This is a genomic window from Streptomyces sp. NPDC048462, from assembly GCF_043200175.1.
Taxonomy (GTDB): domain Bacteria; phylum Actinomycetota; class Actinomycetes; order Streptomycetales; family Streptomycetaceae; genus Streptomyces.
Genome location: NZ_JBICXG010000030.1, coordinates 1 through 56,878 on the forward strand (window position 1 = coordinate 1; position 56,878 = coordinate 56,878).

Below are 56,878 nucleotides of genomic sequence, written 5' to 3' on the forward strand. Positions count from 1 at the left end.
GTCGCGGATCTGATCGCGACCGTCCAGAAGACGGGCTACACCGCAGAACCGGTCCGCCGCCCCACGCCGGGCGCGGGCCCCCCCCCCCCCCCCGCCCCCGCCCCCCGCGCCGCGCCCCCCCCCCCCCCCGCCCCCCCCCCCGCCACCCCCCCCCCCCCCGGCCCCCCCGGCGCCCCCCCCCCCGCGCGCCCGCCCCCCCCCCCCACCCCCCCCCCCCCCCCCCCCCCCCCCCCCCCCCCCCCCCCCCCCCCCCCCCCGCCCCCCCCCCCCCCCCCCCCCCCCCCCCCCCCCCCCGCGTCCGGTCAGTGGTTGCTGGGGAAGCCCAGGTCCACGCCGGCCGGGGCGTCGGCCGGGTCCGGCCAGCGGGTGGTGGTGACCTTGCCGCGGGTGTAGAAGTGCACGCCGTCGTTGCCGTAGATGTGGTGGTCGCCGAAGAGCGAGTCCTTCCAGCCGCCGAAGGAGTGGTAGCCCACCGGCACCGGGATCGGGACGTTGATGCCGACCATGCCGGCCTCGATCTCCAGCTGGAAGCGGCGCGCGGCGCCGCCGTCACGGGTGAAGATCGCGGTGCCGTTGCCGAACGGCGAGGCGTTCATCAGCGCGACGCCCTCCTCGTACGAGTCGACGCGCAGCACGCACAGGACCGGGCCGAAGATCTCGTCCTTGTAGGCGTCCGCGTCCGTGGAGACGTTGTCGAGGAGGGAGAGGCCGATCCAGTGGCCGTCCTCGAAGCCCTCGACCGTGTGCCCGGTGCCGTCGAGGACGACGTCGGCGCCCTGGGCGGCCGCGCCGGTGACGTAGGAGGCGACCTTGTCGCGGTGGGCGGCGGTGATCAGCGGGCCCATCTCGGACGCCGGGTCGTTGCCGGGGCCGATCTTGATCTTCTCGGCGCGGTCCTTGATCCGGGCGACGAGGTCGTCCGCGACCGCGCCGACGGCGACGACCGCGGAGATCGCCATGCAGCGCTCTCCGGCGGAGCCGTACGCGGCGGACACGGCGGCGTCGGCGGCGGCGTCGAGGTCCGCGTCGGGCAGCACCAGCATGTGGTTCTTCGCGCCGCCGAGCGCCTGGACCCGCTTGCCGTTGGCCGTGGCGGTGGCGTGGATGTAGCGGGCGATCGGGGTCGAGCCGACGAACGAGACGACGGAGACGTCCGGGTGGTTCAGCAGTCCGTCGACGGCGACCTTGTCACCGTGCAGGACGTTCAGCACACCGTCCGGCAGACCGGCCTCGGAGGCCAGCTCGGCGAGGAGGTTGGCGGCCGAGGGGTCCTTCTCGCTCGGCTTGAGGACGAAGGTGTTGCCGCAGGCGATGGCGATCGGGAACATCCACATCGGCACCATGGCCGGGAAGTTGAACGGCGTGATGCCGGCGACGACCCCGATCGACTGGCGGATCGAGGAGACGTCGACCCGGGTGGACACCTGGGTCGACAGCTCGCCCTTGAGCTGCGTGGTGATGCCGCAGGCCAGCTCGACGATCTCCAGGCCGCGGGCCACCTCGCCCAGCGCGTCCGAGTGCACCTTGCCGTGCTCGGCGGTGATCAGCGCGGCGATCTCGTCGCGGTGGGAGTCCAGCAGCGCGCGGTAGCGGAACAGGATCGCGGTGCGGGCGGACAGCGACGCCGTGCCCCACGTCGCGTACGCGTCCTTCGCGGCGGCCACCGCGGCGTCGACCTCGTCCGTGGAGGCGAGCGCGACCTGGGTGGTGACGGCTCCGGTGGCCGGGTCGGTGACCGGGCCGTAGTTGCCCGACGCGCCCTCGACGGTCTTGCCACCGATCCAGTGGTTGACGGTCTTCATGCTGTGACTCCTTCAGAGGTGGCTGCGTCGGTCGGTGACGTGACGTTCGTACTCTTCCCGGGCTCTTGCCGCCGACGGGCGAGTGGCCGTCCCGGCCACGGGAACATCCCACCACGCCTGTGCCGGAGGGGGCCCCGACACTGTGTCTGCCGTTTCGGTCTCGACGTAGACACAAGTGGGACGGTCCTCGGCACGCGCCACCGCGAGGGCTTCCCGCAGCTCACCGACGGTTCCGGCGCGCAGCACCCGCATCCCGAGCGAGGCCGCGTTCGCCGCGAGATCGACGGGGAGCGGCGGGCCGGTGAAGCCGCCGTCAGGGGCCCGCCGGCGGTAGGCCGTGCCGAAGCGTTCGCCGCCGACGGACTCGGAGAGCCCGCCGATCGACGCGTACCCGTGGTTCTGCAGGACGACGAGTTTGACGGGCAGCTCCTGCTGGACCGCGGTGACGATCTCGGTGGGGTTCATCAGGTACGTGCCGTCGCCGACGAGCGCCCAGACCGGGCTGCCGGGGGCGGCCAGCTGGACGCCGATCGCGGCGGGGATCTCGTAGCCCATGCAGGAGTAGCCGTACTCGACGTGGTACTGGTGCGGTGACCGGGTCCGCCAGAGTTTGTGCAGGTCGCCGGGGAGCGAACCAGCCGCGTTGATCAGGATGTCGTCGTCGGTGACGAGTTCGTCGAGGAGGCCGAGCACCTGGGCCTGGGTGGGGCGGGCGGCCGGGTCGGGGGTGGCGTAGGCGGCGTCGACGCGCTTCTCCCAGGCGGCCTTGGCCTCGGTGTACCCGCTCTCGTACGCGGCGTCGGTCCGGTGGCCGTCGCCAGCGGCCAGGGCCGCGGTGAGGGCTTCGAGTGCGGTGCGGGCGTCGGCCACGAGCGGGAGCGCGCCGAGCTTGTGGGCGTCGAATCCGGTGATGTTCAGGTTGAGGAAGCGGACGGCCGGCTCGGCGAAGAGGGTGGCGGACGCGGTGGTGAAGTCGGAGTAGCGGGTGCCGACCCCGATGACCAGGTCGGCGGTGCGCGCCAGGTCGTCGGCGGTGCCGGTGCCGGTGTGACCGATGCCGCCGACGTCGGCGGGGTGGTCGTGACGCAGGGCGCCCTTGCCCGCCTGGGTGGTGGCGACGGGGATGCCGGTCGCCTCGGCGAACGCGGCCAGGGCCTCCTCGGCGGCGCTGTGGTGCACCCCGCCGCCCGCCACGACGAGCGGCCGGCGGGCGGCCCGCACCGCGCGTACCGCCCGGTCGAGCTCCTGCGGGTCCGGGGCGGGTCTGCGTACGTGCCAGACGCGTTCCGCGAAGAACTCCTCCGGCCAGTCGTACGCCTCGGCCTGGACGTCCTGCGGCAGCGCGAGCGTGACGGCGCCGGTCTCCGCCGGGTCGGTGAGGACCCGCACGGCCCGCAGCGCGGCCGGGATCAGCGCCTCGGGGCGGTTGATCCGGTCGAAGTAGCGCGAGACGGGGCGCAGGCAGTCGTTGACCGAGATGTCGCCCTGCCCCGGGACCTCCAGCTGCTGGAGCACCGGCTCGGCGGGGCGGGTCGCGAAGGTGTCACCGGGCAGCAGCAGGACCGGGAGGTGGTTGATGGTGGCGAGCGCGGCGCCGGTGACGAGATTGGTGGCGCCCGGACCGATGGAGGTGGTGACGGCGTGCGCGGAGAGCCGGCCGGACCGGCGGGCGTATCCGACGGCCGCGTGCACCATGGCCTGCTCGTTGCGGCCCTGGAGGTAGGGCATGGCGGGCCCGGCCTCTAGGAGCGCCTGGCCGACGCCCGCGACGTTGCCGTGTCCGAAGATGCCCCAGGTGGCGCCGATCAGCCGGTGGTGGCCGCCGTCGCGTTCGGTGTACTGAACGGCGAGGAAGTCCACCAGTGCCTGGGCGGTGGTGAGGCGGCGGGTGGTGGTGCTGCTCACGCGTGGTCCTCCGGTCCGTAGAACGGGAGCCTGGGATCCATGGGCAGGGACGGCCAGGTGTCGCGGATCCAGCCGTGGTCGGGGTGGTCGCGGATCAGCCACTGCCGCTCCGCGCCCGGACCCGCCATCACGTTCAGGTAGTACAGGGTGCGGCCGGGCGCCGCGATGGACGGGCCGTGCCAGCCGTCCGGGATCAGGACCGCGTCGCCGCTGCGGACCTCGGCCAGTACGTCCGTACCGCCGGGGCGGGACGGGGACACCCGGTGGTAGCCCAGGCCGTCGTCCGCCACCTCGAAGTAGTAGATCTCCTCCAGGACGGACTCCTCACCGGGGTGGTCCTCGTCGTGCTTGTGCGGCGGGTAGGAGGACCAGTTGCCGCCGGGGGTGAGGACCTCGACGGCGATCAGCCGGTCGCAGTCGAAGGTGTCGGCGGCGGCGAAGTTGTTGACCTGGCGGGAGCAGTCGCCGGAGCCGCGCAGCTCGACGGGTACCTCCGGCGCGGGGCCGTAGCGAGCGGGGAGTCGTCGCTCGCACTTCGCTCCTGCCAGGGCGAAGCGGCCGCCTGCGCCGGAGGCGATCTGTGCATGGGCGTCACGCGGTACGTACGCGAAGTCGGATACCCCGCTGAACACGCTTCTCCGGCCCAGCAGTTCAAAGATCTCATCTGAGACGTGCACCGTACAGGCACCCGTCAACGGCAGCACGATCCACTCGCTCTCCCCGGTGACAAGTGTGTGAACACCTCCCGGTTCCAGCTCCACCACGCGCAGGCTCGACCGGTCCCAGCCGGCCTGCTCGGGACCGATGTCGAGGGCGTAGGGACCGCGCGCCGCGCTCCCCGCGGGCAGGTGGCGCCTCGGTTCTGTGTGCATCGTCATGTTCCTTCCCTACCCGCCGCGCCCTGTTCGAGCAGCGATACAGCCGTGTCGACCGCGCCGCCCACGTCGCCGTCGGACGGGTAGAGCAGCGACCGCCCCACCACCAGCCCCCGGACGGTCGGCAGCGCCAGCGCGGTGCGCCACCTCTCGTACGCGCCGTCCTGGTCCTCGCCCACCTCGCCGCCCAGCAGCACGGCGGGCAGCGTGGAGCTCTCCATGACCTGCGCCATGTCCTCGGGCCTCTCGGTGACGGGAACCTTGAGCCAGGTGTACGCGGAGGTGCCGGCCAGCCCCGAGGCGATGGCGATGGAGGTGCTCACCGCCGCCGCGCTCAGGTCGTTGCGGACCTTGCCGCCGGTGCGGCGGCAGAGGAACGGTTCGACGAAGACCGGCAGCCGGTACGCGGCCATGGCGTCGATCGCGCGGGCGGTGCTGTGCATCGTGTCGAGGGAGCCGGGGTCGTCGTAGTCGATCCGCAGCAGGAGCTTGCCCGCGTCGAAGCCGAGCCGGGCGAGGTCCTCGGGGCGGTGGCCGGTGAACCGGTCGTCCAGCTCGAAGGCGGCACCGGCCAGACCGCCCCGGTTCATCGAGCCGATGACGACCTTGTCCTCCAGGGCGCCCAGGAGCAGCAGGTCGTCGAGGATGTCGGCGGTGGCGAGGACTCCGTCGACGCCGGGTCTGGAGAGCGCCAGACAGAGCCGGTCCAGCAGTTCGAACCGGTTGGCCATGGCGAGTTCCCGCTCTCCGACGGCGAGCGAGCCGCGGGCCGGGTGATCGGCCGCGATGATCATCAGCCGCCCGCCGCTGCCGACGAGCGGCCGCCTGCGCCGCCGCGCGGCGGCCTCCGCGACGGCTTCCGGGTGGTGCATGCGCAGGTGGACGAGGTCGGAGACGGAAGCAGCCGGAGCCGTCATGACGCCGCTCCGGATTCGGTGGGGGCGGGGGTGGGGGCGGGGGTGAGGCCCGGGTCCGTCGCGGCCTTCGTGGCTGCTTGCGTCGCGGCTTCCGTGGCTGCTTGCGTCGCGGTCACGGAGCCTGCGGCGAGCGCTTCCTCGACCTCCTGCGGGAACGGCATCGCGGAGGAGCAGGCGAGCCTGGAGGCGACGATGGCGCCCGCGGCGTTGGCGTACCGCATGATGCGGGCGATGTCCCAGCCGGCGAGCAGGCCATGGCAGAGCGCGCCGCCGAACGCGTCACCGGCGCCCAGGCCGTTGACCACCTCCACCGGAAGCGGCGGGACGTCGGCCAAGGTGCCGTCGCGGTGGACCGCGAGGACGCCGCCGGGGCCCTGCTTCACGACGGCCAGTTCGACCCCGGCGGCGAGCAGGGCGCGCGCGGCGGCGTGCGGTTCGCGCTCGCCGGTCGCGATCTCGCACTCGTCGAGGTTGCCCACGGCGACGGTGGCGTGGGCGAGGGCCTCGCGGTAACGGGCGGAGGCGGCGGGGTGGGGTGAGGTGTGGGGTGGGCCGCCGGGTGCGGGGTCCGGCGATGTGTCTGACGCGGGGTCCGGCGGGGTGTCCCAGAACATGGGGCGCCAGTCGAGGTCGAAGACCGTGATACCCGAACGGTTCCTGGCCCGCAGCGCGGCGAGCGTCGCGGAACAGCTGGGTTCGGCGCAGAGTCCGGTGCCGGTCATCCAGAAGACCCGGGCGGACCGCACCGCCGCCAGATCCAGTTCCGACGGGTGGATCTCCAGGTCCGGGGCCTTGGGCATGCGGTAGAAGTAGAGCGGGAAGTCGTCGGGCGGGAAGATCTCGCAGAAGGTGACCGGCGTCGGGTACGCGTCGACCGGCGTCACCCACCGGTCGTCCACCCCGAACTCCCTGAGCTGCTGGTGGAGGTACTCCCCGAAGGCGTCCCGCCCCGTCCGGGTCACCACCGCACTGCGCCTGCCCAGGCGGGCCGCCGCGACGGCGACGTTGGTGGGCGAGCCGCCGAGGAACTTCCCGAACGCGTCCACCCTGGCCAGCGGCTGGCCCGTCTGCAGCGGGTAGAGATCCACTCCGATCCGGCCCATGGTGATCACGTCGTACGGCTCAGGCATCTGTGTCCCTTCGACGGCCGGTGCGGCAGCTGGCGGACGCAACTGTCGTCCCCGGTCTAACTCCTCCCTCGAATGCTGTCAATGATTGGTCCGGACATACGGACTAATGCTTGACACTCATCTCCCCGGACGGTGAGGCTGGAGCGCATGACCACATCCGCATCCCCTCCGGCCCGCATCCGTATCGGCTCCGCGCCCGACTCCTGGGGGGTGTGGTTCCCCGACGATCCGCAGCAGGTGCCCTGGCACCGCTTCCTCGACGAGGTCTCCACCGCCGGTTACGAGTGGATCGAGCTCGGCCCGTACGGCTACCTCCCGACCGATCCGGCCCGTCTCACCGACGAGACCCGCAGCCGCGGGCTCAGCGTTTCGGCGGGCACCGTTTTCACCGGATTGCACCACGGTCCGGGCGTCTGGGAACGGACCTGGGCGCATGTCGCCGACATCGCGGAACTCACCCGGGCGATGGGCGCCGACCATCTCGTGGTCATCCCGTCGTTCTGGCGCGACGACAAGACGGGCGAGGTGCTGGAGGACCGCACCCTGACTGCGGAGCAGTGGAGCGACCTCACCACCCAGACGGAGCGGCTGGGGCGCGAGGTGCGGGACCGCTTCGGTCTGCGCATCGTCGTCCACCCGCACGCCGACACCCACATCGACAGCGAGGAGAACGTCAGCCGGTTCCTCGACGCCACCGATCCCGCGCTGGTCTCGCTCTGCCTCGACACCGGGCACTACGCCTACTGCGGCGGCGACAGCGTCAAACTGATCGAGACCTACGGTGAACGGATCGGCTACCTCCACCTCAAGCAGGTCGACCCGGAGATCCTGGCCGAAGTGGTGGCGAACGAGGTGCCGTTCGGTCCCGCCGTGGCGCGCGGGGTGATGTGCGAACCGCCGGGCGGGGTGCCCGCCCTGGCGCCCGTGCTGGACGCCGCGCGGCGGCTGGACGTCGACCTGTTCGCGATCGTCGAGCAGGACATGTACCCGTGCCCGCCCGACGCGCCGTTCCCGATCGCCCGCCGCACCCGGGAGTTCCTGCGCTCCTGCGGCAGCCCGGAGCAGGCCGCCCGACACGCCGAGCGGCCCGGAACGTGACGTGACGGCGGTACGCGGTGTTGTCCTCGGTGAGAGAGCCGGGGCGCGGTCACCACCGCGTCCCGCAACCGCCCCCGCACCCCTTCAGGAGCAACTCACCGTGATCCGCGAAACGCCGCCGTTCCTCCGGACGGCCGGGGCCTCGGCCCTCGCCGCGCTCGCCCTGGCCACCGCGCTCGCCGCCGCCCCCGGCGCCTCGGCCGACGAGAGCAACGCCCCGCCGGCCGGCTCCAGCCCCGTCTGCGCCTTCTACGACGGCGCCGCGCCGACCGTCTTCGGCGAACAGGGCGATCGTGTCTCCCAGGTTCAGTGCATGCTCGCCAACCGGCGCTACCTGCCGTGGGAGGCGGTGAACGGCACGTTCGACACGCGGACCCTCACTGCCGTCCAGCGCTTCCAGGCCGATCACCCGCCCCTCGTACCGGACGGCCTCGTCGGCCCGCAGACCTGGTCGGCACTCTGGCGCGCGTGACGCGACGGCCGACGGCCGATAGCCGATAGCCTCCCCCGCGCCCTTCAGACCCTTCAGACCCTTCAGACCCTTCAGACCCTTCAGACCGTCAGGGTGATCAGGTGCGGTCCGGGGCGCCGAAGCGGGCCAGGCAGTGCCAGACCCTCTTCAGCGACTGTGCCTCGTAACCGCCGGTGCTGGCAGCCTCTCCGATGATCCGGGGATCGAGCAGCCCGCCCCGGGAGATCTCCGCGCCGAGGTCGACGAACTCCTGGCCCCGGTAGTCCGCGTGGCGGCGCAGCTCCGCCACGGTCAGTCGGAAGCCGTCGTGCCATTCCGCGCGGCAGGGCAGCCGTCGGGCTGCCTCCTCCACGGCGGTCCCCCGGAACTCGGGTCCAGGACCAGCGCCTCGAGATGGCGGTCGAGCAGGACCGGGCCGTGCACCTGCGCCTCGATGTAGTCGTCGAGCGCGTCCTGGCTGTCGGACTCCGCGAGTTCGATGAGGCCCATCCGGCCGGCGACGCCGAAGTCCGAGGGCTCGGCGGCGCTGTCCGGGTAGCAGAAGGTGGCCCGCTCCAGCGTCTGCGCCGTCAGCCTGAAGTGCGCCGAACCGAACCGGGGCGCCGCCCCGGTCGCCAGCCGCCGGAAGTTCAACGCCCCGTACACCGGACGCTGTTCGGCCGGCTCACTGTCGTAGGCGCCGCCGAAGATCCGGCTCTCCCAGCGCCACCGGTCACCGCCCGGATGCGCCGTCAGCCCGCCGTTGCTGGTGCCGGTGACGAACTGCGATCGGTAGACGCCGTCCTGCGCGAGCCCCGCCAGGATCGCCCGTCCGCCCGCCGTCCGGTCGGGGTGGAAGTTCAGCGTGAGCGGTACGGAGCGGTCCAGCGGCCGCCCGGCGGAGAGGGCGGCCACATGGCTCAGGGCGCGCGCCTGCGCCGGGCCCAGCGGCGAGCAGGAGAGGGAGGACGGGGAGGAGAGAGCGGAGAGAGAGGAGGCTGGGCAGGACGAGGATGAAGGTGTGGTGGACAGAGGGGGCGAGGGCGGGGAGTCAGCGGTCACCGCGGCAGTCTCGCGCGGGGCGGCCCACCCGTGCCTCCGGTTTACCGGGCATCCGGCTCCGCAGCCCGCCCGGCTTCCACACCCTTACGCGTCACGCGTCCTCCTGGGCGTCCTCCTTCGCGTCCATCGTGACGGCCTCCGCGTCCTTCGACAGGTTCACCGCCTGGAGCAGGCTCAGGCTCCGCTCGGCCGTACGCAGCGCCTTGACCGCGGCGACCGCACGGGGCGGCCCCTCGTACCCGGCCGATGCCATCCTGCGCAGGGCCCAACGGCCGCGCAGCTCCGCGTCCGGAACGGCACCGGCCTCGGCGGTGAGCGCCATGGCCCGTTCCAGACCCGGGCGTTCCTCGGCGGGTGCGGTGTCCAGGGCCCGCCGGAGCAGGGTGGTGATGTCATCCGCCTCGCGCAGTACGAGGACGGCCATGTTCTGCTTACCAAAACCAGTCATGGGACAAGCGTGCCCGGAGTCGGTCCCGGTATCACCACAGTTGAGGCACATCTGAGGTGCAGAGGCCGGGGGCGGACAGCCCCACAGGCTCGTAATCCCCTTTGCCCCAGTGCACTCCTTCCGTCACAGAGATCACTTCCTCGTCACACATATCTCCATTACGCGCGTTTTACGTCACAGGCACTCGACAGCCCCTCCCCGTCCCTCGACGTCCTCGTTCACCGGACACAGACCGAGTGATCGTCGGCGTCGGTGCGGCCGCAGCACCCCCGACGGCCTCCGGGCTGCCGCTGCGGTAAAGAGAGGTGTCACCAATGACGGACAGAAGGCTCTGGTCCTACAAGGACATTGCCGCTCACATCCGGGTGCAGCCGGACACCGTCCGCTCCTACCGGAAACACGGTCTCCTTCCGCCACCGGATCACGTGGAAGGCGGCAAGCCGTACTGGTACGCGGACACCATCCGTGCCTGGGTCACCACCCGCCCCGGCAACCGGGGCCGCCGGGACTGAGCGGGGGAACCGGGGCTGCCAGGCCCGGCCGAGCGCGACGGAGTCACCACCCCGTCCACCCCCTCCCCGTCAGCGGCTACGTCCCGCTGGTGACTCTGTCGCGCTCGGTGGCGGGCCGCGATATCTCCTGGGCCACCGGCCGCACGGACTCCCCTTCGCTCAGGCCGAATCGGCGGTGGAAGGCGCGCAGCGGTGCCGGGGCCCACCAGGAGACCCTGCCCATCAGCTTCATCACGGACGGGACCAGCAGGCTGCGCACGACCATGGCGTCCACCAGCACGGCCAGTGCGATGCCCAGGCCGAGCATCTTGGTGTTGGTCACCCGCGACGTGCCGATCGCGACCATCACCACCGCGAGGATCACAGCCGCCGCGGTGATCAGACCACCGGTGTGCCGCAGCCCGAACGCGACCGAGTGCTCGTGGTCGCCGGTCCTGTCGTACTCCTCCTTGATCCTGGAGAGCAGGAACACCCCGTAGTCCATGGAGAGGCCGAAGGCGACGCAGAACATCAGCACCGGCAGTGTCGTCTCTATGTCCCCGGTGCTGGTGAAGGCGAGCAGCCCGGACAGATGCCCGTCCTGGAACACCCAGACGACGGCTCCGAACATCGCCGTGAGGCTCAGTGCGTTGAGCACGACGGCCTGGAGGGGAATCAGCACGCTTCCGGTGAGCAGGAAGACCAGCAGCAGGGTCACCACGACGATGATGCCCACCGCCCAGGGCAGCCGGTCCGCGATGGCGGCCTTCGAATCGACCAGTGCGGCCGCGGTGCCGGTCACCGAGGTGTCGAAGGGAGCGGGCTCGGCCCGGAGGCCCTTCACCAGGGCCTGCGACTCCTCCCCCACGGACTCCTCCTTCGGCAGCACGCTGAAGTAGGCCGAGCTGCCCTCGACGACCGGGCCGTCGACCCGCAGGGCGCCCGGGAGTGCCGCGATCCGGCTGCGGTACTCGGCGTACTGGGCCGGTGTCGCGGCGCCTTCCGCGAGGACTTCGAGGCCGCCGCCAGGGCTGCCGGGGAACCCATCCCTGATGTGCTCCTGGACCACGCGCGACTCGGCGGAGGCCGGCAACTGGCGATCGTCCGCCGTGCCGAACCTCACCCCGAGGAAAGGGAGTCCGAGCAGCACGAGCCCCACGCTCGTGACGACCGCGAAGAGCGGCGCCCTGCGCAGCACCAGCGCGGCGAACCGCCCCCACCCCTTGCCGGACCCGGTCGCGGCCGACGGCACCGCACGCCCCCGGCTCAGCACTTTCCGCAGGTCCAGGGAGTTGACCCGGGGGCCGAGCAGCATCAGCGCGGCCGGCAGGAGGACCAGCGCGGCCGTGGCCGCCAGCACCACCACGGCGATGCCCGCGTAGGCGAACGAGCGGAGGAAGTACTGCGGGAAGACCAGCATCGCCGCGAGCGAGACCGCGACGGTGAGCGCGGAGAACAGAACGGTCCGCCCCGCCGTGCGCAAGGTCGTCCCCACCGCCTCGCGCGTCTGCGCACCGGCCGCCAGCTCCTCGCGGAACCGGCGCACGATGAACAGGGCGTAGTCGATGGCGAGCCCGAGGCCGAGCGCGGTGGTGAGGTTCTGGGCGAAGACCGAGACATCGGTGAATTCGGTGATGCCGCGCAGCACGGCATTGGTGCCCAGGATGGCGACGATGCCGACCCCCAGCGGCAGCAGGGCGGCGATCGCGCTGCCGAAGACCATGACGAGCAGCACGAGCGTGACCGGCAGGGCGATCATCTCGGCCCGCAGCAGGTCGTCCTGGATGATCGTCTGCATCTCGTGGCGCACGGCGACCGGCCCCCCGACCGAGACGTCCACCGGCCCGTGCGCACCTCGGTAGCTCGGGGCCAGCCGGTCCAGGACCTCGCCCACCGCCTTCTCGTCGCCCTCGATCCGGGCCGCGATCAGCGCCTCCCGCCCGTCCTCGGCACGCAGGGCGGGCGCCTTGCTCTGCCAGTACGAGCCGACGCCCGTGACGTCCTTCTCGCCGGCCAGCCGCTCGGTGAGGCGCGCCGCCTCGGCGGCCACCGCGGGATCGTCCACGGACACGCCGCCACTGTCGACGAGCAGCAGCAGATTCGGCTGGGACGCCGGGAACGCGCGCTCCAGCGCCTTGGTCGTATAGGTCGATTCGGCGCTCGGGGGCTCCCAGCCACCACTGCCCATCCGGTCCCCGACCCCGCTGCCGGCGAAGACCGCGAGCGCCGTGATCACGAGGGCCGCCAGCAGCGCGAGCCTCGGCCGCGCGGTGACGAAACGGGTCCAGCCCCCGATGCGCTCCGAGCCGTTGACTTGAGGCATGGTGCGGTGTCCTCTTTTCCCCCGGATCCAGGCACCCGGGCGGCAGCGCGAAGCGGCTGCGCAGGGCAGCATGGATCAGTCGTTGCCACATACACTGGCAAACACGAGTCATCGCTCGCGTTTCACAAGAATGCGAGCGACCACTCGCGTTTGTCAACCGCACACGAAAGCTGGGGATACACCGTGTCGGAGTCCGGACCCGCCGCCGCCCGCCCACGCCGCCGCCAGGCCCGCGGCGAGGCCCGCATCGCCCAGCTCCTCAAGGCCGCCTCCAGCGTCTTCTGCGCGAGCGGCTACACCGCGGCGAGCACCAACGCCATCGCCCGCGAGGCCGGAGTCTCGCCGGGCACGCTCTACCAGTTCTTCCCCAACAAGGAAGCCATCGCGGTCGAGCTGGGCGACCAGCTCCTGAACCGCTGGCAGGAGACGTACGGAGCCGCGTTCCTCCCGAACCACTTCGAACTCCCGCTGGACCAGCTGCTCGACGCCACCCTCGATCCGCTCATCGAGTTCAACTGCCAGAACCCGGCCTTCACGGTCCTGATGCACGGCTCCGAGATCCCCGGCACGATCACGCAGGACCACGACGCCATCCACACGGCGATGCTCACCCGGGTCGAGACGATCCTCGCCGGCTACCTCCCGAGCACCCCCGCCGCCGACCTCACCCGCGTCGCCGCGATGATCTTCGCCCTGTTCAAGGCGGGACTGGATGTGATCATGGCGCACGAGGGCGCGGAGCGGGAGGCGTACACCAAGGAGCTCAAGACGGCCCTCTTCCGCTATCTCGAACCGATGCTCTGCGAGACCGAGCCCCTCGCCACCCCCTCCACTCCCTCCACTTCCTCGAATGGCCGCTAGCCGCTCGCGCCGCTCGCATTCATACCCCCTAGGGGTATAGTGTGGTGAGTGTGGAGGCGCACCGGCCTTCCCGGACCCCTCCCGGGCGCCCGCCTCCGCACCCACATGTGCCCGTCGAAGAGGAGAAAACGATGACCGCCGAGACCCAGCTCCCCCAGGCGAACGACCAGGCGACCGGCTCCTGCTGCTCGCCCAGCGGCTCCTGCCACGACGGTGCGAGTGCCGAGGCGAAGCAGGGCGGCGTGACCACGGTCTACCAGGTGACCGGCATGACCTGCGGACACTGCGAGGGCGCCGTTTCCGAGGAGATCTCCGGCATCGAGGGCGTCACCTCGGTGAAGGCGGTCGCGTCCACCGGCCAGGTGACGGTGACCTCTCAGGCGGCGCTGGAAGAGGAGGCCGTCCGCGCCGCCGTCGACGAGGCCGGATACGAGCTCGCCGGCCAGGCCTGAACGCACCGGAACCCTCAGGATCCACACCACCCCCCTCCCACCCGCATCACCCCTTCGCCGCCGGGCCGGACCGACCAGCAGATACTGGTGGGGTACGGCCCGGTCGGCGTTTCAGGAGTTCGGACATGCACAGCGCGACAGAGACCGAAGCCCCGGCAGCGGAGAGCTCGGAGGCCGAGTTCACGATCGGCGGGATGACCTGCGCCTCCTGCGCGGCCCGCGTCGAGAAGAAGCTGAACCGGATGGACGGGGTCACCGCCACCGTCAACTACGCCACCGAGAAGGCCCGGGTCCTCTTCGGCCCCGAGACCGGTGTCGCGGATCTGATCGCGACCGTCCAGAAGACGGGCTACACCGCAGAACCGGTCCGCCGCCCCACGCCGGCCGAGGCCGCACCCACGGCCTCGGCCGCTGAAGCCGGTGAGGCACCCACGCCGCCCGCAGCCGCCCCCGACGACTCCACCGGCCCCGACGGCCCCGACGGCTCCACCGACACGGAGACGGACACCGCCCTCGCCTCGCTGCGTCAGCGGCTCATCGTGTCGGCCGTCCTCGCCGCCCCCGTCGTTCTGCTGGCGATGGTCCCGGCACTCCAGTTCGACAACTGGCAGTGGCTCTCGCTCACCCTGGCCGCCCCCGTCGTCGTCTGGGGCGGGCTGCCCTTCCACCGGGCGACCTGGACCAATCTCCGGCACGGCGCGGCCACCATGGACACCCTCGTCTCGGTCGGCACCCTCGCCGCCTTCGGCTGGTCGCTCTGGGCCCTGTTCCTCGGTGACGCCGGAATGCCCGGCATGCGGCACGGCTTCGACCTCACGGTCTCGCGTACGGCGGGCTCCTCCACGATCTATCTGGAGGTGGCCGCCGGGGTCGTCACGTTCATCCTGCTGGGCCGCTACCTGGAGGCGAAGTCCAAGCGGAAGGCAGGTTCCGCGCTGCGCGCCCTGATGCATCTGGGCGCCAAGGACGTCGCGGTGCTGCGCGACGGCGCCGAGGTACGCGTCGCGGTCGGCCGGCTCGCCGTCGGGGACCGCTTCGTGGTCCGGCCCGGCGAGAAGATCGCCACCGACGGCACCGTCGTCGAGGGCAACTCGGCGGTGGACGCCTCCATGCTCACCGGCGAGTCCGTCCCCGTCGACGTGGCGGCCGGGGATGCCGTCACCGGCGCCACCGTGAACGTCTCCGGCCGGCTCGTCGTCGAGGCGACCCGGATCGGCTCCGACACCCAGCTGGCCCGGATGGCGAAGCTGGTCGAGGACGCGCAGAACGGCAAGGCCGAGGTGCAGCGGCTCGCGGACCGGATCTCGGCGGTGTTCGTCCCCGTGGTGATCCTGCTCGCCCTGGCCACCCTGGTCGCCTGGCTGCTGGCCACGGACGACGTGACGGCCGCGTTCACCGCCGCCGTCGCCGTACTGATCATCGCCTGCCCCTGCGCCCTCGGCCTCGCCACCCCCACCGCCCTCATGGTCGGGACCGGACGCGGCGCGCAGCTCGGCATCCTGATCAAGGGCCCCGAAGTCCTGGAGACCACCCGCCGCATCGACACGATCGTCCTCGACAAGACCGGCACCGTCACCACCGGCAAGATGACCCTCCAAGCCGTCCACACCATCCCCGGCACCACCGAACCCGACGTCCTGCGCCTCGCCGGCGCCCTGGAACACGCCTCCGAACACCCCATCGCCCAGGCCGTCGCCACCGGAGCCACCGAACGCACCACCACCCCCCTCCCCACCCCCGAGGACTTCACCAACGTCCCCGGCCTCGGCGTCCAAGGCGTCGTCGACGGTTACAAGGTGCTCGTCGGCCGCCCCCGGTTGCTGACCGAAGCCGGAATCGGCATTCCGGATGTGCTCACCGCGGCCCTGTCCGAATCTGCCGCCCAGGGACGTACGGCGATCGCGGTCGCCTGGGACGGCGAGGCGCGGGGCGTCCTCGAAGTCGCCGACGCGGTCAAGGACTCCAGCGCGGCGGCCGTCGCGGACCTCCGCGCACTGGGCCTGACGCCGATCCTGCTGACCGGTGACAACCGGGCGGTGGCGGAGTCCGTGGCCCGCGCGGTCGGCATCGACGAGGTCAGGGCCGAGGTGCTCCCCGAGGAAAAGGCGCACGTCATCGCGGGTTTGCAGGCCGAAGGGCGTGCGGTCGCGATGGTCGGGGACGGGGTCAACGACGCCGCCGCACTGGCCACCGCCGATCTCGGTCTGGCCATGGGCACCGGCACCGACGCGGCGATCGAGGCGAGCGATCTGACGCTGGTTCGTGGAGATCTCAAGGTGGCCGCCGATGCCATCCGGCTGTCCAGGCGTACCTTGGGCACGATCAAGGGCAACCTTTTCTGGGCATTCGGTTACAACGTTGCTGCTCTACCCCTTGCGGCATTTGGCCTGCTCAACCCTATGATTGCGGGAGCGGCGATGGCGTTCTCATCGGTCTTCGTCGTAACGAACAGCCTGCGCTTGAGGTCCTTCACGTAACGCACACAAAGAGATCTAGATCACACCGGTTCAGGGGTAACCATTCGGTGGGTTCGCGAGTCTAAGAGTGCGATGCCAAAGGATGTCTTGGGGGACGTCCGACGGAGGGTCTTGGGGGACGCTCCGGGCAAGCGTTGGCCGGGGCACGTGCACCGGGGAGCTTTGAGCGGCCCTCCCGTCGGTACGTACCCCGGCAGACCGCCGGCAGGCAGGTTGTACGAGGAGACAGGCGCAGGACAGGCAGTACACGCAGTACCCGAGGAACCCAGGAGCTTCGGCTCCCACTGAACGCCCGGCCGGATCCCGTGGGGGGAATCCGCTCCGGGATATGGGAAGCGCCTCGTTGTCGGCCCGTGGGGGGATCGATGGCGGGGCGCTTCTCGCATGTCCGGGCACGCCCCGCACGGAACACGGCACGCCCCGCACGGAACATGGCACGCCACGTGCGGAACGCGTCCGGGCAAGCAAATCGCCCCGGACACCGCGCTCTGTGCGAAAGCGCGGCAGTCGGGGCGAAGGCAACCGGCCGGGAGGGCCGGGGGTGGGGCAGGGGTCAGGCGGGGTGGTACGGGGTTCAGCGACCCTCGACCGGGACGAAGTCGCGCAGGACCTCGCCGGTGTAGATCTGGCGCGGGCGGCCGATGCGGGAACCCGGCTCCTTGATCATCTCGTGCCACTGGGCGATCCAGCCCGGAAGCCGGCCGATCGCGAAGAGCACGGTGAACATCTCGCTCGGGAAGCCCATGGCCCGGTAGATCAGACCGGTGTAGAAGTCCACGTTGGGGTAGAGGTTGCGCGAGACGAAGTACTCGTCGGAGAGCGCGTGCTCCTCCAGCTTGAGCGCGATGTCGAGCAGCTCGTCGGACTTGCCGAGCGAGGACAGCACATCGTGGGCCGCAGCCTTGATGATCTTGGCGCGCGGGTCGAAGGACTTGTACACCCGGTGGCCGAAGCCCATCAGGCGGACGCCGTCCTCCTTGTTCTTCACCTTGCTGATGAAGGAGTCGACGTCGCCACCGTTGGCCTGGATGCCCTCGAGCATCTCCAGCACCGACTGGTTGGCGCCACCGTGCAGGGGGCCCCACAGCGCCGAGATACCGGCGGAGATCGAGGCGAACATGTTCGCCTGCGAGGAGCCGACCAGACGCACGGTGGAGGTCGAACAGTTCTGCTCGTGGTCCGCGTGCAGGATGAGCAGCTTCTCCAGCGCCGAGACGACGACCGGGTCCGGCACGTACTCCTGGGCGGGGACCGAGAAGGTCATGCGCAGGAAGTTCTCGACGTAACCGAGGTCGTTGCGCGGGTAGACGAACGGGTGACCGATCGACTTCTTGTACGCGTACGCCGCGATGGTCGGCAGCTTGGCCAGCAGCCGGATCGTCGAGAGGTGACGCTGCTCCTCGTCGAACGGGTTGTGGCTGTCCTGGTAGAACGTGGACAGCGCGCTGACGACCGAGGACAGCATGGCCATCGGGTGGGCGTCACGCGGGAAGCCGTCAAAGAACCGCTTGACGTCCTCGTGCAGCAGCGTGTGCTGCGTGATCTCGTTCTTGAAGGTCGAAAGCTCGTCGACCTTCGGAAGCTCACCGTTGATGAGCGTGTACGCGACCTCGAGGAACGTCGATTGCTCGGCGAGCTGCTCGATCGGGTAGCCGCGGTACCGCAGGATGCCCTGCTCGCCATCGAGGTAGGTGATGGCGGATTTATACGCAGCGGTGTTGCCGTATCCGCTGTCCAGCGTCACCAGGCCGGTGTTCGCCCGGAGCTTCCCGATGTCGAAGCCCTTGTCGCCGACGGTGCTGTCGATCACCGGGTAGGTGTACTCGTCATCGCCGTACCGCAGTACTACAGAGTTGTCGCTCACGTCATCCCTCACCGACGTAGTGCCTCTTCTTCGAGGTTCCCTGACTGTCTCCACCCTCCCCCATTTGGCTCAGGAGAGTGCACTCGGGGTCGTCCATTGGACCTACTCGCGGCACTGAGTGCCGCGAACTTATTCATCCTGCCCCCTTGACTGCGGTTCCGGAAGACCTCCGTGATGTTTCCCACCGATTTGATCGATCATTTTTTCGGCAGATCCTCCTTCCACACCTCCCCGCAGCCGGTAATCCAGCGCCGTGCAACGTCTGCCTGCGGAAACCGTGCGGACCGCCTGCCCGATCGCCTGCCGCGAGCCGACCAGCACGACAAGCTTCTTCGCCCTCGTCACAGCCGTGTAGAGCAGGTTCCGCTGGAGCATCATCCAAGCGCTCCGGGTCACCGGAATGACGACGGCCGGGTACTCACTGCCCTGGGAGCGGTGGATCGTCATGGCGTAGGCGTGGGACAGCTCGTCCAGCTCGTCGAAGTCGTAGCCGATCTCCTCGTCCTCGTCCGTGAGGACCGTCAGCTTCTGCTCGTCCAGGTCGAGGGCGGTGACCACGCCGACGGTGCCGTTGAAGACGCCGTTCTCACCCTTGTCGTAGTTGTTACGGATCTGGGTGACCTTGTCCCCGACGCGGAAGACCCGGCCGCCGAACCGCTTCTCGGGCAGGTCGGGACGGGCGGGGGTGATGGCCTGCTGGAGCAGCCCGTTGAGATGACCGGCACCGGCCGGGCCCCGGTGCATCGGAGCGAGTACCTGCACGTCACGGCGGGGGTTCAGGCCGAACTTGGCGGGGATGCGGCGGGCCGCGACATCGACGGCGAGCACCCCTGCGTCCTCCGTCTCGTCCTCCACGAAGAGGAAGAAGTCGCTCAGCCCCTGGGTGATCGGCGGGACACCGGAGTTGATCCGGTGGGCGTTGGTGACGACGCCGGACTTCTGAGCCTGGCGGAAGATGGTGGTCAGCCGGACCGCCGGGACGGGTCCGCCGTCGGCCAGCAGATCGCGCAGCACCTCCCCCGCGCCGACCGACGGCAGCTGGTCGACGTCCCCGACGAGCAGCAGGTGGGCACCGGGTGCCACCGCCTTCACGAGCTTGTTGGCGAGCAGCAGATCGAGCATCGACGCCTCGTCCACGACCACCAGATCGGCGTCCAGCGGGCGGTCCCGGTCGTACGCGGCGTCGCCGCCCGGCTTCAGTTCGAGCAGCCGGTGCACGGTGGAGGCCTCGGCCCCCGTCAGCTCCGAGAGCCGCTTGGCCGCCCGCCCGGTGGGCGCGGCCAGCACCACCTTGGCCTTCTTGGCGCGCGCCAGCTCCACGATGGACCGCACGGTGAACGACTTCCCGCAGCCGGGCCCGCCCGTCAGCACGGCGACCTTCCGGCTGAGCGCGAGCCGCACGGCGGCCTCCTGCTCGGGCGCCAGGGTCGCACCGGTACGGCCCGCGAGCCACTTCAGGGCCTTGTCCCAGTCCACGCCCCCGAAGGCCGGCATCCGCTCCTCCGGCGTCCGCAGCAGCCGCCGCACCTGGGCGGCGAGCGCGATCTCGGCCCGGTGGAAGGGCACCAGGTACACGGCGGTGACCGGCTCACCGCCCTCGGGCGAGGGCACCTTCTCCCGTACGACGCCCTCCGGGTCCTCGGCCAGTTCGGCGAGACACTCGATCACCAGCCCGGTGTCCACCTGGAGCAGCTTCACCGCGTCCGCGATCAGCCGCTCCTCGGGCAGGTAGCAGTGGCCCTGGTCGGTGGACTGCGACAGCGCGTACTGGAGCCCGGCCTTGACCCGCTCCGGGCTGTCGTGCGGGATGCCGACCGCCTGGGCGATCTTGTCGGCGGTGAGGAAGCCGATGCCCCAGACGTCGGCGGCCAGCCGGTAGGGCTCGTTCTTCACGACGGAGATGGAGGCGTCGTCGTACTTCTTGTAGATACGGACGGCGATCGACGTCGAGACCCCGACGCCTTGGAGGAAGACCATGACCTCCTTGATCGCCTTCTGCTCCTCCCAGGCCGCGGCGATCATCTTCGTCCGCTTCGGCCCGAGCCCCGGCACCTCCACGAGCCGCTTCGGCTGCTGCTCGATGATGTCGAGGGTGTCGACGCCGAAGTGGGTGGTGATCCGGTCGGCCATGACGGGGCCGATGCCCTTGATCAGACCGGAGCCGAGGTAGCGGCGGATGCCCTGGATCGTGGCCGGGAGGATCGTCGTGTAGTTCTCGACGGTGAACTGCTTGCCATATTGCGAGTGCGAGCCCCAACGCCCCTCCATCCGCAGCGACTCGCCCGGCTGCGCACCGAGCAGCGAGCCGACCACGGTGAGCAGATCGTTGGCGCCGCGCCCGGTGTCGACGCGGGCGACCGTGTACCCGTTCTCCTCGTTGGCGTAGGTGATCCGCTCAAGGACCCCTTCGAGGACGGCCATGTGGGGCGTGGAGGACATGGTGGACATGCCCGTGACGGTATCGGGTGCCACGGACAGCGCAGAAGGCGTGACGAAGAGACCCGGACCTCCAACTCGTACCATGACTGGTACCAGAATAGTCGCGGAGAAGAGGGCAGCCATGTCGATAACGGCCAGCGAGGCTCGGAAGCATCTCTTCCCTCTGATCGAGAAGGTCAACGAGGACCACGCCCCCGTGCACATCACCTCCCGCAAGGGAAACGCGGTCCTGATGTCCGAGGAGGACTTCGCCTCCTGGCAGGAAACGATCTATCTGACGCGTTCGCCCGCCAATGCGCGCCGCCTCCTGGATTCCATCGCCGAGGCCGAGGCAGGCACGACGGAGTACCGCGAACTGGTCGACCTCCCGGACGCCGACCGCGAGGACGGGGCGTGAAACTCGCGTTCACCTCGCGCGGCTGGGACGACTACACCTTCTGGTCGGAGAGCGCCCGGACAATGACGCGGCGTATCAACAAGCTGATCAACGACACCCTGCGCGAACCCTTCGTCGGCATCGGAAAGCCTGAGCCGCTGCGCGGCGATCTCAGCGGCTACTGGTCACGGCGCATCGATGACGAGCACCGGCTGGTGTACAGAGCCACCGAGTCCGAACTCGTCATCGTGCAAGCCCGATACCACTACAACTGACCTCGGCCGCACGGCCCCCGGAGCGGCGGCGCCCCGCGCGGCTTCTGCCGAATGGCTGACGCGTGCTACGAAGACTCCCGGCTCGCAGCCCTCTACGACCTACTCGCCCCGGACCGCAGTGACCTCGACGCCTACCTCAGGATCGCCGAGGATTTCGGGCGCGCGGCGTGCTGGACATCGGTTGTGGGACAGGGACGTTCGCGTTGCTGCCGGCCGAGCGGGGGACCGAGGTCGTCGGGGTCGATCCCGCCCGTGCCTCCGTCGACGTGGCTCGGGCCAAACCAGGGGCCGACCGGGTCCGGTGGGTCGACGAGGGACACCGCCGCGGTGCTGCCGCTCCAGGTCCATCACGTGACCATGACGGCGAACATCGGCCCGGCGATAGCCGATCCGCAGGCCGGGAGCATGCGGATGCCGAGCAGTCTACGCGGCATCCGTATGCTCCCGGCCATGAGATTCTTCCGGCCGCGCGGCCGAAGCGACACCGAACGAATAACGGGGACGCCTGTCGACGAGGCCAAAGCCCTCTACGAAGCGCGGCGCTACGCCGAGGCGGAGGCCGCGTCCCGCGCAGTGGCCCGGTCGCGGCCGCACAACGACGAGTACGCGGCGGTGGCGCTGAACATCGCCGCGCTCGCGACGGGCGCCCAGGGCCGCCACGCCGAGTCACTCGCCACCTACGACGAAGCGCTGGCGGCCTTCAGCCGGACATTCGGAGCCGATCACTGGCTGACCCTGAAGCTGCGCTCGGACCGCGCCCAGCAAAGAATCTCGCTCGGACAGCACGCCGAGTGCGAGGCGGAATGCAGGGCCGTCATCGAGACCGCCGGCCGCGGTACCGGGCCGGAATGGTCACAACTGGCAGCGGCCGCCCGCAATGGGCTGGCCTTCGCCCTCAACGCACAGGGACGTCACCAGGAGGCCGAGGCACTCGCCCGCGAGTCCCTGGCCGCCTATCCCGAACGAGACCGGGGTGCTCTCGTCCTGCGACTCGGCCTGGCTCGCAGCCTCAACGGTCAGTCCCGCTACGAAGAGGCCCTCACCGAGGCACGCCGTGCCGACAAGCTGTACCGCTCACTGCCCGAGCACCAGCGCCACCCGGATGTGGGCGCCGTTGAACTGGTTTTCGCCACTGCCCTGTTGGGACTGTGTCGCGCTCCCGACGCCCGCCGTCAGGCCACAGCCGCTCACGATGCCTGCCTGGCCTCGTTCGGCCCTGACCACCGCCGCACCGTCGAAGCCCGAACGTTGCTCGAACATACAGACGGCACTCGTCCATAAGCGCGCGCTGTTGATTGCCAACTCGACCACGCCGGAACGGGAGCGGCGCCCCAACCCGGCGGTCAGCCCGCCACTGCCGTGAGGGAGCGGTGGTGCTTCGGGGTCTCGATCTCGTCGATCAGGGCGACCGCGAGGTCCGCGTAGGAGAAGGACGGGGCACCGTCGGCCATCACCTGCTCGCCGCCCATCCGGTACCGGCCGGTCCGGGCCGCTTCGTTGTCCAGGACCACGGGCGGCGGGGCGATCACCAGCCAGTCGATCCCGGTACCGGCGGCGCGGAGCACGTCGAGTTCGGCGGCGTGCCCGAGGGAGAACTTCCGGGCCGCCTCGGGAAATCCGGGCGCGTCATGGACCATCACACCCGGCGCCGTCTCCAGCGTGCTGCCGATCCCTACCAGCACCAGGCGGCCGACCCCGGCCCGGTCAAGGCCGTCCAGCAGGGCGTGCGCAGCGCCCACGTAGAACTCCGACGAGTCCATGTCCATCCGGCCCGCCGCGCTGATCGCCGCATCGTGCCCGGCGGCGACCGCCGCGACGCTCTCCGCGTCGGTGACGTCCCCCGAGACCACGCTCACGCCCGCCCCCGCCAGATCCTGGTACGACGCCGAGTTCCGCACCACCGCCGTGACCTGATGCCCACGGGACACGGCCTCGGCCACCGCACGGCGGCCGGCGCGCCCACCCGCTCCGAAGATGACGATGCTGATGCTGCTGCCGCTCATGAGCGTCCCCTCCACAGGGCCGGCGGACGGCCGGCCGATGCAGCGGACGCTAGCCCCGCACCCCATGGTTTCCGCAACGATAGTTACGTACGCTGGCCAGGGTGAGCCAACCACTTGATCCCGAAATGTTCACCGGGTGCTCCCACACGGCTTCGCCGTTCCGGATCGGCGGCAAATGGACCGCGCAGATCATCAGATGCCTGGAGCCGGGCCCGCGCCGTTTCTCCGAGCTGGAGATCCCGCTGCGCTCCATCACCCCCAAGGTCCTCACCGAGACCCTGCGCGCGATGGAGCGGGACGCGCTGATCACCCGCACCGTCCACACGGGCGCCCCCGCCCCGGCCCCGGTCACCTACGAACTGACCCCGCTCGGCCGCACTCTGCTCGCCCCCATGGCCGCCTGCTGCGCCTGGGCGGCGGAGCATCTGCCGACGCTCCTTGATGCCCGGGACGCCCACGGCTCCGCCGGCTCACCAGTCGTCGATGCCAGGGTCGGCCACCGCCACGCCCAGCCGTGAGCCCCGGCTCTCCGCGACTCGCTTGACCGTCCGCAGCGACTCGGTCAACCGGCCGGCGAGGAAGTGGAGTTCCGTCCCGGTGACCTTCCGGTCCGCCAGAAGTTCGGTGGCGTGCCCGATCAGATCACCCGCCATGCCGAGCTGAATGTTCTCGATGCCGTCCGCCATCCGCGACACGTACCCGTCGCCGTCCCCGATGACGTAACACGGCTTGCCGTCCTGCCCCGTCCAGGGCAGCTGCCTGATCCCGGCGGCCTCGCGCCCGTTGTGCTCCATGTCGGCCTTCTTCTCCCGATTCCGATCCCGATGACGCGTTCACTGCGTTCTGTAGCGAACCCATCACAGAGTGGGGTCGTGAGTGGCTACGCTGCCAGGGGTTGCGGGATGACAGTGCGCAGGTCAGGTCAGGGAGTCGAGGCCGCATGGAGATCAACCGAAAGCCACGTACGCCACGGGAAAAGTACGGGGAGGAACTGAGGTTACGACGGATCGCCGCCGGGCTGACGCAGGAGGCCCTGAGTGAACAGGTGGTCTGTTCCCCCACGTTGATCAGCCACTATGAGGCGGGGCGGCGGTTACCGAAGCCGGACGATGCCCGGCGCATCGACATCGCACTGAACACTGACGGCTTCTTCGTCAGGTGGCTGGAGGACCTGGAGTCCAAGTACGCCGACTACTTCGCCGCTGCGGCCGAGCTGGAACAGGAGGCTTCGGAGATCAGGCAGTACGGCGCCCAGCTCGTCCCCGGACTTCTCCAGACCCCTGAGTACGCCCGTGCCGTGTTCCGGTCTGCTCGCACGAACTTCACCCAGGAAGACCTGGACAGAGCGGTGACGAATCGCATGGAGCGCGGACGCCTGCTCCAGGAGCCCACCGGTCCCATCGCGTGGACGCTGCTCGACGAAGCGGTACTCAGACGCCGCATCGGCGGGCCGCAGGTGATGGCGGAACAACTGCGCAAGATCGCGGACATGGCCGAAAGCGGGCGCCTCCGTCTCCACGTACTGACCTTCGAGACCGGCGCACACGCCTTACTGGAAGGCATGCTCTACCTGTTGAACTTCAAGGACGCGGCACCGGTCGCCTACGTGGAAGGCCTCTACACCGGCAACCTGCTCGATGATCCGGCCCTGGTTGCCGCCTGTGGCACGGACTACGCTCTCGCCCTGGGCGACGCAATCTCGCATCTGGATTCAGTGGCTCTGGTCAGAGCCATCTCGGAGGAACACGAACATGCACAACGCTGAGCACAGCTTCACCGGCTGGTACAAGTCCAGCTACAGCGGCGCCAATCAGGGCGAGTGCCTTGAAGTCGCGGGCGGTTACGCCTCCGTCCCCGTACGCGACAGCAAGGCGGGTCCGGCCGGGCCCGCCGTCGTCTTCTCCGCAGACGGCTGGGCCTCCTTCATCGTGGCGGTCAAGGAAGACCGGTTCACGGACTGAACCCTGGCCCTGGCCCACGTAGGAATCCGGGGGCCTGGCGCCACCCCAGGACGGTGTCCAGCCCTCCTCCGCCGGGGCGTTCGCCGCCGCAGACTCATGACCGGGATCCACGACAACACCGGTCAGGAGTCAGGCACATGACGCGACACACACGACGCGACGTCCTGCGCGGGGCCGCGGCGCTGGCCGCTGCGGGCGGGCTCGTCGCCGCCGGCCCCGGTCCGCAGCGGGAGGCCGCCGCCGCGGAGTCCCAAGGGGCTTCGGGTACGCGGCACTTCCCGTTCCTGGAGGGGGCGTTCGAGCCGGTCACCGAGGAGCTGACCGCGTTCGACCTGCCGGTCACCGGGCGCATCCCGCGCGAGCTGAACGGGCGCTACCTGCGCAACGGGCCCAACGTGCTCGGCCTGGAGGACCCGCGTGCCCATCACTGGATGCTCGGCGCCGGCATGGTGCACGGGGTACGGCTGCGCGACGGGCGCGCCGAGTGGTACCGCAACCGGTGGGTGCGCTCCTCGCAGGTCGCGCGGCAGCTCGGGGAGCCGTACCCGGGGCCAGTGCCGCCGGACGACTTCCCCTGCAACACCCATGTCATCCCCTACCGGGGGCGGATTCTCGCGCTCCAGGAGGGCGGGCCGAGGCCGTACGTGCTGGACGGCGAGCTGAACACCGTGGGCACCCATGACTTCCGGGGGACGCTGGAGGGGGCGTTCACCGCCCACACCAAGTTCGACGCGCACGCCGGTGAACTGCACGCGATCACGTACTACCCCACCTGGGACCACGTACGGCATCTGGTCGTGGATCCGTCCGGGCGGGTCTCGCGCACCACGCGGATTCCGGTGGCGGACGCGCCGATGATCCACGACTTCGCGCTGACCGAGAACTACGTGGTGGTCTTCGACATGCCGGTCACCTTCGACCCGGCGGGGGCGGAACGCGGCGACCTGGTGCCGTACGTCTGGAACCGGAGTCACCCGGCGCGGGTCGGGGTCCTGCCGCGTGCGGGCGGGGCGGTCCGGTGGTTCGACGTCGAACCGGTCTACTACTCGCACACCCTGAACGCGTACGAGGAGGGGGCGGACCTCGTCATCGACCTGACCACCCTCCCGGCGCCCTTCCTCGTCGCCGGTAACGGCTCGGGCGGGCCGTACGCGACAGGCACCGGGCGGCTCGAACGGTGGACGATCGGCCTCGGCCACGGCCGGGTCCGGACGCGGACCATCGACGACCGGCCGCAGGAGTTCCCGCGCGTCAACGAGGCGCTGGTCTCGCGCCGGCACCGCTACGGCTACTCGGCGGCGGCCGGAGAGATGACGCTGGCCTATCTCACGGCCGACGGCGGCGATCCGCCCGACCGGGCGTTCGGCAACGCGCTCTACAAGCACGACCTGTTGCGCGGCACCGCGCAGGTCCACCGGCTGCCCCGGGACGCGGCGGCCGGCGAGGCGGTGTTCGTGCCGTCCGACCCGTGCGCCCGGAAGGCGGCGGAGGACGACGGATACGCGATCGCGTACGTGCACAATCCGGACCGTGGGGCGTCGGACCTGCTGATCCTCGCCGCCCAGGACTTCACCGGCGAGCCGGTCGCCCGGATCGAGCTGCCGGGACGGGTGCCGCTCGGCTTTCACGGGAGCTGGATTCCGGACGCCTGACCCGGCAGGACTCGCAGGGGCAGGGGCCCATACGAAACGGGGCCCGGTCTCTCGACCGGACCCCACTCGTTTTCCCCCTCGCCGGAGCTCCCCAATCCCCCCGGATCCCTCCCCGGAAGCGTCCGACGGCAGATATGACCCGCCGGAGGGCCGAAGGGTTGTACGCCTCGGCGATCTATTTGCCTCCGAGGCGATTTCGGCAGTTCAGCAGGCGTGCTCCAGATAGCGGGCGGCCACCTCGGCCAGCACCTCGGAGCCGTCGCGCGCCCACAGCTCCTCGTTGAAGATCTCCACCTCGATCGGCCCGTCGAAGCCGGTGGCCTCCACCGCCGTGCGGAAGGAACGGAAGTCCACGCAGCCGTCGCCCAGTTGCCCCCGGCCGACCAGCACACCCGCCGGGAGCGGGGTGATCCAGTCGGCGAGCTGGAAGGAGTGGATGCGGCCGCCCGCGCCCGCGCGGGCGATCTGCGCCGGCGCCTGGTCGTCCCACCAGAGGTGGTACGTGTCGACGACGACCCCGACCTGCTCGGCCGGGAAACGCTCCGCGAGGTCCAGGGCCTGGGACAGGGTGGACACCACGCAGCGGTCCGAGGCGAACATCGGGTGCAGCGGCTCGATCGCCAGGCGGACGTTGCGTTCCGCCGCGTACGGGGCCAGTTCGGCCAGCGCGTCCGCGATTCGTTCGCGGGCGCCGTACAGGTCTTTGCTGCCGGCCGGGAGGCCGCCCGAGACCAGCACCAAGGTGTCCGTGGACAGCCCCGCCGCCTCGTCGAGCGCCGCGCGGTTGTCGTCCAGGGCGCGGGTGCGCTCGGCCGGGTCGGTGGCGGTGAGGAAGCCGCCCCGGCAGAGGCTGGTGACGGACAGACCCGCGTCGTTGAGGAGCCGGGCCGTGCGCTCGACGCCGTACTCCTGGACCGGGGCCCGCCACAGACCGACCTTGTCGATGCCGGCCTTCACGCAGCCCTCGGTCAGCTCCGGCAGCGACCACTGCTTGATGGTCTCCTGGTTGATGCTCAGACGCGACAGGTCCGTCACCGGACACCTCCGTTGACCTTGAGCAGGGCACGCATCCGGGATTCGGCCAGCTCGGGATCGGGGAACAGGCCCAGCCGGTCGGCCAGTTCGTAGGCCTTCGCCAGATGCGGCAGCGAGCGGGCCGACTGCAGGCCGCCCACCATCGTGAAGTGGTCCTGGTGACCGGCCAGCCAGGCGAGGAAGACCACGCCCGTCTTGTAGTAGCGGGTCGGTGCCTGGAAGAGGTGACGGGACAACTCGACGGTCGGGTCGAGAAGTTCGCGGAACCCCTTGGCGTCACCGGTGTCCAGGACCCGGACCGCGTGGGCGGCGAGCGGGCCGAGCGGGTCGAAGATGCCGAGCAGCGCGTGGCTGAAGCCCCGGTCGTCGCCCGCGATCAGCTCGGGGTAGTTGAAGTCGTCGCCCGTGTAGCAGCGCACCCCGCCGGGCAGGCGGCGGCGCACGTCGATCTCGCGCTCCGCGTCGAGGAGGGAGATCTTGATGCCGTCGACCTTGTCCGGGTGTTCCGCGATGACCTGGAGGAAGGTGTCCGTCGCCTCGTCGAGGTCGGCGGAGCCCCAGTAGCCGTCCAGCGCCGGGTCGAACATCGGGCCGAGCCAGTGCAGCACGACCGGTTCGGTGGCCTGGCGCAGCAGGTGCGCGTACGTCTCCAGGTAGTCCTGCGGGCCGTTCGCCGCGGCGGCGAGTGCGCGGGAGGCCATCAGGATGGCCTGCGCCCCGCTCCCCTCGACCAGGGCGAGCTGTTCCTCGTACGCGGACCGGACCTCGGCCAGCGAGGCGGGGCCCGGCGGGAGCTGGTCGGTGCCGACGCCGCACGCGATCGCGCCGCCGACGGACCTGGCCTCGGCGGCCGAGCGGGTGATCAGTTCGGCGGCGCCCGCCCAGTCCAGGCCCATGCCGCGCTGGGCGGTGTCCATGGCCTCCGCGACCCCGAGGCCGTGCGACCAGAGGTGGCGGCGGAAGGCGAGGGTGGCGTCCCAGTCGACGGCCGCCGGGGAGTCGGGGCCGGCGTCCGCGTAGGGGTCGGCGACCACGTGGGCGGCGGAGAAGACCGTGCGGGAGGTCAGGGGCGCCCCGCCGGGGGCGAGGTCGAGCGGGGTGGCGCGGGGCTCGTACGGGCCCTGCGGGAGGTGAATGGTCACTGGGTCAACTCCGGTGCGCACTGCGGGCAGTGGGTGATCACAGGGTCAGTTCCGGGACGTCGAAGCGGCGGCCGTCGGCGGAGGACCTGAGGCCGAGCTCGGCGAGCTGGACGCCTCGGGCGCCGGCCATCAGGTCCCAGGTGTAGGGCTCGTCCAGCACGATGTGACGGAGGAACAGCTCCCACTGGGCCTTGAAGCCGTTGTCGAAGACGGCGTTGTCGGGGACTTCCTGCCACTGGTCGCGGAAGGACTCGGTGGCCGGGAGGTCCGGGTTCCAGACCGGCTTGGGAGTGGCCGATCGGTGCTGGACGCGGCAGTTGCGCAGCCCGGCGACGGCGGAGCCGTGGGTGCCGTCGACCTGGAACTCGACCAGCTCGTCGCGGTTGACGCGGACCGTCCAGGAGGAGTTGATCTGCGCGACGGCGCCGCCCTCCAGCTGGAAGATCCCGTACGCGGCGTCGTCGGCGGTCGCGGCGTACGGCTTGCCGTGCTCGTCCCAGCGCTCGGGAATGTGCGTCTGGACATGGGCCTGGACGGTGGTGACACGGCCGAACAGCTCGTGGAGCACGTACTCCCAGTGCGGGAACATGTCGACGACGATGCCGCCGCCGTCCTCGGAGCGGTAGTTCCAGGAGGGGCGCTGCGCCTCCTGCCAGTCGCCCTCGAAGACCCAGTAGCCGAACTCGCCGCGGATGGAGAGGATCTCGCCGAAGAAACCGCCGTCGATGAGGCGCTTCAGCTTCAGCAGGCCCGGCAGGAAGATCTTGTCCTGGACGACGCCGTGCTTGATCCCGGCGGCGCGGGCGAGGCGGGCCAGCTCCAGGGCGCCCGCCACGTCGGTGGCGGTGGGCTTCTCGGTGTAGATGTGCTTGCCCGCCGCGATGGCCTTCTTGATCGCGTCGACCCGGGCCGAGGTGACCTGGGCGTCGAAGTAGATGTCGATGGTCTCGTCCGCGAGGACCGCGTCGAGGTCGGTGGACCACTCGGTCAGGCCGTGCTGCTCGGCGAGCGCCTCCAGCGCATGGGCCCGGCGGCCGACGAGGACCGGCTCGGGCCACAGCACGTCGCCGTTGCCGAGGTCGAGGCCGCCCTGCTCGCGGATCGCGAGGACCGAGCGCACCAGGTGCTGCCGGTATCCCATGCGACCCGTGACGCCGTTCATGGCGATGCGCACTGTCCTGCGTGTCACGAAAGATCCTCCATACAGCGGTAGCAAGCGCTTTCTATCAAGGATGACGCTAGCCTGCCGACAGCGGCCCGGACAAGAGGGGGCACGCTGATCGGCCCCTCTCCCCTCATCACTCCTCGGAGGAATGCGATGACAGTCACCCTGGCGGACGTGGCGGCTCGCGCCCGGGTGTCCCCGGCCACGGTGTCCCGCGTGCTGAACGGCAACTACCCGGTGGCCGCGTCCACTCGGGAGCGGGTGCTGCGTGCGGTGGACGATCTGGACTACGTGCTGAACGGGCCCGCCAGCTCGCTCGCGGCCGCCACGTCCGACCTCATCGGCATCCTGGTCAACGACATCGCGGACCCCTTCTTCGGGATCATGGCGGGCGCGGCGCAGACGGAGATCGGCGGTCCGGGCGACGGTTCCGGCCGGGCGGGCGGCGAGAAGCTGGCGATCGTCTGCAACACCGGCGGCACCCCGGAACGCGAGCTCACCTACCTGACGCTGCTCCAGCGCCAGCGCGCCGCCGCCGTCGTGCTGACCGGCGGCGCGGTCGAGGACCCGGCGCACCGGGCGGCGGTCTCCGCGAAGCTGGCGAAGCTCGCGGACGCGGGAACCAGGGTGGTCCTGTGCGGGCGGCCCCCGCTGCCGGACGGCGAATCGGTCCTGGCCGCGCTCGCCTTCGACAACCGGGGCGGCGGCCGGCGGCTGACCGAGCACCTGATCTCGCTGGGCCACCGCACCATCGGCTACGCGGCGGGACCGCTGGAGCGGACCACGACCCGCCACCGCCTGGAGGGCCACCGCGAGGCGCTCAAGGCCGAGGGGCTCGCCGGGGACGAGGTGCGGCTCACCGTGCACGGCTCCTACGACCGAGGCTCCGGCTACGACGCCACCGTCGAACTCCTGCGCCGCGATCCGGGGATCACGGCCGTCGTGGCCGCGAACGACACGGTGGCCCTGGGCGCCGCCGCGGCGATCCGCGACCGGGGGCTGCGCATCCCCGAGGACATCTCGGTGGCCGGTTTCGACGATCTGCCGTTCTCGGTGGACGTGGTCCCGGCCCTGACGACCGTACGGCTGCCGCTGTTCGAGGCGGGGGCGCGGGCGGGCCGGCTGGCGACGGGCAAGGAGACCCCGCCGCCCGGCGGCATCGCGACGATCCCGGCCGAGCTGATGGTCCGCGGGTCGACGGCGGCGCCCCGGGGGTGACCCTTGCGTCAACCGGTGCCTCAGCGGATGACGTGGTTCGCCGTGACCGGTTCCGCAGGGGATGACGTGGTTCGCCGTGACCGGTTCCGCAGGAGGTGACTTGCTTCGCCGTGACCGGGGCATCCGTCAGTCAGGCCGTGAGCCGGTGATGTGCCGGCCGCCGACCGGACCGTACGGTGCGGGGGCACGCAGGTACCGATGGAAGGACATGCACGTGAAGCTCGCTTTCTCCACCCTCGGGGTGCCGGGGCTGCCGATATCCGAGGTCGTCCGGCTGGCCGCCGAGCACGGCTACCAGGGCGTCGAGCTGCGCGCCCATCCGGAGGAGCCGGTGCACCCGGGGCTCTCGATGCTCGAACGCGCCGACGTGGTCGAGGAGTTCAAGCGGGGCGGGATCGAGATCCTGACCGTGGCCGGCTATGTGCGGGCCGCGTCCGAGGGCGAGGACCAGCCGGTGCTGGACGAGCTGGCCGGCCTGGTGGAGCTGGCCCGGGACCTGGGGGCGCGCAACGTCCGGGTCTTCCCCGGCGGTGGTGACCAGGACCCCGACGCGGCGGACGCGGCCGCCGCCCGCAGGCTGGCCGCCGCAGCTCCGTACGCCGCGGACATGGGCGTACGCATCCTGTTGGAGACCCACGACTCGCACCGCGCCGGAGCCGCTGTGGCCCGGGTGGTCGGGACGGTGGGGCACGGGAGCATCGGCGCCCTGTGGGACATCATGCACACCTGGCTGGCCGGTGAGGAACCGGTCGCGAGCCATGCCGTGCTGGCCCCGCACCTGGGCTACGTCCAGGTGAAGGACATCGCGTCGGCCGAGGACACCGAGCCCCTCGCCCTGGGCGCCGGGGTGCTGCCGCTGCGGGCCTGCCTGGACACCCTGGACGCGGACAGCTGGGTCTGCTGGGAGTACGAGAAGCGCTGGCACCCGGAGGCGGCCGACCTGCCGGGGCTGCTGAGCGCGGGACGCGAGCACCTGCTCCGGCTGGGCGCGCCGAAGCAGTAGCGGCCGCACCCGCGACGTGCCGCGACACCGCGACAGTCGTGGGTGGGTTCGCAGGACGCTCAGGCGGCCCCCGCGACCTGCGGCTCCGCAAGCTCCGGGGCGGCGGGGCGGGGGCGCCGCGCCCCGGCCAGCGAGGTCAGGGCCACCCCGCCGACCAGCAGCGCCGCCGCGCACCACCGCAACGGGCTCACCGACTCGTCGAGCAGCAGGGCGGCCGAGGACATCCCGAAGACGGGCACCAGCAGGGTGAACGGGGCCACCGAGGAAGCGGGGTAGCGGCTCAGCAGGAAGCCCCAGGCCCCGAAGCCGAACACCGTGGTGACCCAGGCGACGTAGACGATGATTCCGGCGCCGCTCCAGTCGAGCGCGGCCAGGGCCTCCGTATCGCGGTGCCGGCCCTCGAAGAGGAGCGAGAGCCCGAGCAGCGGCAGCACCGGGACGGTGGAGACCCAGACCATGAAGTTGAGGGCGTCGGGCGGGGCGGCCTTGCGGGTCAGCACGTTGGACACGCCCCAGCAGGCCGCCGCCGCGATCACCAGGACGAAGGCGAGCACCGGCCCGCCCGCCCCTTCGTCGACCGCCGCCACCCCGATGCCGGCGAGGGCCACGCCCATCCCCAGCACCCGTACCCGTCCCGGCCGTTCGCCCAGCGCGAGCGCGGCGAACAGGGCGGTGAAGACGGCCTGGGCCTGGAGGACCAGGGAGGAGAGTCCGGCGCCCATCCCCCGGTCCATGCCGATGAACAGCAGCCCGAACTTGGCCATCCCGAGGACAAGACCCACCCCCACGATCCACTTCCACGCGACCTTCGGGCGGCCGACGAAGAAGACCGCGGGCACTGCCGCGACCAGGAAGCGCAGGGCGGAGAAGAGCAGGGGCGGGAAGTGGGCGAGGCCCAGTTCGATGACGACGAAGTTGACACCCCAGACGGCTGCCACCACGGCGGCCAGGGCGATGTGAAGGGGACGCATGCCCCCGAGGATCACCCGCACCGACCATTTAGCACCAGCGCGGATTTCTTCATGGTGGAATTGAGCGACGCTAATGATTCCCGAGGCTCCCGGAGGCTCCGGTGCTCGATCTCTCCCGGCTGCGCGCGCTGCACGCCATCTCCGTGCACGGCTCGGTCGCGGGCGCGGCCGCCGCGCTCGGCTACACCCCGTCGGCGGTCTCGCAGCAGATCACCAAGCTGGAGCGGGAGACCCGTACGACGCTCCTTGAGCGTCGCGGGCGCGGGGTCGCCCTCACCGAGGAGGCGCTCCATCTGGCAGCTACGGCCCAGCAGTTGCTGGCGATCGTGGAGCGGGCCGAGACGGCGCTGGAGGAGCGCAGGGGGCTGCCGACGGGGCGGCTGTCGATCGGCGCGTTCGCCTCGGCGGCGCGCGGGCTGCTGCCCGTGGTGCTGGCCGAGCTGGACCGCGAGCACCCGGCCCTGGACGTCCGGATGACCGAGGTCGATCCGCACCTCTCGGTGGATCTGGTGGCCAAGGGCGTGATCGACCTGGCCGTCGCGCACGACTGGGACATCGCGCCGCTGCCCGCCCCGGAGGGCGTGGCACAGGCGGTGATCGGGGAGGACCACTGCGATCTGCTGGTGCCCGCGGGCCACCGGCTGGCGGGGCGGAGCGGGGTGCGGCGCGAGGAGCTGGCGCGGGAGCGGTGGATCTGCCAGCCGCCCGGGACGGTCTGCCACGACTGGCTGGTGCGGACGCTGCGCACGGCGGGCTACGAGCCGGACATCCGCCACCAGGCCGAGGAGAACCACACCCAACTGGCCCTGCTCGCCGCCGGTCTGGGGGTCGCGATGATGCCCAGGCTGGGGCGCGGGCCGCTGCCGGACGGAGTGGCAGCGGTGGGGGTCGAGCCGGTACCCGTGCGCCGGCTGTACGCGCTGTGGCGCACGGAGGCGGCCCGCCGTCCAGCGATCACGGCGGCGGTCGCGGCCCTCCAGGCGCACGGGGCGGGCGCGGGGCTGCGGTAGCCGGGACCGTCCCGCCCGGGGCGAGGTGGGACGAGGTGAGCAGGGGTGGGGGATTCATCCCCCCTCCACCGCGCGTGCGGGACGCGCTCGAACGGTCGGGACCCTTGACCGGAAGTTATTTTCTGGATATCCGTGATCCTTGGAAGTTTCTTTCACCATCACCTCGTCACCGAGTACGGCCGAAGGAGCTCACGTGCACCACCGCCCCTCCAGACGCACCCTCCTCACCGCCACCGCCGCCACCGCTGTCGTCGCCGCGACGGGTACGGCACTCGCCCCCGGCGCCGTCGCCGCCCCGAGGTCCGCGGGCGGCAGCCACAACTCCGCAGCCACCACCCGGCGGCTGAAGCGGCTCATCTCCCGGATGAGCCTGGAGGAGAAGGTCGGCCAGCTGTTCGTCATGCGGGTCTACGGGCACTCCGCCACCGACCCCGACCAGGCCGACATCGACGCCAACCTCGCCGAGATCGGTGTGCGCACCGCGGCGGAGATGATCGCCAAGTACCACGTCGGCGGCATCATCTACTTCACCTGGGCGCACAACACCCGTGACCCGCACCAGATCGCGGAGCTCTCCAACGGCATCCAGCGAGCCGGTCTGGCGGGGCCGACCCCGCTGCCGCTCCTCGTCTCGACGGACCAGGAACACGGCATCGTCTGCCGGGTCGGCGAGCCCGCAACGCTGATGCCGGGCGCGATGGCGCTCGGCGCGGGCCGTTCGCGCTCCGACGCCCGCGAGGCGGGGCGGATCGCGGGCGCCGAGCTGGCCGCGATCGGCATCTGCCAGAACTACGCCCCGGACGCGGACGTCAACGTCAACCCGGCCAACCCGGTGATCGGGGTGCGCTCCTTCGGCTCCGATCCGCAGTCGGTGGCCGCGATGGTCGCCGCCCAGGTGAAGGGGTACCAGAGCTCCGGGATCGCCTCCACGGCCAAGCACTTCCCCGGCCACGGCGACACCAGCACCGACAGCCACACCGGTCTGCCGGTCATCACCCACACCCGCGAGCAGTGGGCCGAGCTGGACGAGCCGCCGTTCCGGGCCGCGATCGCCGCCGGCATCGACTCGATCATGACCGCGCACATCGTGGTGCCCGCGCTCGACCCGGCCGAGGACCCGGCGACCCTGTCCCGGCCCATCCTCACCGGCATCCTGCGCGAGGAGCTGGGCTACGACGGCGTCGTGGTCACCGACTCGCTCGGCATGGAGGGCGTGCGGACCAAGTACGGCGACGAGCGCGTGCCGGTGCTGGCCGTGCAGGCGGGCGTCGACCAGCTGCTCAACCCGCCGGACCTCGACGTCTCGTGGAACGCCCTGCTGGCGGCCGTCAGGAGCGGCGAGGTCAGTGAGGCCCGGATCGAGGAATCGATCCTGCGCATCCTGCGGCTGAAGACGAAGCTCGGGCTGTTCGAGGACCCGTTCGTGAGCGGCCGGGGCGTGGACCGTACGGTCGGCACCCGCTCGCACCTGGCCGCCGCCGACCGGATCGCGGAGCGCACCACCACGCTGCTGGCCAACGAGGGTTCGCTGCTGCCGCTTTCGCGCCGCTCCCACCGCGAGCTGCTGGTGGTGGGGGCCGATCCGGCCTCCCCGTCCGGCACGACGGGCCCGCCGACCACCACCCTGGCCGCCGAGTTCAAGGAGCTGGGGTACGCGGCGACCGCCCTGTCCACCGGGACCGCGCCGGCCAAGGCGGACATCGACGCGGCGGTGGCGGCCGCGCGGGGCAAGGACGCGGTGGTGGTGGGGACGTACAACGTCACGGCGACCAGTTCGCAGCGCACCCTGGTGAGCGCGCTGGCCGCGACGGGCGTCCCGGTGGTCACCCTCGCGATCCGCAATCCGTACGACATCGCCCAACTGGCCGGGACCGGGCACGCGGCGAGCCTCGCCGCGTACTCCTGGACCGATGTCGAACTGCGGGCTGCGGCCCGGGTGATCGCGGGCCGCGCGGAGCCGCGCGGCGCGCTGCCGGTGCCGGTCCAGCGCGCGGACGACCCGGCGCGGGTGCTGTACCCCGTGGGCTACGGGCTGTCCTACTAGACAAGGCCCGGCAGGAGTCCGGCGGCCGCCCGGGACGGGCGGCCGCCGGCGCAGGTCCCGCTACGGGCGCCGGTGACCGAGCCGGTGCTCGGTCGTCAGGTCCCGCTTGTCGAGCACCGCGTCGAACTTCGCGAGCGGCTTCGCCTTCGCCGGGTCCGCCTGGACTGCCGTCGGGGCGACGCCCGCCCAGCGCAGGATGGCGGCGGTGGCCGTGGCGTTCTCGGACGGGATCAGCCCCGCCACGTTCGAGCCGTGGTTGCCGCCGGGCTGGGTGAAGACGTAGCTGTCACGGGCGCCCGCGCCGAGCCGGAAGCGCTCCGCACCCCACGGGTCGTTCTGCCCGTACACGTACAGCATGTGGTCGGCGTGGTGCCTGACCCAGTTGTCGACGTCCCGCATCACCGAGGGCTGCGCCTTCATCGGGATGGAGCGCGGCACGAAGGTGCGCGGCGGCTGGTAGCCGTACCGGCTCAGCTTGCCGAGCCAGGGCTGCTTGATGTCGGGCGAACCGAGCTGGGTACCCGCCTGGTAGTAGTACGGCGTGTACGTCTCCAGGCCCTGGTCGGCGTAGGCGGAGAAGCCGGAGATCGAGTCGATGGAGTCCCAGATCGCCTGGTCGGTGGCGTTCTTGGCGTCGGCCGGGATGGATTCGCAGTCGGCGAGCAGGCTGTACTGCCAGAACGCCCAGATGTAGTCCATGACGACGGCCTCGTAGGCCTTGTCGAGGGTGCCGACGGTGTTGAAGGTGTACCCGTTGTCGGCGGCGTACTGCCGGTACTTCTTCTCCAGCGGCTTCCGGCGGACGAGCGCCTCGCGCTGCACACCGTTCAGCTTGTCGCGGCACGCCTTGGTGCCGACACCGGCCAGGAACCGGTCGTACGCCGAGTCCTCCTTGTTGACCACGTCGTTGGGCGCGACGTACGCGACGACGCCGTCCATGTCCTTCGGGTAGTAGCGCTCGAAGTACGTGGCCGTCATGCCGCCCTTGGAACCGCCGGTGGTCAGCCAGTTCTTCGAGTAGATCCGCTTCAGCGCGGTGAACACCCGGTGCTGGTCACTGGCGGCCTGCCAGATGTCGAGCTTGGACCAGTCGGCGGGCGACGGGCGGGACGGGGTGAAGAAACGGTACTCCAGCGAGACCTGGTTGCCGTCCACGATGCGGGTCGGCTCGGAGCGGCTGGGGTTGGTGGAGACGTTGTACCCGCTGGTGAAGAACACCGTCGGCCGGGAGGTGTCCTTGTGCAGCAGGGTGATCCGCTGCTGGAACGTGCCCTTGGACGGGTGCCGGTGGTCGACCGGCTGGGTGTAGTTGAGGACGAAGTAGCGGTAGCCCGGATAGGGCTTCTCCTCGATCAGGCTCATTCCCGGGATGGCCAGGATGCGGTCCTTGATGTCCGTGCTCGTACCGCTGTCACCTACGGCGGAACGGAGCGCGGCCGGTTCGGCGGCGGTGGCCGCCCCGGCGGAGGCACCCGTCGCACTCACTGTGCCGATGAGCATCGCGAGCGACAGGAAACCTCTGAGCGCCTTGCGCATACACCCTCCCCTTGATTCACGACAGACCACGTGAACCTAGCGGGGCAACACCCGTGCCGCCAGACCTCATTGCCGCCGGGCCCGGACAGATCACCCGGTCAGCACAGATTCCGTCCCGGTCAGCACAGAATCCAGCCCGTGGTGCCCGTCCGGCCCGAGATGGTGCCGGAGACCCGGACGCACCGGTTCAGCGCGTGGACCGTCACCGGTCCGGCCTGCCGGGTGAACCTCCCGCTGTCGACGACGGGGTGGCCGCCCCGCGGCTGGATCTGTACGGACATCTTGCGACGCGCGCCGGGCTTGGCGGCGACCGCGAGGGCGCAGGCGTAGGAGCGGTTCTTGTAGACGCGCAGCTCGCCGGTGCCGAACTTCAGGGTCTTCGCCGGTCGTCCGGCGCAGACCGACGCCGCGTTCGCACCGGTCGCCCCGATCCCGCCGATGAGCAGTCCGAGGACGGCGGTCAGGACCAGCACCAGCAGCCGAGCGGAGCTCCCGCGCCCCGTGCGTCCGTGCGGCCCCTCGGTCCGCCCGATCGTCGCTCTGTTCACCAGCCACCCCATCGCCTCATCGAACACATGCGCCACTATCCGGCACAAATACGTATCTGCGTACGACGCGGGAGCCCATCCGGAGGTTGCACCCGGCGTGCTCCACATTCCGGGCAACCAAATCGCCACACGATGTCTCCAACAGGACAGAGCCATACGAAAGGAAGGCACCCTCATGACCCGACTCCGCACCACCCAGCGCTCCCTCGGCCGCCGCATCATCGGCCGCACACTGCTCGCGGCCACGCTCCTGACCGCGGTCGCCGCCGTTCCGGCCGCCGCAGCCGTCGCACCGCAGCGGGCGTCCGCCTCGGCGCCGGCCCGCGACGACGTCGCCGAAGCAGAGGCCCAGGAGGTCGCCCACTTCTACGGCTCGTACCTCGACGCCGTCGCCGCCGAGGACGGGGCCGAGCTCGCCACCGCACTCCGCGGCTTCTACCTCACGCCCGAGCTGCGCCAGGAGCTGCGCGCCTGGGAGAAGGCCAACCACGCGGACGGCGTGCTGCGCGCCCAGGACGTGCCGGCCGCCTTCCGCGTCACCGCGGGCGGCAGCGGCGCCGGTCACGCCTGGACGCACGTCCGGCTCACCTGGGGCTCGGTCGCCCACCCGACGTACACCGAGCTGACCGTGCAGTCGTCGCTGGGCACCGGGAAGATCACCGGCATCCGCGGCTAGGGCCTGTCTTCAACCTGCCGTCGTCGCCCGCAGGGCGGCCGGGGGCGCCACGTCCGCCGCCTCACACCCCGGCAGGCTCGTCCTCCCCTATGAAGGTGCGCCACAGCACGGCGTACTTCCCGTCCAGGGCGAGGAGTTCGTCGTGCGTGCCGTCCTCGACGACCCGGCCGTGGTCCATCACCACGACCCGGTCGGCGCGGGCGGCGGTGGTGAGGCGGTGGGCGACGACCAGCGTGGTGCGCCGGCCCGCGAGGCGGTCGGTCGCCTGGTTGACCAGTGCCTCGCTGGCCAGGTCCAGGGAAGCGGTGGCCTCGTCCAGCAGCAGGATGTCCGGGTCGACGAGTTCAGCGCGGGCGAGCGCGATCAGCTGCCGCTGTCCGGCGGAGAGGTTGCGGCCGCGCTCGGCGACCTCGTGCAGATAACCGCCGTCCAGCGTGGCGATCATGTCGTGCGCGCCGACCGCCCTGGACGCCGCCTCCACCTGCGCGTCGGTGGCCTCGGACCGCCCGTACGCGATGGCGTCGCGGACCGTGCCCGCGAAGAGGTACGCCTCCTGCGGGACGACGCCGAGCCGGTGCCGGTACGCGGTGAGACCGAGGCTGCGCAGATCGGTGCCGTCCGCCGTGACGCGGCCGTCCGTCGGGTCGTAGAACCGGGCGACGAGCTTGACCAGGGTGGACTTTCCCGCCCCCGTCTCGCCGACGAACGCGACCGTCTGACCGGCCGGGATCCGCAGGTCGACGCCGGTGAGCGCGTCCTCCTCACCGGTGTAGGCGAAGGACACGTTCTCGAACGCGATCTCGCCGCGCAGTGACAGCACGTCCAGCGGTTCGTCCTGGTCGGCGGTGGACGTCGGCTCCTGGAGGAGCTCCTGGATCCGGCCGAGCGAGACGGTGGCCTGCTGGTAGCCGTCGAAGACCTGGGAGAGCTGCTGCACGGGCGCGAAGAACAGATCGATGTAGAGCAGGTAGGCGACCAGCGCGCCCGTGGTGAGCGTGCCGTTGTCGATCCGGCCGGCGCCGACGATCAGCACGGCCGCCGCGGCCACCGACGACAGCAGCTGGACGAACGGGAAGTAGACCGAGATCAGCCACTGGCCTCGGACCCGGGCCTCGCGGTAGTAGTCGCTGCGCCCGGCGAACCGCTCGGCGCCGTCCCCCTCGCGGCGGAAGGCCTGCACGATCCGGAGCCCGGACACGGACTCCTGGAGATCGGCGTTGACGGCGCTGATGCGCTCACGGGCCAGCTCGTACGCCTTGACGCTCCTGCGGCGGAAGAAGACCGTGCCGATGATCAGCACCGGCAGGGTCGCGAAGACCACCAGCGCCAGTTCGACGTCCAGGACCAGCAGCGCGACCATGATCCCGAAGAAGGTGACCACGGAGACGAAGGCCGTGACCAGGCCGGTCTGCAGGAACGTGGACAGCGCGTCCACGTCCGTCGTCATCCGGGTCATGATCCGACCGGTCAGCTCGCGCTCGTAGTAGTCCAGGCCGAGGCGCTGGAGCTGCGCGAAGATCTTCAGCCGCAGCGAGTAGAGCACCCGCTCGCCGGTGCGGCCCGTCATCCGGGTCTCACCGATCTGGGCCACCCACTGCACCAGTACGACGACGAGGCCGAGGGCGGAGGCCGCCCAGACCGCGCCGAGCGCCAGCTGGGTGACGCCCTCGTCGATGCCGTTCCTGATCAGCACCGGCAGCAGGAGTCCCGCTCCGGCGTCCACGGCCACCAGCGCGAGGCTCACCAGCAGCGGGAGCCCGAAGCCGCGCAGCAGCCGGCGCAGCCCGTAGGACTCCTCGGCGTGCACGGCGCGGGCCTCATCCACGTCCGGGGTGTCGGTCGCCGGGGGCAGGGCGTCGACCTGGGCGAGGAGTTCGGGGGTGGCGGGCGTGCCGGCCGCGTCGGCCTCCCGGGCCCCCTCCTTGCGGACCCACAGCTCGGGGGTGATGCCGCGCTCGGCGTCGAACTCGGCGTCCAGCTCCTCCTGGAGCGCGCGGTCGTCCGCAGGGTCGGCCGCGGGGCCGGCCGGCCGGTGTCCGGGCGAGGTGCCGCCGAGCTCGTCCGGGTCGGTGAGCAGCCGCCGGTAGAGCGGGGAGCGGCGCTCCAGCTCCTCGTGCGTGCCGATGTCCGCGAGCCGGCCGTTCTCCAGGACGGCGATGCGGTCCGCGAGGTTGAGCGTGGAGCGGCGGTGCGCGATCAGCAGCGTCGTGCGGCCCGCCATCACCTCGCGCAGCGCCTGGTGGATCTCGTGCTCGACCCGGGCGTCGACCGCTGAGGTGGCGTCGTCCAGGAGGAGGAGGCGGGGGTCGGTGAGGATGGCGCGGGCGAGCGCGACGCGCTGGCGCTGGCCGCCGGAGAGGGTCAGGCCGTGCTCGCCGACCTCGGTGCCGTACCCCTTGGGCAGCTCGGCGATGAAGCGGTGGGCCTGGGCGGCGCGGGCGGCCTGCTCGATCTGGTCGTCGGTGGCGTCCGGGAGCCCGTAGGCGATGTTGGCGCGGATGGTGTCGGAGAACAGGAAGCTGTCCTCCGGTACGAGGCCGATGGCGGCCCGCAGCGAGTCGAAGGTCAGCTCGCGGACGTCGTGGCCGCCGATCAGGACGGCGCCGTGCGTCACGTCGTAGAAGCGCGGGAGGAGCATCGAGACGGTGGACTTGCCGCTGCCGGACGCGCCGACGAGGGCGACGGTCTCGCCGGGCTCGATGGTCAGCGAGAAGCCGTCGAGGACGGGGCGGTCATCGTCGTAGCCGAAGCGGACGTCCTCGAACTCGACGCTGGCCGGGGCGTCGGTGGGGAGCTGCTTGGTGCCGTCCTGCATCGAGGGCTCGGTGTCGATGAGCTCCAGCACGCGTTCCACACCGGCGCGGGCCTGCTGTCCCACGGTGAGGACCATGGCGAGCATCCGGACCGGGCCGACGAGCTGGGCGAGGTAGGTGGAGAACGCGACGAACGTGCCGAGGGTGATCTCGCCCCGGGTGGCGAGCCAGCCGCCGAGGGCCAGCATGGCGACCTGGCCGAGCGCGGGGACGGCCTGGAGGGCGGGGGTGTAGCGGGAGTTCAGCCGGATGGTGCGCAGCCGCCCGGCGAAGAGCCTGCGCCCGACCTCGCGCAGTTTGCCGGTCTCCTGGTCCTCCTGCCCGAACCCCTTGACGACGCGGACGCCGGAGACGGCCCCGTCGACGACCCCGGCGACGGCCGCGGCCTGCGACTGGGCGTACCAGGTGGCGGGGAAGAGCCGGGTGCGGGAGCGGCGGGCGATGAACCAGAGCGCTGGGGCGACGGCGACGGCGACGAGGGTCAGCAGCGGCGAGAGCCACGCCATGATCACCAGGGAGAGCAGGAAGAGCAGCACGTTCCCGATGGTCATCGGGAGCATGAACAGCAGCCCCTGGATCAGCTGGAGGTCGCTGGTGGCGCGCCCGACGACCTGTCCGGTGGACAGCTCGTCCTGCCGCTTGCCGTCGAGGCGGGTGATCGTCCCGTAGATCTCGGTCCGCAGGTCGTGCTGGACGTCCAGGGCGAGCCGGCCGCCGTAGTAGCGGCGGATGTACGTGGATACGTACACCAGCGCGGCGGCCCCTATCAGCAGCCCGGTCCAGACGGCCAGGGAGCGGGTGTGGTTGCCCACCACGTCGTCGATGATCACCTTGGTGATCAGCGGGACCAGGGCCATCACCGCCATTCCGGCGAGCGACGAGCCGAGGGCCAGCAGCACATTGCGCCGGTACCGCCAGGCGTAACCGCTCAGCCTGCGCGCCCAGCCACGGGGCTGCCGCCCCTCGCCTGTCTCCCCTGCGTCCGACACCCGGTGCCTCCCGTTCGACCTGCTCTTCCGGAAGGCACCAACGTGGTGGGCGGCGGATTTCATCCCTCCGCAACAAATACCCGACCTTCGGCCTAGGTCTTGGGCGGATGCCTCAGTGTGCTTCCTCGGTGAGGCGGGAGTTGGTGAGGGAGAGCGCGCCGCCGGCGGCGATCAGGCCGACGACGACCGCGAGTACCGCGTAGGTGATCCGCTCGCCGTGGAAGAACGACGCCACCAGGGCGTGGCTCCAGGTGCCTGCGGGCAGCTGGGTGGTGACCAGTGCGGCGATCATCGTGCCGACCACGGCGGTGCCGATGCTGCTGCCGACCTCCTGGGCGGTGTCGTTGAGCGCGGTGCCGATCGAGGTGCGGTTGGACGGCATGGCGTCGACGAGTGCGATGGCGCAGATCGTCATGACGGTGCGCAGCCCGATGGTCATCACGACCATGCAGAGCGCGATGACGCCGTACCCGTGGTCGACGCCCCAGGACAGTCCGGCCAGCGAGCCGGCCAGGCAGGCGGCGCCGACCAGGCAGGCGACGCGGTGGCCGAAGCGGGCCGCGAGCCATTCGGACAGGGGGGTCGCGAGGATCATGGTCACGATGAGCGGCAGGTTCGCCAGACCGGCCCGTACGGGGCTCCATCCGTAGGCGTACTGGAAGTGGAGGATCAGGCCGAACATCACGGCGGCCATCGCTATGGCCGTGCCGATCTGGGCGATGGCGGCGCCTCGGACGGTGCCGTCGGAGAAGAGGCGCAGGTCCAGCATCGGCGATGCGCTGCGGCGCTCGTGCCACACGAACGCGATCCCTGCGGCGAGGGCACCCAGGACCGAGGCGAGGGTGGCCACGGAGAGCCAGCCGTGCTCGACGCCGCTGGTCAGCGAGTAGCAGGCGAGGCCGATGGTGAGGACGCTCAGGACGGCGCCCGGCAGGTCGAGCCTGTCGCGGGTCAGGTCCTGCGGCCGGTCGGCGGGGACGCCGAGGCGGACGCCGATGGCCGCGATCAGGGCGATCGGGGCGTTGATGAGCAGCAGCCACTGCCACCGGACGTGGGCCAGGGCGGTGCCGCCCAGCAGTGGGCCGAGGACGAAGCCGGACATGCCGACGATGATCATCAGGGTCATGGCGCGCATCCGCAGCGCCTTGTCGTCGAACAGCCGGAAGACCAGCGAGTTGGTGATGGGGGCCATCGCCGCGGCGGCGATGCCGAGGCCGGCCCGCAGGGTGATGAGCTCCCCCGCGGTGCTGACCGCGGCGACGCCCAGGCTGAGCAGGCCGAAGGCCGCGAGGCCGACCAGCAGTACTCGTCTGCGCCCGAGCCGGTCGGCCACGGATCCGGCGGTCAGCAGCAGGCCGCCGAAGGTCAGTGAGTAGGCGCCGGTGACCCACTGCAGCGAGGTCGTGCCGCTGTGGAGGTCCCGGCCGATCGTGGGCAGCGCGATGGAGAGCAGCGTGTTGTCGACCATCTCGACGAAGAAGGCCAGACAGAGCGCGGCCAGCGGGATCCATGCGGCGCGCAGGGACGGATAGGTGCGTGGCGCGGCGGGCGCGGTGGCGGTGGTGGTCATGACGGGCCTCCTTCCGGAACGTCGACGACTATCGAACGACGTTCTACAATAGAACGTGGTTCGACCATAGAACCTAGTTCGATAAATGCGCAAGCTGTGATTGGATGGGAGTCATGACAGGCCCGCGACCACGACCCGCCGACCGCCCTTCCCGAGGACGTCAGCGCGGCTCGCACTCCATCGAGGCCGTCCTCTCCGCGGCCGTGGCCCTGCTCGACGAGGCGGGCGCGCCGGCGCTGACGCTGCGCGCCCTCGCGGCCCGGCTCGGCACGGGCGTCGGCAGCATCTACTGGTACGTCTCGGGCAAGGACGACCTGCTCGACCGCGCCATCGACCACGTGCTCGGCGGGGTGCTGGCCACCGTCGAGAAGCAGAGCGGCAGCGGCGACCCGATCGAGGACCTGCGCGTGATGGCCGTCACCCTGTTCGACGCGGTCGTGGACCGGCCGTGGCTGGGCGCGCGCTTCATGCAGAACATCGACGTCGAGGGCAACGCGCTGCGGCTCTACGAGGAGCTGGGGGAGAAGACGCTGCGGCTCGACCTCACGCCCCGGCAGCGGTTCCACGCCGTGACGGCAATCGTGGGCGTCGTCGTCGCCAACGCCGCCGACATGGGGCAGGAACCGCCACAGGAGGTGGTCGACGGCCTCGTGGGCCGGGAGGAGTTCCTCGGCCGCTACGCCGCGACGTGGCGCACGCTCGACGCCGGGACGTACCCGTTCCTGCACGACATCGTCGACGAGTTCGACGGGCACGACGACAAGGAGCAGTTCCTCTCCGGCCTCGAACTGACCCTGGCCGGTCTGCGCCTCCAGGCCGGGGCCGGCCCCGGCCGGCTCCCGTCCGGGACCTGACCGCCTACTGCGGGTGGCCGGCCGTGCGCGGGTTCAGATCCTTGTGCACGGCGCGGGCGACGGCCTGGACGGTGGCGATGCCGGTGTTCATCGTCGCGTTGTCCTGGGTGAGCACCGAGAGCGCGTAGTCGTGGCCCTTGCCCGTGAAGGCGCCGACGCTGTGCACCCGCCAGCCGTGGGTGGCCCGCTGCAGCCAGCCGTTCTTGAGCTGGACCGTGGCCGAGGCCGGAGCCCCGGCGGGCGTTCCCCAGCGCTGCGAGGGAACGACCCGGTGCATCAGCCCGAGCTCGTAGGCGCGCGCACTGTCGCTGAGCACGGAGTTCTTCGCGGTGAGCAGGGTCAGCAGCCGCTGCTCGTCCTGCGCGGTGATCCGGGTGAGCCCCCAGTAGCCGCCGGAGCCGGGCACGGTGTGTGTCATCCCGGCCGCCTTGAGGAACGCCTTGACCTTGGTGGCCCCGAGCTGCTTCCACAGGCTGGTGGTGGCGTTGTTGTCGGACTTGGTGATCATGGCGGTGGCCAGGCCGGTCTCGCGCCGCGTGAGGGAGCGGTGGTGCTCGGCGCTGTCCCGCAGGAGCGTGGCCAGCACGGTCGCCTTCACGACGCTCGCGGAGTCGTACGCCGATGTGGCGCGCAGGGTGCACGACGTCTTCGTGGTCCGGTCGTACAGCGCCACCGCGGTGGTGGACTTCCGCCCCTTGAGCGCCGCGGTGATGTCCCTGGACAGCTTGGCGGCGAGCCCCGCCCTGGCGGAGGCGCAGCTCACCGCGGGCGTCGCGGCGGCGGCGGGCGCCGCGCCGAGCGCCACGGGTGCCAGCACCCCGGCGGCCAGGACAGTGGCCAGCGCGCCCCGGGCACGGCGGGATATGTGAGTTGTGGCCATGGTGCGTTCCCGTCCCCTGCCTGAGTGGTCCTGCGGCGCACCCCTGGCGCCCGCACGAAAGACTCCCGGACAACCGGAGAGTTGTATGTGACGGAAGCCCCATTCGTCGCGACTGTGACGGGAACAACGCAGCGCCCCCGGAGCCGTTACGGCTCCGGGGGCGACTCGGCCCGACGTCAGCCCTGAAGGTGCGTCGGCTCGAACATCCTGAGCAGTGCCGGGAGTACGACGACCGAGGGGCCGGGCTGCGCGAAGGACTTGGCCAGGTCGCCGGCGAGCGTCTCGGGGCTCGTACGGACGGCCGGGACGCCGAAGGACTCGGCAAGGGCGACGAAGTCCGGGCGGGACAGCTCCGTGCCGGTGCTCTCACCGAAGGCGTCGGTCATGTACTCGCGCAGGATGCCGTAGCCGCCGTCGTCCACGATCAGCCAGGTGACCGGCAGGTCGTACTGGCGGGCGGTGGCGAGCTCCGCGATGGAGTACATCGCGCCGCCGTCGCCGGAGACCGCCAGGACCGGCCTCGTGCGGTCGGCCGCCGCCGCGCCGATGGCCGCCGGGAACCCGTAGCCGAGGCCGCCCGCGCCCTGGGCCGAGTGCATGGTGTTGGGGTGGCGGGCGTCGAAGGCCGACCAGGCCCAGTAGGCGAGGATCGTCATGTCCCAGAAGCTGGGGGACGTGTCGGGCAGGGCCGACCGGATCTCGCCGAGCAGGTGCTGCTCCAGGGTGCGTCCCTGGGCGTCGATCCTGTCCCGTACCCGGCCGAGCACCTCCCGGACGCGCTCGGCGGCGGCCGGGTCCTCGCGCGGGGGGACCGCTTCGAGGAGGTCGGCCAGGGCGTCCCGGGCGTCGGCGTGGATGCCGAGCGCCGGGTGGTTGGACTCCAGCTTGCCGGCGTCGGCCTCGATCTGGACGACCCGGCCGCGCGGGGCGAACGTGTAGTAGTTCGAGGAGAGCTCACCGAGTCCGGAGCCGACGACCAGCAGGACGTCGGCGTCCTCCAGGAAGTCCGTCGTGTGCCGGTCCTCCAGCCAGGACTGCAGCGAGAGCGGGTGCTCCCACGGGAAGGCGCCCTTGCCCCCGAAGGTGGTGACGACCGGCGCGCCGACCTTCTCGGCGAGTGCCCGGAGCTTGCCGGAGGCGTCGGAGCGTACGACCCCGCCGCCCGCGATGATCGCGGGCCGCTCGGCGTTCGACAGCAGGTGGGCCGCCACCGCGATGAGCTCGGGGCGCGCGTGCAGTTCGCCCGGGGTGGCGTCCATCGCGGTGACGACGGGCAGCGTCGTCACCGCGAGGAGCACGTCCTGCGGGATCTCGACCCAGACCGGGCCGTGCGGGGCCGTCAGCGCGGACTCCCAGGCGGCGGCGATCGCGGACGGGATCTGGGACGCGGTGCGCACCGTGTGGACGGACTTCACGATGTCGCGGAACGACGCCTTCTGGTCGCGCAGTTCGTGCAGGTAGCCGTGTCGTCCGCCGCCGAGTCCCGCGCTCGGGATCTGGCTGGAGATCGCCAGCACGGGCGCGGAGGCGCTGGCCGCCTCCTGGAGCGCGGCGAGCGAGGTGAGCGCGCCGGGTCCGGTGGACAGCAGGAGCGGGGCGACCTCGCCGGTGATGCGCCCGTAGGCGTCGGCGGCGAAGCCCGCGTTGTTCTCGACGCGCAGGCCGACGTAGCCGAGCGACGAGCGGCGCAGCGCGTCGAACATGCCCAGCGCGTGCTGTCCGGGCAGCCCGAAGACGGTGGTCGCGCCCAGTCCCTGGAGGGTCTCGACGACGAGGTCGCCGCCGTTGCGGCCGGGCGGGGGGTTCAGCGCGGCGGCGATCTGCTCGGGCGTGAGCTCGGGGCGCTCGTCGTGGTGGTCGTGACTCACTTCGTCCGGGCCTCTGCAATCTGGCGGGTCATGATCGTCGTCAGCTCGTACGCGGTGTGGGAGGCGGCGACGGAGGTGATCTCGGCGTGATCGTACGCGGGGGCGACCTCGACCAGGTCGGCGGAGACCAGGTTGCAGGAGGAGAGGCCGCGCACGATTTCGAGCAGCTCACGGGAGGTGAGGCCGCCGGCCTCGGGGGTGCCGGTGCCGGGGGCGTGCGCCGGGTCCAGCACGTCGATGTCGATGGAGATGTAGAGCGGCCGGTCGCCGATGCGCTGCCGGAGCTGGTCGGCGATCTCGTCGACGCCGCGTCGCATGACGTCGGCGGAGGTCACGATCCCGAAGCCCATCTTGGCGTCATCGGTGAGGTCCTGCTTGCCGTACAGCGGGCCTCGGGTGCCGACGTGGGAGAGCGCGGAGGTGTCGAGGATGCCCTCCTCGACGGCCCGGCGGAACGGGGTGCCGTGGGTGTACTCGGCGCCGAAGTAGGTGTCCCAGGTGTCGAGGTGCGCGTCGAAGTGGAGCAGCGCGACGGGGCCGTGCTTCTTGGCGACGGAGCGCAGCAGGGGCAGCGCGATGGTGTGGTCGCCGCCGAGCGTCATCAGCCGGGCACCGGTGGAGAGCAGGTCGTCGGCCGCGGCCTCGATCGTCTCGACGGCCTCGTTGATGTCGAAGGGGTTGGCCGCGATGTCACCGGCGTCCGCGACCTGCGCGAGGGCGAACGGCGAGGCGTCCTGTGCCGGGTTGTACGGGCGGAGCAGCCGCGAGGCCTCCCGGATCGCGTTGCCGCCGAAGCGGGCGCCGGGCCGGTAGGAGACCCCGGTGTCGAAGGGCACGCCGACCACGGCGACATCCGTCGTGCCGACCTCGTCGAGGCGGGGCAGCCGGGCGAACGTCGCGGGCCCGGCGTACCGCGGGACGCGGGAGGAGTCGACGGGGCCGCGCGGCGATTCGGTGCTGCTCATGGGTGGGTGGCCTTTCCTTCGATTACGCGCTGCTCGGAGTGTGCCGGATCTCCCGCAACGGCACGGAAGCACTCATACGGGTCTGCCGATGACGCTAGGCGGCGCGGAGTCAACCCTGAAGTGTACGTTTCATCCATTCTCGCCCAAGGGGACGGACGGTTCGTCCATACCGGCTTCGGGCAGCGGCCGGAACGTCCCCGCACCGCGCCCCGGAGATCAGGCCGTGGCCGGCCACTGCGCCCGAGCGAGCGAGGTGAGGGTACGCAGCGCGGACGTGGGGTGGCGGTCCTTGTGGACGACGAGGTAGATGCCGAGGACGGGGCGGTGCGCCCATTCCAGCGCGCTGAGCTCCCCCCTGGCGATCTCGTCGGCAACGGCGACCGTCGGCAGCAGCGCGACACCTAGTCCGGCCGCGGCGCAGCGCTTGAGGGCCTCCGTGCTGACGAACTCCATGGTCGCGGGCCGGATCGCGGCCCGCCTGAGCTCGCGGTCCATCACCTCACGCTGTGCGCAGCCCTTCTCGATGAGCAGCAGGGTCTCCCCGGCCAGGTCCTCGGTCCGGACCGGGCCGCCGAGTGCCAGCCGGTGCCGGGGACGGGCAACCAGGCTCAGCTCCTCCTCCGCCAGCCTCGCGGCGGTCACGTTCGGCCCGGCCACCTCCTCCTCGAGCAGGAATCCGGCGTCCAGACTGCCTTCGCTGAGCGCGTTCATCAGAGCGGTCCTGCTCGCCGCGCCGAAGGCGACCTGGAGGTAGGGGAAGCGGTCCTTCAGGGCTCCCAGCACGGTGGGCAGCCGGTGTGCGCACAGGCTCTCCGGTGCGGCGATGCGCAGCGTCCCCCGCACGCGCCGGGGGTCGCTGCTCGCGCCGCGTACCGCTTCGGTCGCCCGCTCCGCGTGGTTGAGGAGCGTCTGGGCGTGGCCTCGCAGCTCGCGGCCGGCGTCGGTGAGGGTGACCCGGCGGCCGAGGCGTTCGAAGAGAGGAACGCCGAGATCTGTTTCGAGTGCCTTGATGTGTGCGGTGACGCTGGACTGTACGTACCCCAGCTCCTCGGCGGCACGGGTGAAACTCAGCCGCCGGGCGACCACGACGAACGTCGCGAGATGCTTCAACTCCACCCCCCGATCGTAATCATCGATCGAAACCATTGCAATCATTCGTTGGACGCGATGGGTGGGCAGTCCTCAGACTTCACACATGGCCTTCTCCCCGACAAGGCGCCACCGAAGCTCCGCCGAGGGCATCCGCACCGGCCCGGCCGGGCGCGACTTCTTTCTGCTCCTCGCCGCGACCCTGGGCACCTTCTCCAACTACGCACCACTGCTGTCCGTCGCACCGCTCTGGTCCGCCGAGGGCGGCTCGGGCTACACCGCGGTCGGCGCCGCGACCGGTGTGACGATGGCGACGACCGTGGGTGTGCAGCTGTGCATGTCATGGCTGCTGAAGCGGTTGAGCCTGCGCCGGATGCTGATCATCGGATCGCTCCTCCTGGGCCTGCCCACCTTCGTCTACCCGGTCTCGGCAGCCATGGACTGGGTGCTGGCCGTCTCCGCCGTGCGAGGTGTCGGCTTCGGAATGGTCGCGGTGGCCGGCAGCGCGCTCGTCGCCGAGCTGATCCCGGCCGACAGCAGGGGCAGGGCTGTGGGCTGGTACGGCATCGCCGTCGGTCTGCCCCAGGTGGTGTGTCTTCCCCTGGGGGTGTGGGCCGCCGAACACATCGGATTCACCGCGGTCTTCGTCACCGCAGGCGTCCTGAGCGTGCTGGCGGCTCCCCTGGCCGCCGCGATCAGGGTGCCCGCTCCCGCCGGCCCCGGCCGCCCGCGACCCCGGCCCAGGACGGGCCCGGTCCAGCTGCGGGCGGTCAGCAGGCCGTTCACCGTCCTGATCACGACCGCCTGCGCACTGGGTGCCGTCACGTCCTTCCTCCCCCTCGCGCTGGCACAGCCGTCCGCGGCCACGCCCGCGCTGTTCCTCCTGACCGGCGCGGTCATCGTCGGCCGCTGGGTCGCCGGCATCGTCAGCGACCGCTCGGGCGTGGGCCGGCTGATGGGGCCGAGCGTGCTGGCCTGTGCCGTGGGAATGGGCGGCTTCGGGCTTGCCGCCGCCCACCCCGGCGGTGCGGCGGCGGTGTCGGGCGCGGCAGCCGTGATCTACGGCCTGGGCTTCGGCGCGCTCCAGAACGACACGCTGGTGCTGATGTTCCAGCGCTCCGGCCCCAACGGCCACGGCATGGCCAGCACCCTGTGGAACATGGCCTACGACGCGGGCACCGGAGCGGGCGCCGTGGCGGTCGGCCTGACCTCCTACGCCCTGGGCATCGACGGTGCCTTCGCCGCGGCCGCGACCCTGATCCTTCTGGTGGTCCCCCTCGCGTTCCGCGACGCCCGCTCCGGCCGGCTCGCGGCCTCGGCCTCGGCCTCGGCCCAGGGCCACTCAGCAGAAACCACCGCACGCAAGCGGCAGTAGGCATATGGCCAAAACCCGAAAGGCCTTCTTGTACCGGCCTGATCCCACCGACCATCCTCGTCCGGATGCAGAAGAAAGGCAGTCCCGATGGTGAACAGCTCTCCTCCGCCGCGTGCCCAGGGCAGGTTCCGCCACAGCGGACCCGGAAGCGTGTTCGTGGACCTCAGCCACGAGATCGTCCCCGGCGCGACCGCTTACCCGGGCCTGCCGCAGCCCGTCCTGACGAGCCAGGTCTCCCGCGAGCAGTCGCGGGAGACGTACGCGCCGGGAACGGAGTTCCACACGGGCAGGCTCTGCCTGGTGGGCCAGACGGGCACCTACCTCGACGTGCCCTTTCATCGCTACGCGGACGGGTACGACCTCACGGCTCTCGATCTCGCCCGGGTCGCCGGTGTGCCCACCACCGTGATCGAGACGGACAAGCAGGAGATCTCCCCCGAGTGCTTCTCGGGCTGCACCCTGCGCGGCCGTGCCGTCCTCATCAGGACCGGCTGGTCGCGTTATTGGGGCACAGACAGCTACGAGAGCGGTGAGCACCCCCATCTCTCCGCCGCCTCCGCCGCGCTACTGGCCGACGCGGGACCGGCGCTCGTGGGGATCGACTCCCTCAACATCGACGGCACGCACACGCGCGAACGCCCCGCGCACACACAGCTGCTGGGGGCGGGGATCCCGGTGGTCGAGCACCTGACGAACCTGTCCCTCATCCCGGAACAGGGCGGAAAGTTCACCGCGGTTCCCATCAAGGTCGCGGGCCTCGGCACATTCCCGGTACGCGCGTTCCTCACGTACTCCCGATGGATGTGACGTTGCTCGACCTCGGAAGAGAGCGGAGTAATGGCCAACCTTCAGCAGTTCCGGACGTTACACACGGTGCACTCGTGCGGAGGTATCCATGCCGCGGCCAAAGCGCTCCACCTGTCGCCTTCCGCGGTGTCGCAGCAGATCAAGGTACTCGGCGCGGAGTGCGGGTTTCCCTTATTGGAGCCTGAGGGCCGCGGTATCAGGTTCACGGACCGGGGCTCCGTGATGGCCCAGGTGGCCTCACAGATCGCCGATCTCTGGGAAACGTCCGTCTCGCGTCACCAGGACACCGGGACGGCTCAGCCACGTACCAAACCGACCGTCTCCCTCGGCTCCTTCCCCTCCGCCATGGGCAGTTGCGTGCTCCCGGCCCTGGGCGGCGGCGACGACCTGCCCTTTCGCCTCCACGTGTTCGAGACCTCTCCCCACGAGGGCCGCGACCTGGTCCGAGCCGGCAGCCTGGACGCCGCGGTCTCCGTACAGGAAGCCGCCGAAGACGAGGACGTGCGCTTTCGGACGGTGCCGCTGCGGCACGAACCCTTCGTACTCGTCGGCCCGCCGAATCTGCTTTCCACGGCGATCCGGTCCGGTGCCGAGTCGCTGTCCATGCTTCCGTGGGTGCTGCCGCGCACCGGATCCGACTGCGACCGTCTGGTCACCACTCACTTCACGCGCTACGGGGTTCTCGCCCACCCGGTCGGCCGCACCGACGACTGGGCCCTGGCCCAGGAGATGGCCTTCGCCCTCCAGGCGATCACCTACGTGCCCTCGTCGGCGCTCATCCGACGCGACGGACTGACACGTTCGATGGACACCGCCGGTATCCCCGCCCCCTCCCGGACGATCGTCCTGGTCACCAAGGCGTCAGCAGGGGCGTCGAGTTGGTCCGTCATCCTGCAACAACGGCTCAAGCGCGCCTATACGCGCACCTCAGGTTTCGCGCACAGCGGCTGAACGGTCCCTCACGAGTCCCGCAGACGCACCAGTCCCTCGTACTCGGGCTTGAGCTTCCACTCGGGTTCCGGCGTGACCCGGTTCGGCCGGGGCACGTATGTCGAGTACGCGCCGTGGCGGACGTCGTGCAGATAGCGCGGGCAGTTCTCGAAGACCTGCCTCACCTCGACCTCGACCACGGCGTCGGCCTCGGGGAAGGAGGCGAGGAGGCGGTCCTCCGTCGACACCCGCGCCGTGCCGTTTATGCGTAACTTGATCGGCTTCTCGTAGTCGATGAACAGCAGACCCACATGTGGGTTCTCCAGTACGTTTCCCAGGCTCCGGAACATTCCGTTTCCGTCGTAGCTGGGAAACCGAAGCAGGCCGGGAGCCGGCACCCGCACAAAACCCGGCAGCCCACCCTTGTACGAGCAGTCCGGGAAGCCTCGGGAATCAGCCGTCGCCAGATAGAAGCAATCCGCCCTGCCCACCAGGGCGGCCGCGGCTCGGTCCAAGCTGTCCGCGACGTAGTTGGCTGCGATGTGATCGGCCACCTGCCGTGTACCCAGAGCAGCCTGGATCCGCCTCGCCCCACTGTTGTAGAAATTCTCATCCCTCATGGGTGGGACACCCTTCATCGGTGTGTGTTCCGGCAGAGAGAATCGTCCGGCCGGCACGTACGGCCGGCAACAACCGTGCACGTTTTCCGCATGGCCTCTCCACGCGTCCGGCCGGGCCACCAAAACCGGTCGGCGAACCGCTCCACCCAGGATTTCCCCAGGTAGCACGTGGCGATAACTTACCGACGGCAGGCGCGAATCCGGATGCGTCTGATCCGATCATCCCGATCTCCTGAAGAGTCAGGAGGACTGACGCCGAACGCAGGAATACTCGTCGGCAGCAGATCAGCACAGCCCGGTCGAGCTGTGCGCCGTCCGAACAGCCTCTGACAGGAGGAGACCATGCCGGCCTCGGATTGGGCGAAGGCGCTCACGGACCAGCTTTTCGTGAGCGGTGAAGCGACCGACCTGATCGACGATCAGGAGGGTTTCGAAAAGGAATGGTCCGCCTTTGCCGATAGCTGGTCCCGGCTCCCGGTGGACGCGTTCATGGCTCACGGCGAGACCTACCGGCTGCGGAGGCATTCCGTCTTCAACGTCTCCGGGACCGGAGACATCGAGGAGCTGGCGGCGAAGCCCTACCTGCAGCCGCTGGCGATCAACCATCTCAACGGTGACGTGCTGCGGACGTACGACCCGATCGAGAGGGAAATCGCTGGGGGCGGGTTGTTCCGTGACCTCCTCACCGGCATCACGGCGGTCCTGACCTGCATGCACGGCCCGCACACGTGGCACCACCAGTGCTTCCAGAACCGCATCCTCGCCGGCAGCGGGACAACGGGGCAGCCGACTCCCGAAGGAATCCATCGGGACGGGGTGGACTACGTCGTGACCCTACTTGTGAACCGTCACAACATCGGCGGAGGAGAAAGCGGGATCTACGACGCGGAGAGCCGTAGGAAAATCCATTCACAAACGCTCCTCGCGCCCGGCGACATGCTGCTGGCCGACGACGCGAAGACACTGCACGACGCGACCCCCATCGAACCGCAGCAGGACGGCGAGGGAGCCTATCGGGACGTATTCATCGACGTCATCACGCGCGGAACCAGGCCTCACTGACGTTTCCACACCCTGTCCGTCGACAGAAAGGGAAAACACCGTGACCACATTCTCCGCAGAACGCATATCCGCACCCTCGCACGGAGACCGGATCAGCCAGGCATTCCCCCTCAGGGGCGGAACCCCCGACCCCACCGTGCGGGAAGCACTACTGAGCCGGCTGCACGCGCACTACATCGAGTACATGTCGGGACCCGAGGACTTCGCCCGGATTCCGCGACTCAACGCGGACCAGGAAATAGTCTCCATCGAGAACGCGTGGCTCGCCTGGGAAGACGCCCAGGTCGCTCCCCGCTCGCTCCCCGAGAAGGGTGCGGACTTCCACGACTGGTTCCTCGAGGTGGCAGCGCAGCACACGCAACCCGAATTCTGCGACTACCTGGCCCACGCGGCCACCATGGAAGAAATGGCGCTCTTCTTCATGGGGGAGGAGCTGGTCGACAGCAAATTCGACGACCTCATGGCGATGGTGCAGATCGGAACCGAGGGCCACACGAAGATCACCATTGCCGAGAACTACTGGGACGAGATGGGAGAGGGGGACATCTCCCGCGTCCACACCCGCATGTTCGAGCATTCCGCCGTCTACATGCGAGCCCGGCTGGCTGACGCCGGCATCGGCCGGGAGGCGTTGCTCTGTCCCGAGGCATTCGAGAACGCCTGCCTGCTGCTCATGTACGGCATCCACCGCCACCTCAATCCGCGTGCGCTCGGGGCCATGGGCGTGCTGGAGCAGAGTGCCTCGCCCCGCTTCCAGGCCATGGTCGACGGATGCAACCGTCTGGACGTGCCCCCGGACGTCATCGACTACCAGCGGGTGCACGTCCACGTCGACGCGGACCACGGCGCCGAGTGGTTCAAGGGGGTGTTCCTGCCGCTGGTGGACCGGTCGCCCGAACTCCTGCGGGAGATCGCACTCGGCGTCGCCACCCGGGTGCGGGTGGCCAACGCCTATTACGGGCGGATCTGGGACGCCATGCGCAAGCTGCCCAATTGAGGAGGAGAGAAGATGGCCGTCACCACGCCGAGCGAGTCACCTCAACTGCTCTTCCGCAAGCGCCGGGTCTCGGACTGGGACCAGGCGGTCTTCACCGCAAAGGTCGCGCTGGCCTGCTGCCTGGCCGTGGCCGCCGGGTATCTCGCACTGAGCCCCAGCTGGCCGGTGGCGCTGACCGGCGCGCTGCTGCTCGGCGCCACCTACACCCACATGGTCGAGCTTCAGCACCAGTGCCTGCACCACTCCGCCTTCCAGGCCGCCAGGCTCCACCGGTGGGTCGGAGTCCCCCTGGGCATCCCCCTGCTGGTCACCTACAGCCACTACCGGGTGAGGCACCTGCAGCACCACCGGTACCTGGGTACCCCGCAGGACTCCGAGTTCTTCGGGTTCGACAACCGGAAGCCGATCACTCCCGGGCTGCTCGTGCGCGGTCTGCTGGACTACTCCCGGCTCGTCATGGTGCTCCGGGACGTCGCGCGCAGCTGGACCGGCAGGTGGTCGTACGACATCGGCCAGATCGCCGAGCGGCGGCGACGGGAGATCGTCGCCGAGTACCGGCTGATCGGACTGGTGATCGCGGCGGCGGTCTGCGCGGCCGCTCTCGGTCTTGCCGAGCCCCTCGTCCGGCTGTGGCTACTGCCTCTGGCCTTCGCCGTTCCGCTCCACTTCCTGGTGGAGGTACCGGAACACCTGATGTGCGAGACGAGCACCAGGGACGTACTGCGCAACACCCGCTCGATCCGCGGAAGCTGGCTGACCACCTGGTTCACCAACGGAAACAATCTCCACATCGAACACCACGCTGCGATGGTCGTTCCGATCAACAGGCTGCGCGAACGCCATCAGGAG

General features: G+C 70.8%; 49 protein-coding genes and 2 pseudogenes (1 of these 51 cut by a window edge). 26 read left to right on the top strand and 25 right to left on the bottom strand.

Going from position 1 to position 56,878, the window contains the following annotated elements; genetic code table 11:
- Positions 1–302: 302 nt before the first annotated feature.
- From mmsA to iolC, 5 genes are read right to left on the bottom strand one after another with little or no spacing between them, the layout of a single operon-like run.
- Complete coding sequence (mmsA, locus tag ACGFU6_RS33125) at positions 303–1,802, bottom strand: CoA-acylating methylmalonate-semialdehyde dehydrogenase (RefSeq protein WP_393616277.1); 1,500 nt, start codon at positions 1,800–1,802, stop codon at positions 303–305.
- A 12-nt stretch (positions 1,803–1,814) separates the two neighbouring features.
- Positions 1,815–3,707 (bottom strand): 3D-(3,5/4)-trihydroxycyclohexane-1,2-dione acylhydrolase (decyclizing), encoded by a 1,893-nt coding sequence (gene iolD / locus ACGFU6_RS33130; protein WP_393616278.1) that lies wholly within the window; start codon positions 3,705–3,707, stop codon positions 1,815–1,817.
- On the bottom strand, positions 3,704–4,585 hold the full coding sequence (gene iolB, locus ACGFU6_RS33135; protein ID WP_393616279.1) for a 5-deoxy-glucuronate isomerase: 882 nt from the start codon (positions 4,583–4,585) through the stop codon (positions 3,704–3,706). Before iolB ends, iolD begins: the two co-directional genes overlap by 4 nt.
- Entirely contained in the window at positions 4,582–5,499 is a 918-nt protein-coding gene (locus ACGFU6_RS33140; RefSeq protein WP_393616280.1) for a deoxyribose-phosphate aldolase, read from the bottom strand. Before ACGFU6_RS33140 ends, iolB begins: the two co-directional genes overlap by 4 nt.
- Complete coding sequence (iolC, locus tag ACGFU6_RS33145; RefSeq protein ID WP_393616281.1) at positions 5,496–6,629, bottom strand: 5-dehydro-2-deoxygluconokinase; 1,134 nt, start codon at positions 6,627–6,629, stop codon at positions 5,496–5,498. Before iolC ends, ACGFU6_RS33140 begins: the two co-directional genes overlap by 4 nt.
- A 147-nt stretch (positions 6,630–6,776) precedes the next feature.
- Between iolC and ACGFU6_RS33150 the strand changes: the two genes are divergently transcribed.
- Both ACGFU6_RS33150 and ACGFU6_RS33155 read left to right on the top strand, forming a co-directional pair.
- Entirely contained in the window at positions 6,777–7,727 is a 951-nt protein-coding gene (locus ACGFU6_RS33150; protein WP_393616282.1) for a sugar phosphate isomerase/epimerase family protein, read from the top strand.
- A gap of 100 nt (positions 7,728–7,827) precedes the next feature.
- Entirely contained in the window at positions 7,828–8,199 is a 372-nt protein-coding gene (locus ACGFU6_RS33155) for a peptidoglycan-binding protein (protein WP_393616283.1), read from the top strand.
- A gap of 97 nt (positions 8,200–8,296) precedes the next feature.
- On the opposite strand, the pseudogene ACGFU6_RS33160 reads toward ACGFU6_RS33155, so the two are convergent.
- A pseudogene (locus ACGFU6_RS33160) lies at positions 8,297–9,093 on the bottom strand (DUF3626 domain-containing protein).
- A 238-nt stretch (positions 9,094–9,331) separates the two neighbouring features.
- On the bottom strand, positions 9,332–9,688 hold the full coding sequence (locus ACGFU6_RS33165) for a hypothetical protein (RefSeq protein ID WP_393616284.1): 357 nt from the start codon (positions 9,686–9,688) through the stop codon (positions 9,332–9,334).
- Positions 9,689–10,002: 314 nt separating this feature from the next.
- On the opposite strand from ACGFU6_RS33165, the gene ACGFU6_RS33170 reads away from it, so the two are divergent.
- The gene (locus ACGFU6_RS33170) at positions 10,003–10,200 is read left to right on the top strand and encodes a helix-turn-helix transcriptional regulator (protein WP_393616285.1); all 198 of its coding nucleotides are present in this window, start codon (positions 10,003–10,005) and stop codon (positions 10,198–10,200) included.
- Positions 10,201–10,276: 76 nt separating this feature from the next.
- On the opposite strand, the gene ACGFU6_RS33175 is transcribed toward ACGFU6_RS33170, so the two are convergent.
- A complete protein-coding gene (locus ACGFU6_RS33175) occupies positions 10,277–12,502 on the bottom strand; it encodes an MMPL family transporter (RefSeq protein WP_393616286.1) in 2,226 nt (741 codons plus the stop codon).
- 150 nt (positions 12,503–12,652) lie between these two features.
- On the opposite strand from ACGFU6_RS33175, the gene ACGFU6_RS33180 reads away from it, so the two are divergent.
- The 3 genes from ACGFU6_RS33180 to ACGFU6_RS33190 all read left to right on the top strand — a co-directional run bounded on the left by ACGFU6_RS33180 (position 12,653) and on the right by ACGFU6_RS33190 (position 16,292).
- Positions 12,653–13,363 carry a TetR/AcrR family transcriptional regulator gene (locus ACGFU6_RS33180; RefSeq protein WP_393616287.1) on the top strand — a complete coding sequence of 237 codons (711 nt, stop codon included), beginning with the start codon at positions 12,653–12,655 and terminating at the stop codon, positions 13,361–13,363.
- A gap of 131 nt (positions 13,364–13,494) precedes the next feature.
- Positions 13,495–13,815: a heavy-metal-associated domain-containing protein gene (locus tag ACGFU6_RS33185; RefSeq protein WP_393616288.1), complete on the top strand. Its 321-nt coding sequence runs from the start codon at positions 13,495–13,497 to the stop codon at positions 13,813–13,815.
- A gap of 125 nt (positions 13,816–13,940) precedes the next feature.
- Positions 13,941–16,292, top strand: coding sequence for a heavy metal translocating P-type ATPase (locus ACGFU6_RS33190; RefSeq protein WP_393616289.1), 2,352 nt, complete (start codon positions 13,941–13,943; stop codon positions 16,290–16,292).
- Positions 16,293–16,866: 574 nt separating this feature from the next.
- Here ACGFU6_RS33190 and ACGFU6_RS33195 read toward each other — a convergent pair.
- Together ACGFU6_RS33195 and ACGFU6_RS33200 are read right to left on the bottom strand one after the other, a co-directional pair.
- Positions 16,867–18,156, bottom strand: coding sequence for a citrate synthase (locus tag ACGFU6_RS33195; protein ID WP_123525920.1), 1,290 nt, complete (start codon positions 18,154–18,156; stop codon positions 16,867–16,869).
- 129 nt (positions 18,157–18,285) lie between these two features.
- Entirely contained in the window at positions 18,286–20,595 is a 2,310-nt protein-coding gene (locus ACGFU6_RS33200) for an ATP-dependent RecD-like DNA helicase (RefSeq protein WP_393616349.1), read from the bottom strand.
- Between the two features lie 121 nt (positions 20,596–20,716).
- On the opposite strand from ACGFU6_RS33200, the gene ACGFU6_RS33205 reads away from it, so the two are divergent.
- The 4 genes and pseudogenes from ACGFU6_RS33205 (at position 20,717) to ACGFU6_RS33220 (ending at position 22,527) form a co-directional block, all read left to right on the top strand.
- A complete protein-coding gene (locus ACGFU6_RS33205; protein ID WP_393616290.1) occupies positions 20,717–20,992 on the top strand; it encodes a type II toxin-antitoxin system Phd/YefM family antitoxin in 276 nt (91 codons plus the stop codon).
- Positions 20,989–21,246 carry a Txe/YoeB family addiction module toxin gene (locus ACGFU6_RS33210; RefSeq protein WP_393616291.1) on the top strand — a complete coding sequence of 86 codons (258 nt, stop codon included), beginning with the start codon at positions 20,989–20,991 and terminating at the stop codon, positions 21,244–21,246. The genes ACGFU6_RS33205 and ACGFU6_RS33210 overlap by 4 nt, the downstream gene beginning before the upstream one ends.
- Positions 21,247–21,413: 167 nt before the next feature.
- Positions 21,414–21,494 (top strand): annotated as a pseudogene (locus ACGFU6_RS33215) (methyltransferase domain-containing protein); the annotation flags it as partial.
- 109 nt (positions 21,495–21,603) lie between these two features.
- Entirely contained in the window at positions 21,604–22,527 is a 924-nt protein-coding gene (locus tag ACGFU6_RS33220) for a tetratricopeptide repeat protein (protein WP_393616292.1), read from the top strand.
- Positions 22,528–22,589: 62 nt separating this feature from the next.
- On the opposite strand, the gene ACGFU6_RS33225 is transcribed toward ACGFU6_RS33220, so the two are convergent.
- On the bottom strand, positions 22,590–23,249 hold the full coding sequence (locus ACGFU6_RS33225; protein ID WP_393616293.1) for an NAD(P)-dependent oxidoreductase: 660 nt from the start codon (positions 23,247–23,249) through the stop codon (positions 22,590–22,592).
- A gap of 101 nt (positions 23,250–23,350) precedes the next feature.
- Between ACGFU6_RS33225 and ACGFU6_RS33230 the strand changes: the two genes are divergently transcribed.
- A complete protein-coding gene (locus ACGFU6_RS33230; protein WP_393616294.1) occupies positions 23,351–23,767 on the top strand; it encodes a winged helix-turn-helix transcriptional regulator in 417 nt (138 codons plus the stop codon).
- Here ACGFU6_RS33230 and ACGFU6_RS33235 read toward each other — a convergent pair.
- On the bottom strand, positions 23,720–24,043 hold the full coding sequence (locus ACGFU6_RS33235; protein WP_393616295.1) for a hypothetical protein: 324 nt from the start codon (positions 24,041–24,043) through the stop codon (positions 23,720–23,722). The genes ACGFU6_RS33230 and ACGFU6_RS33235 overlap by 48 nt on opposite strands.
- 146 nt (positions 24,044–24,189) lie before the next feature.
- Here ACGFU6_RS33235 and ACGFU6_RS33240 point away from each other — a divergent pair, with 146 nt between their 5' ends.
- The 3 genes from ACGFU6_RS33240 (at position 24,190) to ACGFU6_RS33250 (ending at position 26,862) form a co-directional block, all read left to right on the top strand.
- Positions 24,190–25,014 carry a Scr1 family TA system antitoxin-like transcriptional regulator gene (locus ACGFU6_RS33240; protein WP_393616296.1) on the top strand — a complete coding sequence of 275 codons (825 nt, stop codon included), beginning with the start codon at positions 24,190–24,192 and terminating at the stop codon, positions 25,012–25,014.
- The gene (locus ACGFU6_RS33245; protein ID WP_393616297.1) at positions 25,001–25,210 is read left to right on the top strand and encodes a DUF397 domain-containing protein; all 210 of its coding nucleotides are present in this window, start codon (positions 25,001–25,003) and stop codon (positions 25,208–25,210) included. Before ACGFU6_RS33240 ends, ACGFU6_RS33245 begins: the two co-directional genes overlap by 14 nt.
- A 137-nt stretch (positions 25,211–25,347) precedes the next feature.
- The gene (locus ACGFU6_RS33250) at positions 25,348–26,862 is read left to right on the top strand and encodes a carotenoid oxygenase family protein (RefSeq protein ID WP_393616298.1); all 1,515 of its coding nucleotides are present in this window, start codon (positions 25,348–25,350) and stop codon (positions 26,860–26,862) included.
- A 204-nt stretch (positions 26,863–27,066) separates the two neighbouring features.
- Here ACGFU6_RS33250 and ACGFU6_RS33255 read toward each other — a convergent pair whose 3' ends face one another.
- Genes ACGFU6_RS33255 through ACGFU6_RS33265 form a run of 3 tightly spaced genes read right to left on the bottom strand, consistent with a single transcriptional unit; the run spans position 27,067 to position 30,228 of the window.
- Entirely contained in the window at positions 27,067–27,897 is an 831-nt protein-coding gene (locus ACGFU6_RS33255) for a sugar phosphate isomerase/epimerase family protein (protein WP_393616299.1), read from the bottom strand.
- Complete coding sequence (locus ACGFU6_RS33260; RefSeq protein WP_393616300.1) at positions 27,894–29,039, bottom strand: dihydrodipicolinate synthase family protein; 1,146 nt, start codon at positions 29,037–29,039, stop codon at positions 27,894–27,896. Before ACGFU6_RS33260 ends, ACGFU6_RS33255 begins: the two co-directional genes overlap by 4 nt.
- Positions 29,040–29,076: 37 nt before the next feature.
- Positions 29,077–30,228 carry a Gfo/Idh/MocA family protein gene (locus ACGFU6_RS33265; RefSeq protein WP_393616301.1) on the bottom strand — a complete coding sequence of 384 codons (1,152 nt, stop codon included), beginning with the start codon at positions 30,226–30,228 and terminating at the stop codon, positions 29,077–29,079.
- Between the two features lie 129 nt (positions 30,229–30,357).
- Between ACGFU6_RS33265 and ACGFU6_RS33270 the strand changes: the two genes are divergently transcribed.
- Positions 30,358–31,422 (top strand): LacI family DNA-binding transcriptional regulator, encoded by a 1,065-nt coding sequence (locus ACGFU6_RS33270; protein WP_393616302.1) that lies wholly within the window; start codon positions 30,358–30,360, stop codon positions 31,420–31,422.
- A 214-nt stretch (positions 31,423–31,636) separates the two neighbouring features.
- Positions 31,637–32,425: a sugar phosphate isomerase/epimerase family protein gene (locus ACGFU6_RS33275; RefSeq protein WP_393616303.1), complete on the top strand. Its 789-nt coding sequence runs from the start codon at positions 31,637–31,639 to the stop codon at positions 32,423–32,425.
- A 59-nt stretch (positions 32,426–32,484) separates the two neighbouring features.
- Here the strand turns inward: ACGFU6_RS33275 and ACGFU6_RS33280 are convergent, their stop codons facing one another.
- Positions 32,485–33,396 carry an EamA family transporter gene (locus tag ACGFU6_RS33280; RefSeq protein ID WP_393616304.1) on the bottom strand — a complete coding sequence of 304 codons (912 nt, stop codon included), beginning with the start codon at positions 33,394–33,396 and terminating at the stop codon, positions 32,485–32,487.
- A 101-nt stretch (positions 33,397–33,497) separates the two neighbouring features.
- Between ACGFU6_RS33280 and ACGFU6_RS33285 the strand changes: the two genes are divergently transcribed.
- Together ACGFU6_RS33285 and ACGFU6_RS33290 are read left to right on the top strand one after the other, a co-directional pair.
- Complete coding sequence (locus ACGFU6_RS33285; protein ID WP_393616305.1) at positions 33,498–34,406, top strand: LysR family transcriptional regulator; 909 nt, start codon at positions 33,498–33,500, stop codon at positions 34,404–34,406.
- Between the two features lie 193 nt (positions 34,407–34,599).
- Entirely contained in the window at positions 34,600–36,450 is a 1,851-nt protein-coding gene (locus ACGFU6_RS33290) for a glycoside hydrolase family 3 protein (RefSeq protein WP_393616306.1), read from the top strand.
- A gap of 60 nt (positions 36,451–36,510) precedes the next feature.
- On the opposite strand, the gene ACGFU6_RS33295 is transcribed toward ACGFU6_RS33290, so the two are convergent.
- Together ACGFU6_RS33295 and ACGFU6_RS33300 are read right to left on the bottom strand one after the other, a co-directional pair.
- Positions 36,511–37,986, bottom strand: coding sequence for a S28 family serine protease (locus ACGFU6_RS33295; protein ID WP_393616307.1), 1,476 nt, complete (start codon positions 37,984–37,986; stop codon positions 36,511–36,513).
- 119 nt (positions 37,987–38,105) lie between these two features.
- On the bottom strand, positions 38,106–38,561 hold the full coding sequence (locus ACGFU6_RS33300) for a hypothetical protein (RefSeq protein WP_393616308.1): 456 nt from the start codon (positions 38,559–38,561) through the stop codon (positions 38,106–38,108).
- Positions 38,562–38,709: 148 nt separating this feature from the next.
- On the opposite strand from ACGFU6_RS33300, the gene ACGFU6_RS33305 reads away from it, so the two are divergent.
- Entirely contained in the window at positions 38,710–39,210 is a 501-nt protein-coding gene (locus tag ACGFU6_RS33305; protein ID WP_393616309.1) for a hypothetical protein, read from the top strand.
- A 61-nt stretch (positions 39,211–39,271) separates the two neighbouring features.
- On the opposite strand, the gene ACGFU6_RS33310 is transcribed toward ACGFU6_RS33305, so the two are convergent.
- Positions 39,272–43,012 (bottom strand): ABC transporter ATP-binding protein, encoded by a 3,741-nt coding sequence (locus ACGFU6_RS33310; RefSeq protein ID WP_393616310.1) that lies wholly within the window; start codon positions 43,010–43,012, stop codon positions 39,272–39,274.
- Between the two features lie 112 nt (positions 43,013–43,124).
- Positions 43,125–44,582 (bottom strand): MFS transporter, encoded by a 1,458-nt coding sequence (locus ACGFU6_RS33315; protein ID WP_393616311.1) that lies wholly within the window; start codon positions 44,580–44,582, stop codon positions 43,125–43,127.
- A 179-nt stretch (positions 44,583–44,761) separates the two neighbouring features.
- Here ACGFU6_RS33315 and ACGFU6_RS33320 point away from each other — a divergent pair, with 179 nt between their 5' ends.
- Entirely contained in the window at positions 44,762–45,436 is a 675-nt protein-coding gene (locus ACGFU6_RS33320; RefSeq protein WP_393616350.1) for a TetR/AcrR family transcriptional regulator, read from the top strand.
- Between the two features lie 4 nt (positions 45,437–45,440).
- On the opposite strand, the gene ACGFU6_RS33325 is transcribed toward ACGFU6_RS33320, so the two are convergent.
- The 4 genes from ACGFU6_RS33325 to ACGFU6_RS33340 all read right to left on the bottom strand — a co-directional run bounded on the left by ACGFU6_RS33325 (position 45,441) and on the right by ACGFU6_RS33340 (position 50,265).
- The gene (locus tag ACGFU6_RS33325) at positions 45,441–46,316 is read right to left on the bottom strand and encodes a serine hydrolase (RefSeq protein WP_393616312.1); all 876 of its coding nucleotides are present in this window, start codon (positions 46,314–46,316) and stop codon (positions 45,441–45,443) included.
- 176 nt (positions 46,317–46,492) lie between these two features.
- The gene (locus ACGFU6_RS33330; protein ID WP_393616313.1) at positions 46,493–48,184 is read right to left on the bottom strand and encodes a thiamine pyrophosphate-binding protein; all 1,692 of its coding nucleotides are present in this window, start codon (positions 48,182–48,184) and stop codon (positions 46,493–46,495) included.
- Positions 48,181–49,149 carry an agmatinase gene (gene speB / locus ACGFU6_RS33335; protein WP_393616314.1) on the bottom strand — a complete coding sequence of 323 codons (969 nt, stop codon included), beginning with the start codon at positions 49,147–49,149 and terminating at the stop codon, positions 48,181–48,183. Before speB ends, ACGFU6_RS33330 begins: the two co-directional genes overlap by 4 nt.
- A gap of 216 nt (positions 49,150–49,365) precedes the next feature.
- A complete protein-coding gene (locus ACGFU6_RS33340) occupies positions 49,366–50,265 on the bottom strand; it encodes a LysR family transcriptional regulator (RefSeq protein WP_393616315.1) in 900 nt (299 codons plus the stop codon).
- Between the two features lie 79 nt (positions 50,266–50,344).
- On the opposite strand from ACGFU6_RS33340, the gene ACGFU6_RS33345 reads away from it, so the two are divergent.
- The 3 genes from ACGFU6_RS33345 (at position 50,345) to ACGFU6_RS33355 (ending at position 53,371) form a co-directional block, all read left to right on the top strand.
- A complete protein-coding gene (locus ACGFU6_RS33345) occupies positions 50,345–51,613 on the top strand; it encodes an MFS transporter (protein ID WP_393616316.1) in 1,269 nt (422 codons plus the stop codon).
- Between the two features lie 156 nt (positions 51,614–51,769).
- Positions 51,770–52,420 carry a cyclase family protein gene (locus ACGFU6_RS33350; protein ID WP_393616317.1) on the top strand — a complete coding sequence of 217 codons (651 nt, stop codon included), beginning with the start codon at positions 51,770–51,772 and terminating at the stop codon, positions 52,418–52,420.
- A 30-nt stretch (positions 52,421–52,450) separates the two neighbouring features.
- Positions 52,451–53,371 (top strand): LysR substrate-binding domain-containing protein, encoded by a 921-nt coding sequence (locus tag ACGFU6_RS33355; RefSeq protein ID WP_393616318.1) that lies wholly within the window; start codon positions 52,451–52,453, stop codon positions 53,369–53,371.
- An 8-nt stretch (positions 53,372–53,379) separates the two neighbouring features.
- Here ACGFU6_RS33355 and ACGFU6_RS33360 read toward each other — a convergent pair whose 3' ends face one another.
- Positions 53,380–53,970: a pyridoxamine 5'-phosphate oxidase family protein gene (locus tag ACGFU6_RS33360; protein ID WP_393616319.1), complete on the bottom strand. Its 591-nt coding sequence runs from the start codon at positions 53,968–53,970 to the stop codon at positions 53,380–53,382.
- 342 nt (positions 53,971–54,312) lie between these two features.
- On the opposite strand from ACGFU6_RS33360, the gene ACGFU6_RS33365 reads away from it, so the two are divergent.
- The 3 genes in view from ACGFU6_RS33365 to ACGFU6_RS33375 are tightly spaced (at most 40 nt apart) and all read left to right on the top strand, a layout consistent with a single transcriptional unit that may run on beyond the window.
- Positions 54,313–55,032: a 2OG-Fe dioxygenase family protein gene (locus ACGFU6_RS33365; protein WP_393616320.1), complete on the top strand. Its 720-nt coding sequence runs from the start codon at positions 54,313–54,315 to the stop codon at positions 55,030–55,032.
- A 40-nt stretch (positions 55,033–55,072) separates the two neighbouring features.
- A complete protein-coding gene (locus ACGFU6_RS33370) occupies positions 55,073–56,029 on the top strand; it encodes an iron-containing redox enzyme family protein (RefSeq protein WP_393616321.1) in 957 nt (318 codons plus the stop codon).
- A 12-nt stretch (positions 56,030–56,041) separates the two neighbouring features.
- A protein-coding gene (locus tag ACGFU6_RS33375; protein WP_393616322.1) for a fatty acid desaturase family protein crosses the window boundary here: on the top strand, positions 56,042–56,878 show its 5' portion. 126 nt of this gene lie beyond the right edge of the window; 837 of the gene's 963 nt are visible here — the first part of the coding sequence; the start codon lies at positions 56,042–56,044; its stop codon lies beyond the right edge, outside the window.

Bases quoted from the DNA above. Each gene is read 5' to 3' on its own strand.
- ACGFU6_RS33245 (WP_393616297.1), top strand. From the start codon at position 25,001: ATGCACAACGCTGAGCACAGCTTCACCGGCTGGTACAAGTCCAGCTAC.
- ACGFU6_RS33165 (WP_393616284.1), bottom strand. From the start codon at position 9,688: ATGACTGGTTTTGGTAAGCAGAACATGGCCGTCCTCGTACTGCGCGAG.
- speB (WP_393616314.1), bottom strand. From the start codon at position 49,149: ATGAGCAGCACCGAATCGCCGCGCGGCCCCGTCGACTCCTCCCGCGTC.
- mmsA (WP_393616277.1), bottom strand. From the start codon at position 1,802: ATGAAGACCGTCAACCACTGGATCGGTGGCAAGACCGTCGAGGGCGCG.
- ACGFU6_RS33280 (WP_393616304.1), bottom strand. From the start codon at position 33,396: ATGCGTCCCCTTCACATCGCCCTGGCCGCCGTGGTGGCAGCCGTCTGG.
- ACGFU6_RS33315 (WP_393616311.1), bottom strand. From the start codon at position 44,582: ATGACCACCACCGCCACCGCGCCCGCCGCGCCACGCACCTATCCGTCC.
- ACGFU6_RS33225 (WP_393616293.1), bottom strand. From the start codon at position 23,249: ATGAGCGGCAGCAGCATCAGCATCGTCATCTTCGGAGCGGGTGGGCGC.
- ACGFU6_RS33305 (WP_393616309.1), top strand. From the start codon at position 38,710: ATGACCCGACTCCGCACCACCCAGCGCTCCCTCGGCCGCCGCATCATC.
- ACGFU6_RS33325 (WP_393616312.1), bottom strand. From the start codon at position 46,316: ATGGCCACAACTCACATATCCCGCCGTGCCCGGGGCGCGCTGGCCACT.
- ACGFU6_RS33140 (WP_393616280.1), bottom strand. From the start codon at position 5,499: ATGACGGCTCCGGCTGCTTCCGTCTCCGACCTCGTCCACCTGCGCATG.
- ACGFU6_RS33150 (WP_393616282.1), top strand. From the start codon at position 6,777: ATGACCACATCCGCATCCCCTCCGGCCCGCATCCGTATCGGCTCCGCG.
- ACGFU6_RS33355 (WP_393616318.1), top strand. From the start codon at position 52,451: ATGGCCAACCTTCAGCAGTTCCGGACGTTACACACGGTGCACTCGTGC.
- ACGFU6_RS33170 (WP_393616285.1), top strand. From the start codon at position 10,003: ATGACGGACAGAAGGCTCTGGTCCTACAAGGACATTGCCGCTCACATC.
- ACGFU6_RS33250 (WP_393616298.1), top strand. From the start codon at position 25,348: ATGACGCGACACACACGACGCGACGTCCTGCGCGGGGCCGCGGCGCTG.
- ACGFU6_RS33205 (WP_393616290.1), top strand. From the start codon at position 20,717: ATGTCGATAACGGCCAGCGAGGCTCGGAAGCATCTCTTCCCTCTGATC.
- ACGFU6_RS33360 (WP_393616319.1), bottom strand. From the start codon at position 53,970: ATGAGGGATGAGAATTTCTACAACAGTGGGGCGAGGCGGATCCAGGCT.
- iolC (WP_393616281.1), bottom strand. From the start codon at position 6,629: ATGCCTGAGCCGTACGACGTGATCACCATGGGCCGGATCGGAGTGGAT.
- ACGFU6_RS33365 (WP_393616320.1), top strand. From the start codon at position 54,313: ATGCCGGCCTCGGATTGGGCGAAGGCGCTCACGGACCAGCTTTTCGTG.
- ACGFU6_RS33220 (WP_393616292.1), top strand. From the start codon at position 21,604: ATGACGGCGAACATCGGCCCGGCGATAGCCGATCCGCAGGCCGGGAGC.
- ACGFU6_RS33200 (WP_393616349.1), bottom strand. From the start codon at position 20,595: ATGTCCTCCACGCCCCACATGGCCGTCCTCGAAGGGGTCCTTGAGCGG.
- ACGFU6_RS33185 (WP_393616288.1), top strand. From the start codon at position 13,495: ATGACCGCCGAGACCCAGCTCCCCCAGGCGAACGACCAGGCGACCGGC.
- iolB (WP_393616279.1), bottom strand. From the start codon at position 4,585: ATGACGATGCACACAGAACCGAGGCGCCACCTGCCCGCGGGGAGCGCG.
- ACGFU6_RS33270 (WP_393616302.1), top strand. From the start codon at position 30,358: ATGACAGTCACCCTGGCGGACGTGGCGGCTCGCGCCCGGGTGTCCCCG.
- ACGFU6_RS33235 (WP_393616295.1), bottom strand. From the start codon at position 24,043: ATGGAGCACAACGGGCGCGAGGCCGCCGGGATCAGGCAGCTGCCCTGG.
- ACGFU6_RS33240 (WP_393616296.1), top strand. From the start codon at position 24,190: ATGGAGATCAACCGAAAGCCACGTACGCCACGGGAAAAGTACGGGGAG.
- ACGFU6_RS33175 (WP_393616286.1), bottom strand. From the start codon at position 12,502: ATGCCTCAAGTCAACGGCTCGGAGCGCATCGGGGGCTGGACCCGTTTC.
- ACGFU6_RS33190 (WP_393616289.1), top strand. From the start codon at position 13,941: ATGCACAGCGCGACAGAGACCGAAGCCCCGGCAGCGGAGAGCTCGGAG.
- ACGFU6_RS33295 (WP_393616307.1), bottom strand. From the start codon at position 37,986: ATGCGCAAGGCGCTCAGAGGTTTCCTGTCGCTCGCGATGCTCATCGGC.
- ACGFU6_RS33345 (WP_393616316.1), top strand. From the start codon at position 50,345: ATGGCCTTCTCCCCGACAAGGCGCCACCGAAGCTCCGCCGAGGGCATC.